Here is a 56,328-nt window from a genome sequence, read left to right as displayed (position 1 = left end):
GGTTGCAGCCAGGGGACGGTGCACCGCCCACGCTGGACCTGCGCGCCATCGATCCGGACATCGACTTCAGCTATGACTTCCAGGACCTGCATTTCACTCGCGTTGGCGATTGCCCTGGCAGCGACCGCCAGCGCCGCTGAGCCACCGCGTGTTTCACCGGCCACCGACGCGGCCAGCGCCGGACTGGTGGAGATCCGCACGTTGTCGCCAGGCATCGACATGGATATCCGCTATGCCGGCGCCAATAACTTCACCGGCGCACGTGTGCCCGGCTACGAGGCGCCTTCGTGCTACCTCCTGGCGCCGGTGGCGAAGGCGCTGGCACAGGTGGAACAGGACCTGCGCGCCGATGGTTTCGGCCTGCGGCTCTACGACTGCTACCGGCCGGTGCGTGCGGTGCAGGCGTTCATGGCCTGGGTGAATGACCCCCGTGAACAGTCGCGCAAGGCGCTGCAGTATCCGGACCTGGACAAGCCGCGCCTGCTGGCCGACGGCTACATCGCCGAGCGCTCCGGCCACAGCCGCGGCGCCACGGTGGATCTGGGCCTGCTGGATTGCCGCAGCGGCGCATGTACGCCGTTGGACATGGGCACCGACTTCGACTTCTTCGGGCCACGTGCGCATACGCAGGCGAGCGGGCTGGGTGAGACGCAGCAGGCGAACCGGCGGCAACTGGTGCAGGCAATGGCACGGCGCGGTTTCGTGAACTATCCGCAGGAGTGGTGGCACTACACGTTCCAGCCGGAACCGGATCCCGGTACCGCTTACGACGTTCCCGTGCGGTAGCTGGCACCCTTCATGGGCTGGGGCTAGATCCGTTCTCCATAGGAAAACGGATCTGACCCCGACCCTCGCAACGATTTGGTGCGCCATCTCGTTGATGTTGCCGGCCAGCGGCCGGCACTGCCGCAGGTGCAGGGTGCAACCCTGCCGATACCCCTTAGACTGGCCGCCTTCTCATCCCGGCCCACCCGATGAACCTTCCCCTGCACTTCGGCCTGCTCGGCACCCTGGAAGCCGGCGCCATCGCCCTGCTGGTCGGCCTGCTGGTGTACTTCCTGTGGTCGCGGCTGTGCCGGTTGCTGCACTGGTCGATGGGCCATGCGATCGGCTGGGCGTGTGTCCTGTCGGTGGTGATTTCCGCCGGCATCGATGCATGGAAGCTGTTCTACATGGGCATCGTGCGCCTGGAGTCGCCGCTATATGCACGCCTGTTCCTGGCCACCATCCACGATCCGAATGAACTCGGCAGCCGCGTTGTGCTGGAAATGGCCGGTGCGCTGGCGGGCGTCGCACTGGGATGGGTGTTGTTCAGTTCGCGCTCATCGGGGAAAACCGTCGACTGACACCGGTTTTTCGTTCGCTCCGGGTTAAATCCTGCTGCGCTGAATGCGCAGCTTATGCGCCGCTCACTTGACGCTAACCACTGCGCTAATGCATGCGTGGCGGCGAATGGTTAATCGTGCGTGTTGATGCCGGTCGCGGCGCAAAACCGGTTCAGAAAGGCGGTGGCAGGGTAGGTGCCGTGCGGAAACAACTCGCCGCGCAACACACCACCCAATCGGTAGGAGACACCCCTGATGACTATTCGCAACCGCAAGCCCCTGATCGCCCTGATCGTCGCCGCCGGCAGCGTGCTGGCCATCCCGGCGATGGCCCAGTCGGCCAAGCAGCAGGCCGCGCAGGCGCAGAACGAGGCCGCGCAGGCCCAGCAGTCAGCGGCACAGGCCGGCCAGGCGGCTGACCAGGCGAGCAATGCCGCCGCCGCGGCATCGGCACAGGCCAATGGCGGTGGCCAGACCTGGGCCAGCATCGATACCGATGGCAACGGCACCATCAGCAAGTCCGAGGCACAGGTGAATGCCGGCCTGGCCCAGGTGTTCGACCAGGCCGATACCAACAAGGACGGCGAGCTGAGCGCCGATGAGTACAAGGCCTACGTGGCCGCCCAGCAGGCCGGCGCCGGTGGCGCGGCGCAGGGCGCACAGGGCAGGTAATTCCTGCATCGGGGCGTATGGGAACCCGGGCGGCTGCGGCCGCCCGGGTTTTTTTCGACGCCATGGCCCCTGTATCCTTGGGCGATGAACACCTCCACGCCTGCGCCCTCGCGCTCCATCGGCCTGGTCGGTTTTGACGGTGACGATACGCTGTGGAAGAGCGAGGATTATTACCGCAAGGCCGAGCAGGACTACCTTGACCTGCTGTCGCGCTATGTCGACGTGCATGACAGCCAGACCGCGCGCCATCTGCTGGAAGTGCAGCAGCGCCACCTGGGCACCTTCGGCTACGGCGTGAAGAGCATGACGCTGTCGATGATCGAGGCGGCCATCGACATCACCGGCCAGCGCATCGAAGCGAAGGACATCCAGCGCATCCTCGATATCGGCCACGCGACCCTGCGCCACCCGGTCGAGCTGATCGAGGGTGTGCGTGAAGCGGTGTCGGCCATTTCCGAGCACTACCCGGTGGTGCTGATCACCAAGGGCGACCTGTTCCACCAGGAAGCGAAGATCAAGGTCGCCAACCTCGCCGAACTGTTCCCGCGCATCGAGATCGTTTCCGAGAAGGATCCGGAAACGTACGCCCGCGTGCTGGCCGAGTTCGACCTGCCGATGGAGCGCTTCGTCATGGTCGGCAACTCACTGCGTTCGGATATCGAGCCGGTGGTCACGCTCGGTGGCTGGGGTGTGCACACCCCTTACGCGGTGACCTGGGCACACGAGACCCAGCATGGCGTGGCCGACGATGAGCCGCGCATGGTCACCGCCGATACCGCCCACGACTGGCCGGCCGCGCTGGCCGCGATCGAGGCCAAGGCCGCCGCGGCGGCCTGACAGGGCCCGTCCGCTGCGGCAGAATCGGGTCATGAACCACCGACTGCGCGCGCTGATGTTGTCCCTGCTGCTGGCGCCGGCCACCGTGCTGGCGCAGCAGACGGCCGAACGATCGGCCGCCTATGAGGTGGGCACCGGCGACCGCTGGGTCGATGCCCAGCTGCGCGACATCAACCATTACGCCGAGCGCTACCCCGACGCCTTCCTCGACGAGGTGTCGCGCTACGCCGGCGTACCGCGCGGTTACATCAGTGCGTTGTTCACCACCCATGGCTGGCAGGCCGGGGACATCTACTTCGCCTGCTTCTGGGCCAAGGCCAGCGGCCAGACCTGCCGCGACAGCGTGCGCGCCTTCAGCGAGGACCCGGCAGGCGGCTGGGAAGCGGTGGTGAAGCGCATGCCGGTAAAGCCGGACAACCTGCATTACCGCGCGCTGCGCCATGCCATCGTGGCCAGCTATGGGCACTGGGACCGTCCGATCACCCTGGACGCCACGTTGAAGCGCCAGCTCAACCGGTAGTGCCGGCCGCCGGCCGGCAACCTCGGGGTACCTGCTTGCAGCGGTTGCCGGCCAGCGGCCGGCACTACCGATTTCCTTCATGTTGCTCTGCATATCGCTCCGGCCGCGCGCTCCGGCGACAATACGGCTTCTCGCCGTTCCCCGTTCCCGTAATCGAGTGACTGATGAGTGCCTCTTTCGTTTCGCCCGATGTGATCCGCCGGCTGTTCGCACAGGCCATGTCCCGCATGTACCGCACCGAAGTGCCCTTGTACGGCACGCTGGTGGAACTGGTGGAGCGGATCAACGCGCAGGTGCTGGCGCAGGACGCGGCCCTGGCCGCGCAGCTGCAACGCAATGACGAGCGCGCGCGCCTGGACGAGGAACGCCACGGCGCGATCCGGGTCGGCACCGCGCAGGAACTGGCCACGCTGCGCCGCCTGTTCGCGGTGATGGGCATGTACCCGGTCGGCTACTACGACCTGTCGGTCGCGGGCGTGCCGGTGCATTCCACCGCGTTCCGGCCGCTGACCGGCGCCGCGCTGGCGCAGAACCCGTTCCGTGTGTTCACCTCGTTGCTGCGCCTGGAGCTGATCGAAGACGAGGCCTTGCGTGCCGAGTCGGCGAAGATCCTGGCACGCCGCCGCATCTTCACCGACGGCGCACTGGCGCTGATCGAGCAGGCCGAGCGTGACGGCGGCCTGTCGCAGGCCGATGCCGGGCGCTTTGTCGATGAAGCATTGGAAACGTTCCGCTGGCATGGTGACGCCACCGTCGACCTGCCGACGTACCAGGCCCTGCACGATGCGCACCGGCTGATCGCCGACGTGGTCAGCTTCCGTGGCCCGCACATCAACCACCTCACGCCACGCACGCTGGATATCGATGCCGCGCAGGCGGCGATGATCGAACATGGCATGGCGGCCAAGGCGGTGATCGAAGGCCCGCCGCGCCGCGCCTGCCCGATCCTGTTGCGCCAGACCAGCTTCAAGGCGCTCGAAGAGCCCGTGCACTTCCCGGACGAGGACGGCGGCGATGCGGGTACCCATACCGCGCGCTTCGGCGAGATCGAACAACGCGGCCTGGCGCTGACCCCGAAGGGCCGCGCGCTGTACGACCAGCTGCTGGCGCAGGCGCGCGATACCGACGGTGCCGGCAGTACCGGTGGCGACTATGGCCAGCGCCTGCAGGCGGTGTTCGCCAGTTTCCCGGACGACCATGACACGCTGCGCCAGGAAGGCCTGGGGTATTACCGCTACCAGCTGACCGACGCCGGCCGTGCCGCGCCGGAACGCGTGGCCGACCTGCCGGCCGAAGTGCTGGTCGCTGCCGGCTTGGCCACGGCTGATCCCATCGTCTATGAGGATTTCCTGCCGGTCAGTGCCGCAGGCATTTTCCAGTCGAACCTGGGCGGCGAAGAACAGCGTGCGTATGCCGCGCAGGCCAACCGCGAAGCCTTCGAGCAGGCGCTGGGCGTGGCCGTGAACGACGAGTTCGAGATCTACGAGCGGCTGCAGGCCGAATCACTGGCGGCGCTGCGTACAGCTTGAAGGAGTGTCCGTGCCTGGGGGCAGGACCCTGCCCTTGTAGAGCCGAGCCATGCTCGGCTGCACTGGGATGGAGAGTCGAGCATGGCTCGACTCTACAGAAGCGGGCCTCACCCCTTCATCGTGCCCGTGTCCAGCCAGCGCTGGTGCCACGACAGTGCTTCGGGCAGCAGGTGCGGGGTGTGCTTGCCGTAGCTTTCGTGGCTGGCGCGGTCGAAGTAGTCCTGCAGCTGCGCGCGGAAATCCGGATGCGCGCAGTTGTCGATCAGCACCTGCGCGCGCCTGCGCGGGGTCAGGCCGCGCAGGTCGGCCAGGCCCTGTTCGGTAACGATCACCGACACGTCGTGCTCGGTGTGGTCGACATGGCTGGCCATCGGCACGATCGCCGAGATGGTGCCGTTCTTGGCCGTGGACGGGCTAAGGAACGCCGACAGGAAACCGTTGCGGGCAAAGTCACCCGAGCCGCCGATGCCGTTCATGATCCGCGTGCCCATCACGTGCGTCGAATTGACGTTGCCGTAGATGTCCACCTCGATCATGCCGTTCATGCCGATGCAGCCCAGGCGGCGCACCAGTTCCGGATGGTTGGAGATCTCCTGCGTGCGCATGATGATGCGCTCGCGGTAGAAATCGATGTTCTGCTTGAACGCTTCGTTGGCCTGCGGGCTCAGCGCGAAGCCGGTGCATGAGGCGTAGCTCAGCACGCCGTCACGCAGCAGGTCGAGCATGCCGTCCTGGATCACCTCGGTGAACGCGGCGAGGTCGCGGAAACCGCTCCTGGCCAGGCCGGCCAGCACCGCGTTGGGGATGTTGCCCACGCCCGACTGCAGCGGCAGCAGGTTCGGCGGCAGGCGGCCCTTCTTCACCTCGTGCTTGAGGAACTCGATCAGGTGCGAGGCGATCTGTTCGCTGGTGGCGTCGATCGGGCTGAACGGGCTGTTGCGGTCTGGCCCGTTGGTACGCACCACGGCCACGATCTTGTCCGGGTCGCAGCGCAGCGCGGTATCACCGATTCGATCGTTGGCGTTCACCAGCGGAATCGGCTTGCGGTGCGGTGGCAGCGCGGTGCCGTAGTAGATGTCATGCATGCCGTCGACGCCGGCCGGCTGCCATTCGTTGACCTCGACGATCACCTTCTTCGCCAGGTCCAGCCAGGTCTTGTTGTTGCCCACCGACGTGGACGGCACCAGCGAACCGTCCTCGCGGATGGCCGAGACCTCGATCACGGCAGTATCGATCTCGCCGTAGAAACCGAACCACACGTGCTGGGCGACGTGGCTCAGGTGGATGTCGATGTAGTCCAGCTTGCCGGCGTTGATGCGGTTGCGCGCATCCGGATCGCTCTGGAACGGCATGCGCATGGCGATGCCATCGGCCTTGGCCAGCGCGCCATCGAGTTCCGGCGCGGTGGAGGCGCCGGTCATCAGCTTGATCTGGAAGGGTTGGCCCTGGGCGTGCACTGCCTCGATGCGGCGGGCCAGCTCCACGGGAACGGCCTTGGGATACCCGGAGCCGGTAAAGCCGCTCATGGCCACGGTTTCACCGGGCTGGATCAGCGCGGCTGCGGCCTCGGCGGAGACCACGCGGTCACGAAGACGCGCGTTGGCGATGCGATCAACAGACATGACGACAGTGTTTCTGGGGGGAATCCCGATTATCGGCCATCCTCATCCGTACGGGGGGTTCTACCTTCGTGGAATGGCTTTTCCCTGGCGGAGGCACCCATACCCACCGGTTCTGTTTTGCAGTGCAGCGTGCAAAGTGCTTTCGCAGCCCGCACGATGGCTCCGCATCCCGACGTGGGGGAGGGAGCAGAGCCCGCTGGCAGTTCGCTGCAAGCGGGCTTTTTTATTGCCTGTCGCCCAGTATGAATACGCGCACATGGCGCGGGGTCGGAGCCTCTTGCCACAGGCAAAAGGCTCTGACCCAACTGCGGCATTCCTGGGGTCAAAGCCCTTTGCCCAGGGCAAAAGGGATCTGGCCCCGGCCGGTCGATACAATCCGTCCATGACCCTTGCCCCCGCAGACCTGCCCGCCACCCTGCAGCCCCTTGTAGACCGCGCCCTGGCGCGCCTGGCGCAGGTCCTGCCCGGGCCCATCCCGGCAGACCTTCTGCCGTTGCTGACCCGGCTGGCGGTGGCCAGCGACTTCGCCCTCGACACCCTGGTACGCCAACCCGCGTTGCTGGCCCAGCTGGCCGCCCCCGAGTGCCCGCCGGTCCCCGCGCCCGTGCTTGACCCCCAGCAGCCCAGCGACTGGCCAGCGCAGCTGCGGCGGTGGCGTGCGGCGATGTCCACGCGGCTGGTCTGGCGCGACCTGGCCGGGCTGGATGACGTGGTGCAGACCCTGGCCGGCGCGACCCGCCTGGCGGAGGACTGCCTGCGGCTGGCGCTGGATGCCCTGCAGCAGGAGTTCGCCCAGCGCCACGGCGTTGTCCGCGACGGGGACGGGACCGCGCAGCAGCTGGTGGTGTTCGGCCTCGGCAAGCTCGGCGGCGGCGAGCTTAACTTCAGCTCTGATATCGACCTGGTCTACGCCTATCCGCACAGCGGCGAATCGGACGGACCGCGCGCGCTGGCCGCCGAGGAGTACTTCGCCCGCCTGGGCCAGCGCCTGGCCAAGCTGCTGGACGAAACCACCGTCGATGGCTTCAGCCACCGCGTCGACCTGCGCCTGCGCCCGTTTGGCAGTGCCGGCCGGGTCGCGCTGTCGTTCGCCGCGATGGACCAGTATTTCCAGCGCGAGGGCCGCGACTGGGAGCGCTATGCCTGGCTGAAGGCGCGCGCGGTGGCCGGTGATATCGACGCCGGTGAAACCTGGCTGCAGACCCTGCGCCCGTTCGTGTACCGCCGCTACCTGGATTTCACCGCGCTTGATGGCCTGCGCGAGATGAAGGCCGCGATCAGTGCCGAGGTCGCGCGCCGCGAACTGCACGAAGACATCAAGCGCGGTGCCGGCGGCATCCGTGAAATCGAGTTCCTGTGCCAGGCGTTGCAGCTGATCCGCGGTGGCCGTGAACCGGCACTGCGCGAGCGCCGCCTGCTGGTGGCATTGGATGCACTGGTCGCCGCCGGGCAGATCGCGCCAGAGGATGGCAGCGCGCTGCGCGAGGCCTATTTGTTCCTGCGGCGCCTGGAAAACCGCCTGCAGATGCTGCGTGACGCGCAGACCCACGTGCTGCCCAGCGATGCGCTGGATCGCGAGCGCATCGCCCTCGGCCTTGGCTACCCGGACTGGCAGGTGCTGCGCACAGCGCTGGCCGAACAGCAGCAGCGGGTCAGCATCGAATTCGCCGCACTGCTGGCCCCGCGCAAAGGCCAGGCCGCGCCCGACGCACTGGCCAATTACTGGCGCAGCCTGCCCGAGGGCAGCAATGCACCGCTGTTGGCCGAAGCCGGTTTCCTCGATGCGGGTGGCGCCGACCAGTCGCTGCGCGATTTCGCCCAGGGCAGTGGCGTGAAGTCACTCTCCGATGCCGCGCGCGCGCGGCTGGATCGCGTGCTGCCGGCGTTGCTGCACGCCGCCACGCGTTCGCCGCAGCCGGATGCCGCGCTCAGGCGCGTGCTCGGCCTGCTGCAGGCGGTGCTGCGCCGGACCAGCTATCTGGCCCTGCTGGACGAACAACCCAGCGCACTGGCGCGGCTGGTGGACGTGCTGGCACGCAGTGCGCTGCTGGCCGAGCGCCTGGCGGCGTATCCGCTGCTGCTGGACGAACTGCTGGATGTGCGCGTGTCCGGGCCGATGCCCGATGCGCCCGGCATGCTGGCCGAGTGCCAGCAGGTGCTGGCAGTGGAAGATCCCGAGTCCGCCCTGCGCTGGCTCAACGAGACCCGACTGGCGCTGAGTTTCCGCATGGCAATGGCCACGCTGGACGGGCGCCAGGGCGCGGTGGACAGCACCCGGCAACTGGCCGAGTTGGCGCAGGCGGTGGTGGTGACCGTGCTGGCGATGGCCGAGGCGGACATGCGCACCGCACATGGCGGGATTCCCGGCGGGCGCTTCGCGATCATCGGCTACGGCAGCCTGGGCGGTCTCGAACTGGGCTTCGGCTCCGATCTGGACCTGGTGTTCCTGCACGACAATCCCGCGGGCGTGGACGCCAGCGATGGCGCGCGACCGCTGGAACCGGGGCGCTGGTACGCGCGCCTGGCGCAGAAGGTGATGGCGCTGCTGGGTGCGGTTACGGCGGCCGGTCGGTTATACGACATCGACGTGCGCCTGCGCCCGGACGGTGGCAAGGGATCGTTGGTGTCTTCGCTGGCCAGCTATACCGAGTACCAGCGTGAGCGCGCGTGGACCTGGGAGCACCAGGCGCTGGTGCGCGCACGTGGCGTGGCCGGCGATGCCAGCCTGCTGGCCGATTTCGAGCAGGTCCGCGCGCAGACGCTGGGGCGCGAACGCGATCCGGCCACGTTGTATGCCGACGTGCTGAAGATGCGTGGCCGCATGCGCGCCGAGCTGGACCGCAGCGACGCAGCGCGGCTGGACCTCAAGCAGGGCGCCGGCGGAGTGGTGGACCTGGAATTCCTGCTGCAGACCGGCGTGCTGGCCCGCGGCGCGCAGCATGCGGCAGTACTGCAGCCACGTGATACGCCATCTTTGATCGATGCGTTGGCCGCCGCCGGCTTCCTGCCCGACGATACGGCGCAGGCACTGCATGCCGCGCATGCAACCCTGCTGGACGTGGGCCTGGCCTGCACGCTGGATCGGCGCCCGCGATTGGCACCGACCACGCCGGTGATTGAAGAGGCGTGTGCAGCGATTACGGCGGCGTGCAGAGCGGCAGAGCTGCCGTTCGCCTGAGTGGCGGATGGCGGAGGACTGCAGTTGGTAGATGCCAATCTTGGTTGGCATGAATGCCAAGCGCCAACCAAGGTTGGCGACTACCGGATCAATGGCCCTGCGATGCCCCGCTCCTGGTAGGTGCCGACCGTTGGTCGGCACAATCTGTCGGCAGCGATGAGTTCTGCAGGGCGTGCCGACCAACGGTCGGCACCCACCGGATCAATGGTCCTGCGATGGCCCGCCGTTGGTAGATGCCAACCTTGGTTGGCATGAATGCCAAGCGCCAACCAAGGTTGGCGACTACCGGATCAATGGCCCTGCGATGCCCCGCTCCTGGTAGGTGCCGACCGTTGGTCGGCACAATCTGTCAGCGGTAATGAACTCCGATGGAGCGTGCCAACCAAGGTTGGCACCCACCAGGGCAATGGCGGTCAGCTGGCCGCGCGCAGCGGCGCCATCTTCCACAGCAGCGCGCGGAACGGCGCCAGCAGGCAGACACCGATCGCCAGCTTCACCGCCAGGTCGCCGGCTGCCCAGCTCACCCACGGCAGGCTGGAACCGGCAAACGCGATCGACCAGAAGATCGTGGTATCCACCGTCGCGCTGCAGGTGGTGGCCACCATCGGTGCGCGCCACCAGCTGCCACGGCGCAGGCGGTCGAACACGGTGATGTCCAGCAGCTGGGCGACGATGAACGCCGAGCACGAGGCAATGGCGATGCGCGGTGTCGCCACCCAGATCGACAGCAGTACCGCGACCGCAAAACCCGTCCACGCCACGTGGCGGGCCGGGCCGGGCCCGAAGCGGCGATTGATCAGGTTGCTGACCAGGAACGCCACCGGATAACTGAAGGCGCCCCAGGTCAACCAATCATTGATCGGGTATTGCACCAGTACGTTGGACAGCAGCACCACTGCGCCCATCGCCAGCACCGACAGCACCCGTGCGCGTGCGGTCAGCGGAGCAAACACAGGGGAAGGACGCGCGGACATGGCGAGCCAGGAGGAATGAGGGATGGCGCATTATCCGCCCGGCCCGCGGCAAAACCAAAACCGGTCGTTCAGCTTTGCAGGGCTTCACTCATCATGTCGCCCGCCGCATGGTGGTGGGCCGCTGGGCGGCCAGTGTTTTCGCGCCGCGCCTTGTTCAAGCCCGCGTGTTCGCGGTGCGTCTCCACCGGCGGCTGGCATTCATGGTGCAAGACCCAGCCGCGCCGTCACTTCCGTGGCGATGCGCGTGGTTTCGCGCAGCGGTTCGATGCGGTCGTAGTGCCAGTCCAGCCATCGTGGCTGCAGGCGGCCGCGCTCGCGCAGCTGCTGCTGGAACCGCGCCAGCCGGCCCTGCGCGGTATCGGCCAGCGCCACCATCACCGGCATGCGCGTGGCGCAGGCCTCGGAAAGCAGATTCACCGAATCCGGCGAGACCACCACGCGGTTGGCCCATCCGAGCAGCCCGCCATAGGGATTCACGCCGTCGCCGCCATCGCCCCAGATCACATGCGGCAGATCGGCGAAGGTGGCGCGCAGGATTTCGGCCAGTGCGGGTGGAGTGCGCCGCGAGGTCGTCGCCAGCAGGCTGCCGCCTTCGCTGCGGATCCGCTCGGCCAGCGCCTGGAACACGCCGACCATCGCCGCCGGGTCCCAGGGCGCCAGCGCCGTCGGCCCGCCCACCAGCAGTGCCGTACGCGGGCCCGGCAGGGTACTGAAGCCGGCGAACGCGGCGCGGCCCCAGGCCAGCCAGTCGTCGTCCACGGGGTTGAGGCTGCCGATCAGGGTCAGCACATTGCTGCCGCGCAGCTGGTCGTGCTCGGGCACCACGACGACGTCCCAATGGCGCGCGCCGATGCGCGGGTCGAGGATCTGCACTACCTGGCTGCCGCGCGCGCGCAACACGCGCAGCGCGCCGGCGGCCTGGCGCCCGCAGCCGATTGCCAGCGCCGGCGCCTCGTCGGCCAGTGACGCAAAGGCCTCACCGTAGCCGTTCACATCGCCCGGCAGGCGGCGCGGCGACAGCCAGCGCCAGGGCGCGCGCGGTTGCAGGACCAGGGGCCGATGCGTGCCCCGGCGCAGCGCCGCGGCCAGCGCGACCGCCTGGCGGACATTGCCCGCACGGCCATCCGTGATCGTCCAGGGCGCGCTCGATCGTTTCACCATTGGCATTAATTCGTTTCAGCTCTGCTGGGTGTTGCAACAGTCGCGACACTCTACACTGCGGCTCGTCGTTTCGCCCTGCGCCCCTGCGGGCCATGACTTCCCTTAGCCGCCCTGGAGATCCATCGATGTCCCACGCGCTCGACGCTGCCGCCCTCGACCAGCTGTTCCGTACCGCCCGCACCCAGAATGCCTTCCTCGACACGCCGGTGCCGGACAGCCTGCTGAAGGAGCTGTACGAGCTGGTGAAGTGGGGACCGACCGCGGCCAACACCACGCCGGCCCGCTTCGTCTTCGTGAAGTCGAAGGAGGCCAAGGAGAAGCTGGCCCCGGCGCTGTCCGAAGGCAACCTGGCCAAGACCATGGCTGCGCCGGTCACGGTCATCATCGGCTTCGACCTGGACTTCCACGAGAAGCTGCCGTACCTGTTCCCTCACACCGATGCCAAGGCCTGGTTCGACGGTCCGCAGGAAGGCCGCCACGAAGCCGCCATCCGCAACGGCAGCCTGCAGGGCGCCTACCTGATCCTGGCCGCGCGCGCGCTGGGCCTGGATGCCGGCCCGATGTCCGGCTTCGACCCGGCCAAGGTCGACGAAGCGTTCTTCGCCGGTACCTCCATCAAGTCGAATTTCCTGGTCAACCTGGGTTACGGTGACCCGGCGGGCCTGTTCCCGCGCCTGCCGCGCCTGTCGTTCGACGAAGCGGCGCGCATCGCGTAAGCCGCTGTATCGGTTCCGGGCCCGCTGCCCCGCGGCGGCCCATTGCTGCACCGTGTGTACCCACCCTACGATCCGGAGAGTTCCTCAGATGAGCGCCACCCGTAAACTGCTGCTGCCGCTGGCCCTGACCCTGGCCATTGCCGCCTGCTCCAAGCCGGCCGACACCGCTGCCCCGGCCGCGGATGCCGCCACCCCGGCCACCACCGAGCAGGCCGCCGCCCCGGCCGCCGATGCCGCCGCTGCCGCGCCGGCCGCCGAAGCGATCACCATCGCCTCCGGCACCTACAAGCTGGACCCGAGCCACACCGACGTGCTGGCCCAGTGGAGCCACTTCGGCTTCTCCAACCCGAGCGCGCATTTCGGCAACGTCGAAGGCACCCTGGTGTACGACGCCGCCGACGTCACCAAGTCCACCGTCGAAGTGAAGCTGCCGCTCAGCGGCCTGAACAGCTTCACCGCCAAGTTCGACGAGCACCTGAAGAGCGCCGATTTCTTCGACGCTGCCAAGTTCCCGACCGCCTCGTTCAAGAGCACCAAGGTGGAATCGGCCGGCACCAACAAGCTGACCGTCACCGGTGACCTGACCATCAAGGACATCACCAAGCCGGTCACCCTGGACGTCACCATCAATGGCGGCGGCGAGCATCCGATGGCCAAGGTCCCGGCCGCTGGCTTCGATGCCACCACCACCCTCAAGCGCAGCGATTTCGGTGTCGGCGCCTACGCCCCGAACGTCAGCGATGAAGTGAAGATCCGCATCACCACCGAAGCCACCGGCGAAAAGCCGGCCGCGTGATGCACCCAGCTCACTCGTCGTGAGAAGGCAGGAGGCCCGCTGGAAAGCGGGCCTTCTTTTTGGGCTCTGCATGCGAGGTGCCCGATGCCGATGGGGTTGCCGGCCAGCGGCCGGCACTATCCGGTAGGTGCCAACCGGCATCTGGTGGGTGCGGACCGTTGGTCCGCACGATCCCTCAGCGCAACGCGCCCAACCAAACCCCGCACGCCTCGCTCGGGCTCTGCTTCGCCTTCACCGCCAGCCCGCTTGCCCGCACGAAGGCCTGCGCGGCCTGCGCCACTACCTGGCGTGCGATCAGCGCCGCCTGCCTGGTGGCAGCCTGCTGCTTGCGCAGCTGCACGATGTGCACCGACGGGCGGCCTGCCGGCGCGTACTTCTGGTCGCGGCGCAAGACGTCGGCCACCTGCGCCACTTCGTAGTCGGCCTGCAACAGGCGGTGCTGTGCGTCCACCAGATCACGCAGCGGCGCGCGCAATGCAGCCGGGGTGGCAAAAGCAGCCAGCGCGGCATCGCAGGCCGCGTCATCGGCGAAGCGGATACGCAGCGCATCCACGCCGGCCAGGGTCAATCTGCCCATGTGGGCCTCGTCGCTGCGGGAAAGGAGCGCGATTGTCGCACTGCTTGCCAGCTGATGCGTCGAACCGGGCGGCGGAATCCCTGTAGAGCCGAGCCCATGCTCGGCTCAACGCGCGCAGCGCGATGGTTCTCCGATGGCGGAACGAAGAGCAGCCGAGCGTGGGCTCGGCTCTACATAGTCAAAGGCGTGCGGGCCAACGGCCCGCACGCACCGGCGGCCCGGTCAATCGCCGTCGGTTTCGTCCGGGTGCGCCTTCCAGTAGCCGGTCGAGCGGATCCAGTCGCGTGGCACGCCCAGGTGGCCTTCGATGAACTTGCGCATCATCCGTGCGCGACGCGATTCGGTGGCGATCCAGTAGAAGGTGTCGCCCTCCGGGACCTCGAAGTCGGTCAGCATGTCTTCCAGCAGCGTGCTGCTGGCCGCCGGGAAACCATTGCGCTCCAGCCAGTGGATGCGCACGTTCTCGTACTGCGGCAGGTCCTGGCGCTCGGCTTCATCGCTCACTTCGATGAAGGCCTGCACTTCGGCGCCCTCCGGCAGCACGTCCAGCCAGCGGGCGATGGCCGGCAGCGCGGTTTCATCGCCGATCAGCACATACGCGTCGTAGCTGTCGGCCACCACGAACGAACCGCGCGGGCCGCCGATCACCAGCGTATCGCCCGGCTGCGCACGCTCGGCCCATGGACCGGCAATGCCCTGGTCGTGCAGCACGAAGTCGATGGCCAACTCGCCGCGCTCGTGGTCCCACCAGCGTGGCGTGTAGTCCCGGGCCGGCGAGGGCTCCTTGCCCTGCGGGTAGCTGCGGCCTTCGGCGGTCAGCACCGGCAGCACCGTCTCGCCGCTGCTGTTGGGGAAGAACAGCTTGATGTGGTCATCGGCACCCGGCGAATCGAAGCCGGCCAGATCGTCGCCGCCCAGCACCACGCGGCGCATGTGCGGGGTGACGTCCTCGGTGCGCAGCACGGTCAGTTCGCGGAAGCGCACATCCAGGCGCAGGCGCGTGTTGTTGTGTTCGGTCATGGCAGTACCTGTAAAGGTGTCGCGCGCGGGGCGCGGCGTAGGGGAGGACCTGGCGGGCGTCAGTCTGGCTGGGTCGTTGAAAGGGTCGGGTTCTGGCTACCGGCATTGCCGTTGAGCAGCGCCGAGGCCCGCATCAGCAGCGCCGCCACTTCGTCCGCTTCGCCCTCGGTCCAGCGCCCGTGGTGGTGCACCAGCGCCTGCTTGAACTCGCGCAGGGCGCTGGCCAGCGGCTGCGGCAGCGACGCCTTGGTGATCTCGCGGGCACGGTCGAAGGCGCGGCGCTGCGCCAGGCGCACCTGCGGGCGTTGCACCTTCAACTCGAATTCGCCCGCCGCCGTGATGCGGAAGATGCGGCGCCCCTCCACTTCCTCGGCCTGGATCCAGCCGGCCTGCTCGAAGCTGGCCAGCAGCGGGTACATCGTGCCGGCGCTGGGCGTGTAGGCCTGCATGAACTGGCTGCTGATCAGCTGCATCAGCTCGTAGCCGTGGCGCGGCTGCTCACCGATCAGGGACAGCACCAGCAGGCGCAGGTCACCCCGGCTCAGCACCCGTGGCTGGCCATGGCGCCGGGGTACCGCAGCATCGGTGGAAGGGGTTCTGCGGGAAGGGGAACGGCTCATTTCGATATATCGGTAACGAGTGCGCAAACGATATATCGATAGGCCGGTGCCGGCAATCACCGATCCGGCCACACGCAGGGGTGTTTTGGGCCATGAGCATGAAAAAAGGGCGCCCCTTGCAGGGCGCCCCGGCAACAACTGTGGAAGGGAGCAACGGCCGGTCGAGGCCAGGACTCCCTGCCAGCTTGAGTGCCCGCCGAGGGCACCTCCAGTGCCAGACGCGACATGTTGCCGCCGGTTCAGTGCCCCGCCCCGGAGACGGCCGACCCCGTCACCCGGGTCGCCCTGCTACGGTCATCGATCGCAGTAACACTGCGTCCTGCGCATGGGCGCAGCGGGCCGAATGCGACAGCCGCGCGGCGGCCAGAGCGCGCCGCAGTGGCCGGAAACAGGGGCCTGTCCCGCCGCCGGACAGGCCGGGACAGGCCTTGCGGACACTGGCTGCATGCATCCATACGCCAGCGTAGCCAAGTGACGAAAGCCCTTGGTGCGCTACACTTTGCGGTCTAGAAATCTATACAACAGTCGCGCGCGTGCGTGCGGTCATGGGAGCGCTAATGAACTGGTTGAACGAGGTGCTGAATAACGACCCGAATCCTGTGGAAACCCAGGAGTGGATCGAGTCGTTGAAGGCCGTTATTGATGTCGAGGGCCCCGAGCGCGCGCATCAGCTGCTGGAAGGCATGGTGGAACTGACCCGTCGTTCGGGCGCCTACCTGCCGTTCTCTCCCACCACCGAATACGTCAATACCATCGAGCCGCAGTTCGAGGCCAAGAGCCCGGGCAACGCCGAGCTGGAATGGCGCATCCGTTCGATCATCCGCTGGAACGCGATGGCCACCGTGGTGCGCGCCAACCGCAAGCCGGGTGACCTGGGCGGCCACATCGCCTCGTTCGCTTCCGGCGCCACCCTGTACGACGTGGGCTTCAACCACTTCTGGCGCGCCCCCAGCGAAAACCACCCGGGCGACCTGCTGTTCATCCAGGGCCACAGCGCCCCGGGCATCTACGCGCGTTCCTTCTTGGAAGGTCGCATCAGCGAAGAGCAGCTGGACAAGTTCCGCATGGAAGTGGACGGCGGTGGCCTGTCCTCGTACCCGCACCCGTGGCTGATGCCGGACTACTGGCAGACCCCGACCGTGTCGATGGGCCTGGGCCCGCTGGCCGCCATCTACCAGGCGCAGTTCATGCGCTACCTGGAAAACCGTGGCCTGATCGAGAAGTCCGACCGCAAGGTGTGGTGCTTCATCGGCGACGGCGAGAGCGACGAGCCGGAAACCCTGGGTGCCATCGCGCTGGCTGGCCGTGAAGGCCTGGACAACCTGATCTTCGTGGTGAACTGCAACCTGCAGCGCCTGGACGGCCCGGTGCGCGGCAACGGCAAGATCATCCAGGAACTGGAAGGCGTGTTCCGTGGTGGCGGCTGGAACGTCATCAAGTTGCTGTGGGGCGGTTACTGGGATGCCCTGCTGGCCAAGGACACCAACGGCGTCCTGAAGAAGCTGATGATGGAAACCGTCGACGGCGAATACCAGAACTGCAAGGCCTTCGGCGGCGCCTATACGCGCGAGCATTTCTTCGGCAAGTACCCGGAGACCGCCGCGATGGTCGCCGGCCTGAGCGACGACGACATCTGGCGCCTGAACCGTGGTGGCCACGACCCGCACAAGGTGTACGCCGCCTACCACCAGGCCGTGAACACCAAGGGCATGCCGACCGTCATCCTGGCCAAGACCGTGAAGGGTTACGGCATGGGCAGCGCCGGTGAAGCACTGAACCCGACCCACCAGACCAAGAAGCTGGACGACGAAGCGGTGCGCCACTTCCGCGACCGCTTCAACATCCCGGTGACCGACGCGCAGCTGGCCAACGGCCAGGTGCCGTTCTACCACCCGGGCCCGGATTCGCCGGAAGTGCAGTACCTGCAGGAACGCCGTGCCGCCCTGGGCGGTTACCTGCCGCAGCGCCGCCGCAAGGCCGACAAGACTTTCGTGGCGCCGAAGCTGGAAGCCTACGAGCGCCTGCTGAAGAGCAGCGGCGAGCGCACCTACTCCACCACCATGGCGTTCGTGCAGAGCCTGAACATCACCCTGCGCGACAAGGAACTGGGCCCGCACATCGTGCCGATCGTGGCCGACGAAGCCCGTACCTTCGGCATGGAAGGCCTGTTCCGCCAGATCGGCATCTACGCGCCGTTCGGCCAGAAGTACAAGCCGGTGGACGCCGACCAGCTGATGTTCTACCGCGAAGACCAGAGCGGCCAGGTGCTGCAGCAGGGCATCAGCGAGCCGGGCGCCATCGCCTCGTGGATGGCTGCCGGTACCAGCTACTCGGTCAGCAACGTGCCGATGCTGCCGTTCTACATCTACTACTCGATGTTCGGCTTCCAGCGCGTGGGCGACTTGGCATGGCAGGCGGCCGACATGCGTACCCGCGGCTTCCTGCTGGGCGGCACCGCCGGCCGCACCACGCTGAACGGCGAGGGCCTGCAGCACGAAGATGGCTTCAGCCACCTGGTGGCCGGTGGCATCCCGAACGTGCGCAGCTACGACCCGACCTTCGGCTACGAAGTGACGGTGATCCTGCAGCACGGCACCAAGCGCATGATGGAAGACCAGGTGGACGAGTACTACTACGTCACCCTGATGAACGAGAACTACAGCCACCCGGACATGCCGGAAGGCGCGGCCGAAGGCATCGTCAAGGGCATGTACCTGCTGACCGACGCCGGCAAGCCGAAGAAGGGCGAGCTGCGCGTGCAGCTGCTGGGTTCGGGCACCATCCTGCGCGAAGCCATTGCCGCCGCCGAGCTGCTGGACAAGGACTTCGGCGTGACCGCCGACATCTGGAGCTGCCCGAGCTTCAACGAACTGCGCCGCGATGGTTTCGACGTGGAGCGTGCCAACCGCCTGCATCCGGAAGGTGAGCAGCGCAAGGCCTACGTGACCCAGCTGCTGGAAGGCCGCCAGGGCCCGGCGATTGCCGCCACCGACTACGTGCGTGCGTATGCGGACCAGATCCGCGCGTTCGTGCCGATGAGCTACACGGTGCTGGGTACGGATGGGTTTGGTCGCTCGGATACGCGTGCGAACCTGCGCCGCTTCTTTGAGGTGGATCGCTACTACATCGCGCATGCCGCGATTGCGGCGCTGGCGAAGGAAGGGAAGATGACCGCGAAGGATGTGGCCCGGGCGATCAAGCAGTACAAGATTGATCCGGAGAAGGCTAATCCTGTTGGGGTTTGATTCCTGATAGGTGACAGAGAAAGCGGCCCATGTGGCCGCTTTCTTTTTGGCCAGCGGCAATTCGATTCACATGCTCAAGAACGAGATTCTCCGTCCGATACCTGATAAGTTGAACAAACTCAGATCTGGCTTTCGGAGGAAAGGATGTCCGCTAGCATGAGCTTCAAAGATGATGATTGGGGATGCGAGCACATCTCAATGATTGGCGATGATGCGCTGTCCATTATCTCTTGCAAAGTCTCCGTAACAGATCTCACTAAGTTATCTGCAAAACTCACTGAGACAGTTGTCGACACCTCGTGGATGTCGGACCTTGACCAGGGGACTAGACGGGCATATCAGAAAACCGTTGCAGAGACGTCTCGGGTGCTTTGCGAAATATTCAAGAAAGTGCCCAGCTCACCCGTGGCAGAGGACTTCGGGGAGCTTATGGTTTCGATTGGCTCCGCGCGGGCCCTGAAATCGCTATTGGGACACACGGAAGTTCCTCTTGCGGAGCTCTGGAAACCTCAGCTGAAGCAGAACGAGGGCTTCGACTTTCACACCGTCTGCCCAAATGGGTTCCTCAACTTTGGAGAAGCAAAGTACTCGAGGGTGTCCTCACCACACGGCTTGGCGATCTCCCAGGCATCCGATTTTGTTGAGGCAGAGAAGCACTTGAGGGATTATGTTCATCTTTCAAAAATATGCCCCGGCCCGGCGGCGCTTCTTAATGACGACAAATTTGGTGTGGTCGCGGCATTCTCTCTTCTTGGCAAGAATCATGAAGTCATAATGGGGAACGCTCTAAGATCTGCGATCGATTTTTCTAAGTCGAGAGGGATTAAGCAGATTTTCCTGGTGGGGGTGTCTAATGACGCCTGAATCAATTGCGAACGACAAAAATCCGTCAGTAACACTGTCAGCTATTCTTGAACGCCTTCACCAGGTTGGGCCAGACACGCAAGAGAAGCTGGAGGAGATTAGTCTATATCGTGAGTTTCATGAGACTGTCTTCAAGGATTTCGAAGAAGACATCATTGCATCGATGGGGCTGTTCTATAAGCTCGGGGAGCCTAACAGCCTGTACTCCTTTCTGATGTCGCGTATGGGAGAAGCGAACAGAGTGCAGGGAAATCAGGTTCTGACTCCTGTTCAAGCCAGTCTGGTTTCTGCTATACGAAACCATAAGCTGGTTTCAATCTCAGCGCCTACCAGTGCCGGAAAGTCCTACTCAATCCGAGACTTCATATCTCAGGAAAATGGTGACGCGATAATTGTTGTGCCGTCACGTGCCCTAATAGCAGAGTACGTTGGCGCCTTGCGCGAACACTTCGCTCGCGATAAGAAGGTTATGATCATGCCTTTCGTTGATTCGGTGTTCAAGTCAAGAGCGCCGCGGCGAATATTTGTACTTACTCCTGAGCGAGCAAGAGATATATTCGATCCTTTGCTTGATTTAGATATAAAGGTATTCTTTTTCGACGAGGCGCAGGTCTCAGATGAGGGGATGAGGGGGGTGGTCTTCGATCATCTCGTTCGCCGTGTGTCAAAGCATTTTCCTTCTGCAAGGCTAATATTTGCACATCCTTTTGTGAAGAACCCTGAGGCGCAGTTCAAAAAGCATGGGTTCCTAAGTGGTAACGCGTTCTCAAAATCTTACGAGCAGGGTGCGGTCGGGAAGGTGTTCATTCAAAGGCATGGGAATGGATCTGACTACTACTTTAGTCCCTTCTCAAGGCAAGGGGAGCGCCTTCGCGATTGTGTTAAGTTCGAAGGGGATTTTTCGAAGTTCGCGCTCCATTCTGGGAAATCTATACTGGCTTATGTAACAAAGCAGTCAATATACAATGGAAAATTCATTGTGGAGTTCCAGGATTACGTGGATTCCCTTCCTGTTCTAAAGGAGGTGAAGGCGATTTCAATTGTTGACAGCGTCAGGAAGTTGGTCGGGGCTGATCAGGTAAATCATCGATCAAGAATGATAGAGCTTCTCCAAAAGGGCGTTGTGATTCATCATGGATCAGTCCCGCTAGAAGTTAGGTTTCTTCTCGAAGAGTACATTAGATTGGGATATTGCAGGATATGCTTCGCGACTAGTACGCTCGCGCAAGGCGTAAATATGCCCTTCGACGTGGTTTGGCTGAATAGTATGAAGATTCATGCTGAAAATGAAGCGAAGCGATCTCTGGCGTTCAAAAACCTAATTGGTAGGGCCGGGCGATTGTCATCATCGGACAGTTTTGACTACGGATACGTTTACACCAAAAACGCAAAACTATTAATCAAGAGGTTGGAAGATGAATATTCATTGTCTGATCAGTCTTTGATTGAATCCTTAGACGAAGATCGCTCTAGTGAGGATCGGGAGGTAATAGAGGCAATACGAACAGATCAATTCAACGATGACTTGCATATCCGCAGACCAGAGCTGATCGTCTTTCCGGAAGTGCCGCGCTCGGAGCAATGCAGGCCGTTCTTGAGATTCTCTACGTTGATGGAGTTCGCGTAAGAGATGCGCTGAGGGGCGCGGATAAGCGTTCCGAAAGAGCGCAGATTGAGGCGAGTTTGAGGCTTATTTATGAAGCGTATATGGGGCGGCCATTGCTTGAAGGAGAGTACTCCGTTTTTCGGCAAGCAATTTTCATTCTGATTCAGTCTTTCTCCGGGAGAACTTTCAGAGAGATAGTTGGTATGCGGTTCAGTTCGATATCGAGGCGTGATGAGAAAGAAAAGCCCTATGCCGAATTCTCTCAGCCCGCCACCATTCTGCCGGACTCCAATCTCCAGAAGGCGTTTTCACTATTTGAAAGGAATACTCCCAAGGAGAAGGTTAGTTATGATGTTGTAATGTTTGACACGTATGACTACTTGGACAAAGTAATATCATTTTGCCTATTTGATGTTTTTGTTGCTGCGGCTCGAATTTATTACAGAAATACAAAGGATGTCACGGCTCTTAAGTTCATGGAGCTCATTAGATTCGGGACCAATGATAACGTGAATGTCATGTTGATGAGGTATGGGTTTCTGCCCGATCAGATTGAGGAGCTCCTACCGCATGTTGTTAAGGCTGACGAGAATGAGGTTGTCTTCAGATCCAGCATTGAGGGCGTTAGCCAAAAACTAAGGTCGGTATTGGCCTGGTACATGTAAATTTAAGGGTTAAGGATATGGCAGCGAAGCCGGTGCGTGTCGGTGAGAGGCACTTTCCTCGTCAGAAAGATGCGTTGGAATTTTTCAGTAAGATGCTAAATTCGTACGGCAAAGGTGATCGCGTATCTGACTCGGATGCGATAGATCTCACTGCGCTGTTGTCTAAGCACATTAGTTATGAAGAGAAGGCGGGAGTGGGAGTTGACCACTTCATTGTTGAGGCTGATGGATATGGTGGGCAGTGTTTTTGGGTAGTTAGAAAGGATCTAACCAAGGTTGAATTCACCTATAAGCGTTGTGTAACTGGTATTTGGTAGTGCCCAGTTCTGTGCATCTTCGATGAAAATCGAATGCCCCAGTTTGGCGGCTGTCTGGCTGGTGATTGGTCCAGAGGGCAAGGCGGTGCATTGGTGGCTATTGAGGCTGGGCGGTCTCAATTGGCAAGCGCAACACATGGGTCGGGCTGATCGATTGCCAAGGTAGGCGCGTCATTCGGCGTTCGCCGTGAATCAATCAGCTTGGCGACGTTATTGAGGTGTTCCTGCCGCAATTCAGACGCGTCTGCGTCACCGGGCATGAACTAGCGAAGGAGCCCAAGGTGAACATTCTCTGTGGAATGCAATGTGGAATGGTGGCTATCAAAAACCACGTCTCGGTGAAATTCCAAGAAGCTAAGTTGCTTCGCGGAGAAGACTCCATAACGAAGTGAGGCATGTAATTTCAGGCCAAGACGAACTTGTACGTCCGACGGTAGGCTGCTCGAAACTATTAGGCGACCGCTCGACGAAAAACTAATCCAACCGCGGTCAAAAAGCAGATCCGCATGCGGGGCCAGCAGGAGTCCATTCTCCCCGTCAACGCGTTCGCTATGAGTGCTATCTGCCCATGGCTTGATATGGCTCGCGCGAAGGAATCTCAGATCCTCAATGCCGGTCAGTCGACAGCCCTTCTCAACGCCAATCAGGCGCTCACGGAACAGGCGTTGTTTTGTCCGCACTTCGGTTTCGCGTCTTGTGCTGGTCGCGCCGACGTCATCGATCGCTGCATCGATCTCAGCTTGGTCCGCCTCACTCGCCGCGAGGCCCAGTGAGGCTTCCAGCGATCTCAAGCGGAACACGATCGCAGACCTTGGCTGGCCTTCTCGATCTGGCGTGCCAGGTTGAACGTAGGAGGACTGGCACATGAACCTACCAAGGTATCGGTAGGGCCGCCCCTTGCCCATCATCTGAAACACTACGAGCGTCTTGCCATCTTTGACGTGCTCGCCGATCGCTCGGTTGCCCGCCACATACTTCATGTCTCCGACTTGACCCTCGCCGAAGTAATGAAAGACTTCGTCGTCGTCCCAGAAATCATGATAGCCATGAGACACGCCGGCTTCGCCAGTGAACGCGATGACTAGCGGATGCTCCCTAGGTGTCGAAATGCCGCCTTGCTGTTGCCCGCCAAATATGCCGTGGATTTGCTTTTGACGGTTGTAGAGCGCGCCCACCTCGAATGGGAGTTCCATCCCAGATCCCTGTCCCAGAAGCTAAGTGCCCAGGATTCTAGCCAGAACCAGGTTCCTTGTGGCATTGGCTGACGGGTTTGGCTGTCAGGATGGGGTGCAGATGGGGGTCTATTGGGATGCAGACCAAGGGCAGCCGTCCTCAGATGCGCTCAAGTTCCTCCGGCGTCCCTCGGGTGAGCCCCATCCATCTTTCCAGCGCTGTAGCTCTAATGCACCGCTTGCGGCCGTAGACATGGTGACGATCAGAAGACTTGGCCCAGAGTTGTCCACGAACAGAATGGCGTCGCCAAGTACGCTCATATCAAAGAAGCGTCTACTGGGATCATGCTTTTCGATGGTGACGCCATGGCAAGCCAACGCTTCGGCAAAGCTCTCGGCGTCGGCCCGAAGCACGGCAAACTCCGAGTCGGTGAGTCTTGGGCAATTCTCAAGCGTCATTGTGGTGGCTGGTGCGTACGTCCCGCCAATGATCAATCCCAGTAGCGCTGCCGCTGTCAGGGCAAGCAAAGTCCGGCTCGGCATAGTGAGGCCAGTGTTGGAGGCTAAACGGATCAGGCCGCGGCGGATACTTCGGAGCGTGGATACGATCCGGCGCATCGCATTCGATGTGCGTAGCGAAGCGCGCGCTACTCCCGCACCTGTAACCGCTCAGCCACCTGCGCAGTCAACGCCACACACGCCATCTTCAACCCTTCCATCACCCGATCCCCCAGGTACTCCTGGGGCGCGCCGTTCTGCCGAGTCCGCTCCGCAGCCAGCATCAGCTCCGCCACCACACGCAGCCCGGCTAGTGCGCAGTCCGCATCCGCCAGCTGTAGACAGCGCCCAGGCAGCTGATGCCGCTCCGGCCAAGGCTGGCCATCCGCCGCTGCACCAGTTCCGATGCGGCGAAGCGTGGCGACGAATGCGTTGGGATCGAGGGAGGGTGCGCGCTCGGTTTCGGCATTGTCCGGATCGTACTGCGCGTGCAGGGAACGGAAGTCCGATGTGTTCATGGCAATGCTCCGTACAGGACAAATAGCAGCGCCACCAATAAAGGTGGCGGACGGTGCGGGCTCGAAAACCGGCATATACCAGACCGGCGGATCCGAAGATCCCCACGCACCGCCCGCCATGGAACGCGAACGGATTGCCAGCCGGCGCCACACAAAAGGTGACGCCGGCCGGCAAGCGCATACATCTGGTACATAGACGGGTTTTCGAGTCCCGCGCCACCCTTTTCCGGTGGCACGCCAAGAGATACCCGCGCAGCTGCCAAATGCCAAGAAACTGCAGAACCGACGATTGCCAGTCCTGACGCTTTCGGCATTGTCGCACACGGTGTTAAGCCGGCAAGCGATTGCGCTGCAACGGTCTTCAAGGGCTTGGCGTTATTGGCCCCAAGGGTAGGAATGCCAGCAGTCAGGGCCATGGCGTAGGGTCGATCGCGACAGATTGAACCAGCGGTTCAGCCGAGCGGCGCCTCCGCCGAAGCCACGAAGCTCAAACGCACCCGAACCCGCGCATGCCGCGCGACGCCCTCAACCACGATCGGTTCGAAGCGCCACTGGACCACTGCGGTAAAGGCCGCACGATCAATGTCCCGTAGTCCGCTGGACCGCACCACCATCACGTTGGAAACGTGGCCCAGCTCATCCAGCTGAGCAACAAACAGCACCGCCATGGGGACCTGCAGCAAGGTATCGGGCGGCGTGACCGGGGCCGTTGAATACACAACGGCAGGCGCCTGCTGCCGCTCGAAGGTAGGGTTGTCACCGCGCTCCACGAACACATCAGTGGAAACCTGCGGGTCTGCCGCCATGACCATGGCAGGCGTAGCGTCCAGCAGCATCAGATCGAGGTTCAGTGCCAGGGCGGTGTTCAAACGGGGCATGCGTGGTTTCCATTCCGGTGCGCTGCCAACTTAGCGTCCATCCCCTGGCATCGCTTGCCTTGAATGCCGGCTTGCGGGACTGTTGCGCGGGTTACATAGGCACGCCCGGCCGTGGCCACAGCGCATCGTCGCGCTCCAGGTGGTAGTCGCTGCCGAGGGCCAGTGCCGCCTCGCGCGGCGGAAGGTCTGCATAGCAGTCCAGCAGGTATTCATCCATGCCGGCATCGCGATGGTCGATGGCGAACAGGTGGAGCAGCTCCTTGTCGAAGGCTTCCAGCCATGTGGGGTCGAGTCTGATCATGGGCATCCTCCAGTGAGAAGAGGAGTGTGGCCGCGATAGGTTTCACACGGCGGGACGCGCCGTCGGCGGTGCGCAAAATTTGATTGTGGTCCGATTGCATACCAATGCATGCCAGAGTAAAAGAGGACCGTAGTTACCCATCGCAACACCCATAGGAAAGGAGACCCATGGCTGCCATCGGAGACAATGACGCGCTGTTCGATTCTCAGTTGATCATCGGTCCCACGATCATTGCGGGAAGCAACCTACTTCGCCATCTGCAGGCGGTGGGCGAGTTCGACATCAACTCTGCACCCAATTGGCTGTACCTGCCCATTGAGCAGGCGTTCGCAGATGAGCTGGGATGCGCGCGCTATGTGCAGGAGCCGATTGATGCCTACACACAGGGCATGTTGCAGCAGTTGGCTGCCATCGAGGCATCGCCAGACGGGCAGGGGGCGCTTGAAGGCGACCTAGGTTCTACCGTTCGGGCAGTGGAGGCCGTGAGGATGCTGCAGGACACGGTGAAGGTGGCGCTGATCAATGGGGATCTGGTGTTGGCCTAGCGGAGCTGAAATTGGGGAGTGCCAGCTCTTGGAGCTTCGGTGCGTTGGGAATGTACGACAGCCAGGTCACGCCGGGGTAAAGTGCGGTAGGCGTGGTGCCAGCTTTCACGTAAATGAAAGGAGGTCGCCTCCCCCTCTTTCGGTTGGCCCTAGGCTAGCAATTAGGACTTTGTAAGGGATGAATATCATGGAGCAAATGGAGTCAACTCAGCCCAGACGCGGAGAATTCTTCCTCTTGATGCCGGACACCACTCGCGGGGGAAAGGGTCACGGGGTAGTGTTCGAGAATGTGAAGAAACTTCGCACGCCTCCACGGCTGATCCTACGTCCTGAAGGGGGTGGATTTCCACCTTTGGCAGAGAAACCACTGTTGGTTCACTCACCCAAGAAGGGGGGGCTTCCTGAAGATCTTGAAGGAGGGATGAGCGGTTACTGGCTCGTCTCGGAGCGCTTGCGCAACGCGTTCGTCTCTGTCGATCCCAACGGATTCGAGTTTGCGGAGAGCGAATACCGCCTCGCCAATGGATCTGAAGGGCCGCGCTACTTCCTCTGCGATGTGACCCGAGTGATCGATGCGGTCGATGAAGCTGCGTCAAAGCTCCGCGTTGTCCGCGACGAGGGCTATCCCGGAGGCAAGTTTTACGACCTCAGGGGTGGAAGTTCCCTGGCGTTCCGAAAGGATGTCATCAACCAGGCGCACATATTCCGAACGCCGTACTCAGGGAACCTGGTTTTCTGTGACAGCGCTTTGCGCGATGCGGTTCTGGCCGCCGGCATCGGTGGTAGGGGCGAGTCGCGAGGACTATCGTTTACGGACGCAGCTGATATCTGAGTCCGCTGATTGAACTCAAGGAAGAGGTCGCTCTATGCCGCGTAACAGTCCGATTCTTCAGAAGCACCATGTGCTTGAGCAACAAACCTTCAATAACAACGATTTTCTGCAGGCATTGGTGGATGCAGAGCTCGTTGAGAAGGATGTGTTCGAGAACCTGCTCTACATGCCGGCAGACAAGAGGCTCGCTGCTGCCATGGGTGTTTCCCCTCATGGCGGGGGGCCGATCAAGGACTATCAAAACGGAATCACCTTTTCTCTGGAGATGATCGAGGCATCACCAGACGGCCAAGCTGCGCTTCGCGGTGACGTGGCTGCGATGCAGCGCGTGGCAGCTCAGGTCAACGGCCTTCGCGACACGATGACGATTGGCCTAGTCAACGGTGATCTTTACACGAACGCCCCTCTTGGCATGGATTCAGATGCCATCAGGCCGCGAACGCAGGCATTCTTCGGGAATGTCGATCGCTACGCGCAGGTCCACTCTTCGCAGTACGGCGCGTTGACTGGCATGCGTCCAGACGAGCGAATGCATCTTCTAGTGACCAGAACTGAATCGCGCATTGTGGCCTTGCTGGATGTCCATGATCAGTTCGGCACCAAGCTGACTAAAGGAAGTGATCTTGAGCTTCAGAGGAACAGCTTGTCGGCGGCAATCTCCGATGCGCAACAATCTGGTCGGATTGTCATGTCGGAGCCGGGCATCCTGAAAGTGGAGCGAGTGCTAGGTGAGGAGGCTGCCTATCGCATTCGTGCGCCTCGCTTGCAACAAGGCGGCATCACTATGGACCTCCTCCTCGGCGAAGCCTCCACCAGCCAACTGATCCGATCCGGCGGCCTGCTCGCCTCTGGCGCCGACGCTGTCATTACCGCCCGTCGTACTTCGCAGCTGCTGGAAGAGGGCAACGGCACTGCCGCCCAGTCCGAGCTCACCCATGCCTTGGCGCGCAACGGCGGTGGCTGGATCGGTGGCATGGCTACGGCATCGGTGATTGGCACCTCCAGTTTCGTCCCGGCCGCCATCGTCGCAGGCGATGCGCTGCTGATGAGTAAGGCGTTCGACAAGGGCGCCGATCTGCTCGACAACCGCGCCATCTATCAGCAGACCGACAAGGCCGGCGTCACGTGGCAGTTCAATGGCCGCAATTGGGACCGTCAGGCGGTCATGGACAGCGCGGGTGACGGCCAGGGCAATCCCGCTGAGCGCAGCGTGGGTGCCAGTTACGAGAAGGCCCGCGAGCTGGGCGCATACGCCCATGTAAAAGCGGTAGAGCTGGCACTGGGCAAGGCACCGCCACCGCAGGATCCCTTCAGCATCCCGGCGCGGGACGGCGAGGGCCGTCTGGACAATCCCAACTGGCACCGCGATGCGCAGACCGAGCAGTGGACGCGGCAGGTCAAGATTGGCGTGTCCGGCGCCAACGACAGGGGGGTGTACGAGACGCAGACCGCCAGCCCCGAGCGCGCCAACGAGTTGAATCGCGAGGCGGTCCAGCGCATCGAGAACAACATCGCCAACGGCAAGGCCGCGATCGCCGCCAGTTACCTGGAGACCCGTGCTGCTACACGCGCAAGTGACTTCGTGCCGCTGGTGCCGGAAGCAGTGGAGCAGGCCCGTGCCAAGCCCGACGCCGTCCAGGGCTCGGACAACCAGCTCTACCAGCGCGACGAAGCAGGGCGATGGAGCCATGCTGGCCAGATCGCGCAGGGCAACATGGCGCTGGAGCTGGAACTGACCCGCACCATCCAGCAGCCGTCGCTCGATCAGTTCAACCAGACCATTGCCGCATTGGAATCGCGGCCGCTGCCGTCGGCGGCGGAAGTGAACCAGAACGAGCTGCGCCACAGCTACTACGCTGCGGGCGTTGCGCTGACCCCGGCGTGGGAGCAGGCCATTGCGCTGGCCACGGCGCGCACGCGCGAGCAGCTCGGCATTACGGGTCCCACATTGCAGGAACTGGGGCCTGTAGCCGAGGGCAACGCGGGCGCCTCCAGGCCCATCACCCATTACCAGGTAGGCCAGGACGGTGTGGCGCGCGCGGTCGCGACTACCAGCACGCAGGAGCTGCAGGCGGCGTGGAATGAGGTGCGGGCGCGTGCCAACGGGGAACCCGCATTGACGGAGACGACGGAACGGCAGGGCACGGCGCCGCCCTCCGCAGGGGCACCGATGACACCGGCCGCCGCGCACGCCTCGGACACGCGGCCGCAGGGGCTGGAGTTGCTGCCGGCCGGAAGCCCGGATTCTGCGCTCTACGAACAGATCCGCACGGGCGTGGCGGCGCTGGATGCTGCGCATGGGCGAACCTCTGATGGCCTCAGCGAGCGGATGAGCGCGAGCTTGCTGGTGCTGGCCAAGGACCACGGCCTGACCCGCGTGGACCATGTGCGGCTGAGCAGCGAAACGGCGCTGCACCCGGCCGGGCATACGGTGTTCCTCATACAGGGCGAGATGAGCCGGTTTCCGTTTCCCATGGCATCCATGCGCACGGAGCAAGCAGTGCAGACGCCCGTGGAAACATCGATGCAGCAGTACGCCCAGCTGAGCCAGCGGGCGCTCGAGGAGAGCAGGGATCGCCAGCTTGAGTCATCATCGCGGGATGCGCAGGCCCAGCACGCAGTGCAGGCCCCCGTGCTCGGCATGGAATGACGGCGAGGGCGCGTGCCTCCGCGCCCCTCCTTGGCAAGGAGGGGTTTCCGCGGGCGGGAACTGCTACCATTGCCCCGCAACCCAGCCAGCCCATCCGGTGCACACCCCCCGGAACGGCCGTCTCCGCACGGCCCAGCGAGCCAGGACACCTTCCCGTGCCCTTTCAAGGATGCTCGCATGTTCCGTCATTCCGCTTTCCGCTCGGCCGCCCTGGCCCTTGCCGTGTCGCTCAGCCTCGGCGCGCCCTCTGCCTTCGCCGATAACGCTCCGGCCGCCAGCGCCACCACCGCCGTGCAGCGCCAGGCTGTGGCCCAGGGCCTGTATGAGCTGGCCTACAGCCCGAAACAGAACGCCGTGTTCGTCGCCTCGTCCGGCGGCTTCGGCGAGGCCGCCGGCCCGGCCCAGGTGCTGCGCCTGAATCCGGCCACGCTGGCCGTGGAAACCCGCATCCCGCTGCAGCGCAAGGCGTTCGGCGTGGCGCTCGACGATGCCCATGATCGCCTGTACGTGGGCAATACCGTGGACCTGTCAGTGACCGTGGTCGACACCGCACAGAACACGGCCATCGGCACCGTGCAGCTGATGGAAAAGAAGACCGGCAAGGATGGCAAGGCCGCCTATACCCACGACCTGCGCGAACTGGTGGTCGACAGCGCCGCCAACCGCCTGTATGTGACCGGCCACACCAGCCAGCCGGATACCGGCAGCGTGCTGTTCGTCATTGATACCACCACGCTGAAGGTGATCAACACGATCGAGGGCCTGGGCAACGCCAAGGCGCCCGGCCTGGCGCTGGATGCGGGCAACAAGCGCGTGTACGCCAGCAACCTGCTGGCCGATCTGGTGGTGGTGGACACCGATTCCGGCAAGGTGGTGGCGCAGCACGGGATCGCCGCCGAGCAGCCGATGAACATCGCGCTGGATCCGGCCGGCACGCGCCTGTTCGTCACGGACCAGGGCTCGGAATTCCTGCGCGGCTACCAGGCCAAGAGCAGCGGCCTGGTCAGCAAGCACCCGGGCCAGCGCGTGCTGGTGCTCGACCGCCACGACGGCAAGGAACTGGCCAGCATCCCCACCGACGCCGGCCCATTGGGCATCCTGCTGGACGCCCCGCGCAAGCGCCTGTACGTGACCAACCGCGAGGCGGGTACGGTGACCGCGTACAACAGTGACAGTTACCAGAAGGTGGCCACCTACCCGGTTCCGGCCCACCCGAACAGCCTGGCGCTGGATGAGAAGAACAACGTGCTGTTCGTGAGCATCAAGAATGGCGAGGAAGAGGCCAAGGACGCGAACGAGAGCGTGGCGCGGATTCAGTTGTAAGGCGTTCGATGGGGCCGCCTGTGCATATGCACAGGCGGCGGTGGCTCAAATTAGGCCATTAGGAAATTGTTGCCTTTGATGGCTCTCTCGCACCCTGTTCTCGGGGGCATTGCTTGAACTCTGAAACCTGATCCACGGGAATTCGATAAATTGTCCCGCTATCGTCATTCTTCATTCGAACAAGAAGTACCGAGCTCGTTGAGTACACCACTTTGATCTGATCGGTAGCAGTGCCATCACCCACCAGAAGCTTGATGGATGCACTGTCGCGGGACCGTAGGGTCAGCATCATGCAGCCCTTGGATTTTTCACCTGGTGGATTGACAACCTGCGCCGTCAGGAAGGCGCCTGTTGGAGGGAACAGCATTCCCACAATGATCACGACGGATGCAAATGAGACGGCAAGTGTCCCAACACCGTACCGCTCACTTAGTCCGTCCACGGCTCGTATGACCACGGACTGAAGAAAGCCAAGTGCAACCGAAGCACCAAGCAGAGATGCGCCAATCTCCAAGTTGCTCTTCGTGACCACCAGGCCGAGCGCGAGCTGCATGATTGTATTGATCGACAATAGCTGCAGAAATCCCGTGACCAGCAAGAAGTAGGTGTCCAGGGATAGCCATTTTTGTTTCCTGTCTTCCGGCTTCGCCCAGCGCGATATGATTACGAAAATAAGTAGGCAACCTGGCGTGCTGATCCAGAGCGCAATTGTCGAAAGAGTGTCATAGAAAGACGCGACATAGATCCCGGCGAAATGAAGTGCGCCCGGAGCGATCAGGGCAAGGCTCCAGCGGAAAATCGTTCTGTCTCGGCTGGCGGGATCCTCGGGTAGTAGTTTGATTCCCCGGTCCGGTGTGTATGAGAAACGGTTGGGTGACAGCACGACGGGGGAGAAGAAGAGCACGGACAAAGCGAGGATGCGTAGCCCTGTTACTGCCAGCAACATGGGAAGTGCAGAAACTGCATCGGTGGAAAGCAGACTGAGAGGCAGTTGCTCCCTCACTGCATAGTAATAGATGCCAGCGCTCGGAAGCAGCACCGCGATGGATGCGATGAGCACTGGATGACGTTCGATCCAGGCCAGCACGGGCCGTAGTTCGGCGACCAGATTGTCGATGGCTGTCGCGAGCTCGGAATGGCTCTTGTTCATTGATCGATATTTCCTTCCATCTCATTAAACTGACTTCTGTTCGCCAGCATTCTGCGGGGGCGTGCACTTTGCTCGAGCGCCTGAGGCTGCAAAGTACCATCTGTACCGCGCCAAGTTGCGGCAATTGTCGATGCGCGGAAGCAAGTATCCATCGTGTGCTGGTCTTCGATGGTCACGCCAAAAACGCAACGGTGTTTTGCTCGTAGTGCTTCCTAAGGGATCCAGCGTGCCCCGACACGCCCCTGGCCGGCACTAGGGCTGGCATGTAGTCCCCCGAATAGCCATGTGCCGGATGCGGACAGCGTGCTTGGCGCAGGCTGCCCCTCAACGGCCGCGGCGCGGCCGGTGGATGTGCAGGCGATGTCATGAGGGAGTGCGATTCCCTCACGGCCTCCACAGGGCGGCGCCACTAGCCTGCACGTTCTCCCCTTCCACAGGAGCCCCCATGCCTGCTTCCCGCATCCGGCTGCATGTTGAAGACAGCGGCGGCGACGGCCGCCCGGTGATCCTGATCCACGGTTGGCCGTTGTCGGCGGACGCCTGGAAGGCGCAGGTGCCGATCCTGCGTGACGCCCAGCATCGAGTGATCTGTTACGACCGCCGGGGCTTTGGCCGTTCTGACAAGCCCGCCGACGGCTATGACTACGACACGCTGGCCGCAGACCTGGCCGCGCTGATCGAAGACCGCGATCTGCACGACGTGACGCTGGTGGGTTTTTCGATGGGTGGCGGCGAGGTGGCGCGCTACGTGGCCAACCATGGCCAGGCGCGCCTGCACAGCGTGGTGTTCGCCGCTGCGGTGCCGCCCTGCCTGCTGCGCGCCGACGACAACCCGGAAGGACCGCTGACCCCGGACGCGGCCGACGAAATGCGCAAGGGGTTGCAGGCAGATCGCGAGGCGTTCTTCGATGACTTCACGCGCCAGTTCTTCAGCGCCAACGGCAAGCTGATGGTTACCGAGGACGAGCGGCAGTCGGCCATCGCGCTGTGCCATCAATCGGACCAGGCGGCTGCGCTGGGCTGCATGCAGGCATTCGCCACCACGGATTTCCGCCGCGACCTGCAGAAGATCACCGTGCCGACGCTGATCCTGCACGGCGACAGCGACGCCATCGTGCCGTTCGAGGGCTCCGGAAAGCGCACGCATCGTGCGATTCCGGGCAGCGAGGTGGTGATGCTGCAGGGGGCGCCGCATGGCTGCAATACCAGCCACGCCGACCATTTCAATCTGGCGTTGCTGAATTTCCTGAAGCGCTAGGCATTCGCGATGCTTGTCCTGGACGCCCCGTCCGGCGCTACCGGCCGGGCCAGGGTTGCCATCCGGGCTGCATCCACGGGGAGATTTCGTCCTGGCGGACGGTGATGGCCTCACGCGGCACGCCGCCCAGCCGGGCAAGTTCGGTGCGCAACGCCTCGGCTTCCACGGGTATGGCCGTGGCGATCTGCAGCGCGTCAGGACGATGCCTGACCTGCACGGGAAGCGTGGCATGCGCTTCATGCGTGGCGCCGGTGCGGGGCACCGGGTAGCGCATCGATACCGGCCGGGAGAGGTGCGAGAGCACGGGTTGCCACGCCTGCAGCAGCACCGCGTGTGCCGCCGCGGGAACGCGGACCTCGGCAACGGTGGCGGGGTAGCCGGTGAGGCTGCGGGCCATGACCAGGAAGCGCGCGCCATCGGGCGTGATCGCCACGGCGGCGACCAGAGCCGACACGGCGATGCAGGCCGCTGCAATGTGCCAGCGTCGTGGTGCGGTTGCGGGCCGGGTAGCAGTGCGCAGGCCCGGGCGGCGCCGCAGTGCGCGCGCATGCAGGCGCCGGTCTTTCCTGCGCGGGCTGCTGCTGGGCTCGGGCAGGTTCAAGGGAACGCGTGGCAGGCGGGCCAGGCGGGCGTTGATCAGGCGCGACAGCACGCTGCAGGCCAGCACGAATACCGATAGCGGAAACAACACCCGCACGGCCAGATACAGCACTACCATCCACTCGACTCCGGCACGCGCCTGTTCCGTCGGCTCGACATCCTACCGGGCAGGCTGAAGATTGTCGCATCCGCCTGCCGACAACCCCGGGGTGCCGTGGTTAGGATGGTCCTCCGTTGTCATGGATGAACCGCTTGTGTCCGTTGCGTCCCGCTTCTGCCGTGCCTGTGGCCCGGGTCCCATGCTGCTGGTGTTGCAATGGGTCGCATTGCTGGCCGTGGCGCTGGCTGCGGGCTTCTTCCGCTACCGGGTAGACCTGCTGCTGGAGCCGGTGGAACAGGCATGCGGTGGCCCCGATCCGGTGGCGCGCATGCAGGTGGCGGAGCAGTTGATGTCGCGTTCCGAGGCCCTGCAGGCGTGGCTGCCGTTCGAGTGGGTTCCGATGGCGGGCGTGGTGCTGGCGCTGCTGGGGGCGATGTCGATGGGGGCTTACCGGGCCGGCCGGCTGCAGGGGCGCCTGCGCGTCGCGAACGGGACGCTGATGGTGCTGCATGGCGCGTTGCTGGTCGCGGCCGCGTGGACGCTGCATCTGTACGAAGTGGCATGGACCAGCGTGGCCACGCTGGCCCCGGCCTCGTGCCTTGTGGAGCTGGCCCCGCAGGGCGAGGTGCCGTTGGCGCAGGCCCAGCAGCTGGTGTTCGATATCCTCACCCGCCAGAACGCGTCGTTGCTGCGCAACCCGGATGACCTGGCGCTGGTGCTGGCCGCTTTGCTGGCGGTGGCGATGGTGGCGGGCGTTGCGCTGTGGCGGGCGATTGCGCGTGCGCGGCAGGGAAGGCGGCGCCGGGCGTAACGGGAGCTCCCGCGGGCCACGCCGGAAGCCCGGATACGCGCTACAGTCGACGCCTCGCCACGCCAGGGAAGATCCGATGCGCTTGTTGCTGCGTGCTTTGCCATTGCTGCTGCTGTCGCTCGCGGTGCACGCCGCCGGGAGCGATCGCCGCATCGCGGTGACCATCGACGACCTGCCCTGGGCGCGGCTGGATCAGATCGCGCCGGCTGACCTGCAGGCACGGCATGACGCACTGATGGCGCAGCTGCGCCAGGCGGCCGTGCCGGTGATCGGCTTCGTCAACGAGAACAAGCTGGAGGTCGATGGGCAGGTGCAGCCGGCGCGGGTGCAGATGCTGCGCGATTGGCTGGACGCCGGCTACGTGCTGGGCAATCACACCTGGTCGCACATGGACCTCAATGCCAATGGCGTGGCGGCGTTCCAGCAGGATTTCCTGCGCGGCGAGACGGTGCTGCGGCCGTTGCTGGCCGAACGTGGCCAGGTGCCGACGTGGATGCGGCATCCCTACCTGCGCGCTGGACGCACCGCAGAGGAGCGCGCGCAGATGGATGCGTTCTTCAGGCGGCACGGCTACCGCGTGGCGCCGGTGACGGTGGACAACGGAGAGTGGGTGTGGGCGTTCGCCTATGCCAACGTGATGAACGAACAGCCGGATTCCCCGGCGCGCGAAGCGACGCTGGCGCAACTGCGCAGGGGCTACGTGCCCTACATGCTGAACAAGCTGGACTACTACGAGCGGCAGTCCCAGGCATTGCTGGGCTACGCAGTGCCACAGGTGTGGCTCATGCATGCCAACGAACTCAACGCCGCCGCCTTCGCCGAACTGGTGGCGGCGACGAAACGCCGTGGCTATCGCTTCATTTCGCTGGACGAAGCGATGCGTGACCCGGCGTATGCGCGGGGTGCCGAAGGCTACAACGGCCGCTATGGCCCCAGCTGGCTGCACCGCTGGGCGATGGCGGAGAACAAGCCGAAGTCCTTCTACGCGGGCGAACCGGAGGTGCCGGCGTGGGTGATGAAGCTGGCCAAGGTCGATTCGGAGTGACGCTCAGCGCCTGACGGCGAGCACGCCGTCCAGTGCCAGCTCGGCCTTGAAACCGGCCTTTTCCAGGCGCTTGGCCACTTCGCGCGGTACATCGCGACCGCTGGTCAGCTTGTTCGGGGCGCCGGTGTAATGGAACAACCGCCCGCCCTTGCGGATGACGCGCGCCAGGTGGTCATAGAACACCTGCGAGTACAACTCGCCGGCGATGCCGAAGCGCGGCGGGTCGTGCAGGATCGCGTCGACGCTGTTGCTGGCCACCTGTTCGATCTGCTGGGAGACGTCGCCGTGGCTGAACTGCAGGCGGCCCCCGGCGGCCGCCGAGTCCGGGTCCGGCGACCACGGGTTGAGCGTGCGCAGCCACATCACATCGGCGTTCTTCTCGAATGATCGGATCTGGCCGGCACCGGCTTCCAGCGCACACGCGGCGAAGTAGCCGAGGCCACCGCAGGTATCGAGGATGACCTTGCCGGCCGGAGCGACCAGCTCGACCTTGCGGCGCGCATCCTCGAATGGCGACAGCTTCGAGGTCGGCAGCATCTTGATGCCGTCGATCTCGAACGTCGGTGCGCCCCATTCGGTCGGCACCAGCTTGATCAGCGAGCCGCTGTAGCGCGAGATCGGCGCGAACTCCTCGCCATCCCAGTAATACAGCGTGCGGTCCTTCAGCTTGCCCGGCCAGGGATAGGGCTGGCCCCGGAAGTGGAAGCCGTCCGCATCCAGCGCCACGCAGTCCTGGCTGCGGCCGAGGTCGAGCGAGCCCTGCCAGTCGGCAGCGCCCTTGTCATGGGCACGGCGCAGGGTGTCGGCGCTGTCGCGGGTCAGCAGGGGGCCGGTGTAATGGGGCACGGCGGTACCGGGGCGGTTCGGGGGAGGGCATGGTACCGCAGCTGTTGTAGGACCGAGCCCACCCTTGGCTCCACCATGCCTGCATCCACGCATGGCGTGGATCCACTGCAAAAGGAGCCGAGCGTGGGCTCGGATTTACAGTTCAATTGCACTTCACCGCATACACCGGCCCGGCCCCGATCAGAATCAGCACGATGTAGTCGCGGTCGCTGGCCTTGTGCAGGGCTCTTGGATCGCGCTCCTACTGGCCATCGCGACCGAAGGGGAAGAATTACTGGCCACCTTCCTTGTCGATGCGGAAGCCGCCCGAAAGCCAGGGGGCAGCTGGTGAAGTCAGAACGGAATGATGTCAGTGATGATTGCAGCCGTGGCAGGGGGGCCAGGTATCAGTCGGCCCTGATGGAACCGCGATCGCTTGCGCAGGCGCGCGGTACGCACCCTTCCATCAACGTATTCATGGTCTGTGGGGCATGAGCGAAGCAGAGGACTCTCGCGGTGTGATTCCCCACAGTGTTGGGTGGGTAATACTCGCTATAAAAGGTCTGGCACCTTCCGTTGTCGATTTGCGCGCTACCCTGGATGTTCCCGCTGACTGAGCTGTTGAATCTCACAGTTCCGTGGGAAACGAAGTTCTGGCCGGCTGATACCTGTCCATTGGGTGCATAGGCGAATACATAGTCCGTACTCTTTGCGTCACTAGCGCCGTTCGACTCGATGCTTGAGCAATGCCATGCAGCGCTTCCTGGCCCCACCGTGATGGACTCGCCCTTGGCGGGATTCATCCCAATATCTGCGCAGGAAGCCTCGTGGTACTGCTTCGTTGCTTCCGATTGATCATCGTAGCGATATACATATTGCCCCTTCGAGTTGCGGGTGAGGGACTGCTCCACACTGACCGTTCGCCCGATGGAGTCAGGCCATTCTGCGCTGCGAACAATTCTCGCTGGGGACTTCGCTTCGTCAGCGGTCTGTCTATCAGCTGGAGTACCGTCTGCTGCCTGCACGGATGCAGAGACGATGAACATGAGAGTGGCTACGTGCAATTTCATCTGGACCTCTCCAATCTGGGTGAGGCTCCATCTTCACTACTTGCCCAGTGGTGCATTGGGTTGCATCACGCAGTTATTCGGATTTCAAACATTCCTCAAAAACCGGTGTCGCTAATCGCACCTCACCGCATACACCGGCCCGGCCCCGATCAGCATCAGCGCCATGTAATCACTGTCACTGGCCTTGCCCTTCAACGTCGCACCCTTGTTGAAGTGGAAGATGCCGAAGCCGCCAGCCATGCGGATCAACGCACTGTCGATCTGGTCGGCGTCTTCGCGGAAGTAGCGGCTGATCTCGCTGGACGTGGCCTTGTGCAGGGCGTTGGGTTCGCGCTGCCACTGCTCGCCACGGCTGAACGAGACGAAGTACTGGCCACCTTCCTTGTCGATGCGGAAGTCGGCGGGTTTGCCCGCGCGGGTCGCGAAGCAGCCCTGCAGCGGGTCGGCGGAGAAGGGAAGCCGTGCCCCGTCACCGCACGCGGTGAGCAGCAGGAGGGCACCGGGCAGCAGCAGGCGGCGCGTGCGCATGGGATGTCCCTACAGGGCAGGTGCGGCCAGTGTAGGCAGCACGCGGGCGTGTCCCGTACAGAAATTCGGCAAGGACACAGGGGGTTTCGGATGGCGCAGGGCAAGGCACCCTGGTGCGGCGTGGCCAGTTGGCTGGGTATTGCAGTGGGTTGGGGCGCGGGGCTGGCGGGCTGCGGCCTGGCGATGGCCTCACGCGTGCGCGGCGAGCGCTGGCCGTGGATCGGCATCGGTGGTGCGGTGCTGAGCGCGCTGCCGCGGCTGATGTACCTGCTGCGGATGATGTTGGAGCTTTGAGTGTAGAGCCGAGCCCACGCTCGGCTTATGGTCTGCGACAGCCGAGCATGGCTCGGCTCTACAAAGGCAGTGGCAAGCCGAGCGTGGGCTCGGCTACAGATTCGACGGCAGTCGCGCAGGTTCAGCTGCGGTGGATCTCCACCGTTACATGCACCAGTTCTTCGTGGATCGCCAGCGCGTTGCGCACGGTGTCGGCATCCAGGCTGGCGTCGCTGGTGACCACGCTGGCGCTGACCGCGTACTTGCCGCGCCCCACCTGCCAGACATGCAGGTCGGCCAGGCGTGCAGGCCACGGGCCCTGTTCGATCACTTCGCGCACTTCGGCCACCACCGGCGCGTCCATCTGCGCGTCGAGCAGGATGCGGCCACTGTCGCGCAGCAGGCCAACCGCCCACACCGTGACCAGCACCGCGCCGACCAGGCCCATCACCGGGTCCAGCCAGGTCAGGCCGAGCAGCTTGCCGCCGAGCAGGGCGACGATGGCCAGCACCGAGGTGGCGGCGTCGGCCAGCACGTGGAGGTAGGCCGAGCGCAGGTTGAGGTCGTGAGCGTGCGCATGGCCGTGATCGTGATCGTGATCGTGGTCATGCCCATGATGATGGCCATGATCGTGCCCATGGTGATGATGCGCGTGGCCGGGGCTGTCGTGCAGCCACCAGGCGCACAGCAGGTTCACGCCCAGCCCGACCGCAGCGATGACGATCGCTTCATCGTAGTGGATGGGCGCCGGCACCCACAGCCGCTGCAATGACTGCACCGCCATCAGCGCAGCGACACCGAGCAGGGCGATGGCGCTGGTATAGCCCGCCAGGATCTCGATCTTCCAGGTGCCGAAGGCGAACCGTGGATCGTGCGCATAGCGGCGCGCACAGCGATAGGCGAACACCGCAAGGCCCAGCGCCAGTGCGTGCGAGCTCATGTGCCAGCCATCAGCGAGCACGGCCATGGAGTTGAACCACCAGCCGCCGATGATCTCCACCAGCATCATGCTGACGGTAAGCCACATGGCGCGGCGGGTATTGCGTTCGGCCAGCGGATTGCCGTCGTCGAAGCGATGTTCGTGGCGACGGGCGGCGGCCAGGGCATCCAGGTGCATGGGGGAGACCAGAGGGTGGAAGGGATACCCCCATAGGGTATACGATCCCGGCATGGCCCATGTACACACGAATCGAAAGCAGCTGCTGGCCCGGGTGCGCCGGATCGGCGGGCAGGTGGCGGCGTTGGAGCAGGCGCTGGACAGGCCGGAAGGCGAAGCGGGTGATTGCGCCGACGTGCTGGTGCAGGTCGCCGCCGTACGTGGTGCCGCCCATGGCCTGCTGATGGAGCTGCTGCACGAGCATCTGCAGGAACACGTGGTGGGCGCCGAGGACCCGCAGCAGCGGGCGGCCGAGGCCGAGGTGCTGGTGGCGTTGTTGCGCCGCTACGGGAAGTGATCCGGTAGCGCCGGCCGCTTGCCGGCAATTGCAGGTTGCGTCCGAAGCGCGCACGGTTGCCGGCCAGCGGCCAGCGGCCAGCGGCCAGCGCTACCGGTGCCGTCGCCGCGCGTTCCAGAGGTGCGTGGCTGCCAACAGCAGGCTGCCGGCGACCGTCAGGGGGGTCTCCCACTCATGCGAGGGCAGGGCGAGCGCCCCGGCCAGCAACAGCGCCAGGCCGGTGCCCGCGGCGGCCCAGGCCAGTGCGGGCAGCGGACGACGGCGGGCTGCACGCCATAGGGCATAGCCGGTCAGCGGCAGGGCGATGGCCACGAACAGCAGATGCACCCATCCCGCGTCGGCCCAGGCACCGAACAGCGGCAGCGCGCTGGCGAGCAGGGGCAGGGCGAGGCAGTGCAGCAGGCACAGGCCGGACAGGGTGACCGCGCCGGCATCGAGCAGGGCGGCAGAGGGTGACTTCATCGGGGGGGCTCCTTGCACAACAAGTGTTATACAGTAACATTTGTCGTCCCGCTGCCAACCGGCTCTGACATGAACACTGTTTCCCGCGCCGACCGTCGCCTTCCGGTCACCGTGCTGTCCGGCTTTCTCGGGGCCGGCAAGACCACCCTGCTCAACCAGATCCTGCGCAACCGCGACGGGCGGCGTGTGGCGGTCATCGTCAACGACATGAGCGAGGTCAACATCGACGCGCAGTGGGTGCGCGAGGGCGGCGCCGAACTGCGCCGCACCGAGGAGACGCTGGTGGAGTTCAGCAACGGCTGCATCTGCTGCACGCTGCGCGATGACCTGCTGCAGGAAGTGCGGCGCCTGGCCACTGCTGGCCGCTACGACTACCTGCTGATTGAGTCGACCGGGATCGGCGAGCCGATGCCGGTGGCGGCCACCTTTGCAGTGCGCGACGCGCAGGGCTTCAGCCTGAATGACATCGCGCGCCTGGACACGATGGTGACCGTGGTCGATGGCAGCGCGTTCCTCGCCGATTTCGGTTCGACGCTGCGCCTGGCCGAGCGCGGCCAGCAGGCCGGACCGGAAGACGACCGCGGGGTGGTCGACCTGCTCTGCGAGCAGGTCGAATTTGCCGATGTGATCGTGGTCAGCAAGGTCGACCAGGTGGATGACGAAGTGCTGCAGGACACGCTGGCGGTGCTGCGTGGACTGAACCGCGACGCGAAACTGCTGCTGTCCCGCTTCGGCGATGTGCCGCTGGCCGAGCTGCTGGACACTGGCCGCTTCGACTTCGAGCGCGCGCAGCGCGCACCGGGCTGGGTGAAGGAACTGCGCGGCGAACATACGCCGGAGACCGAGGAATATGGCATCGGCAGTTTCGTCTACCGCTCGCGGCGTCCGTTCCACCCCGCGCGTTTCGCACGCGTGCTGCAGTCGGGCATGCCCGGCGTGATACGCAGCAAGGGCTGGTTCTGGCTGGCCAACCGCATGGACTGGGTGGGTGAGCTGAACAGCGTCGGTGCCGCGACGCGCACGCAGGCGGCGGGTTTCTGGTACGCCGCGCGCGAGCGCGTGCGTGCCGGTCTGGAAGACACCACGCCCTTGCTGCCGCCGACGCAGCTGCCCTACAGCGACCTCGGCTGGGCGCGGCAGCAGGCGGGGTGCTGGAGCGCGCCGTTGCCGGGCCTGGACACATTCCCGGACGAGGCTGCGCATTCGGCCATGCAGCGCCTGTGGCACCCGTTGTGGGGCGATCGCCGCCAGGAGCTGGTGGTGATCGGCGTACACATGGACGAGCGCGCGGTGCGCGCAGAGCTGGACGCCTGCCTGCTCAACGACCAGGAGCTGCGCGCCGGCCCGTTGCTGTGGCAGCAGCTGCCGCAGGCGTTCCCGCTGTGGAAGCGGTGAGCGGCATGCCCTTGTAGAGCCGAGCCCGCGCTCGGCTGTCGATCATTGCATCCATGCATGGGATGGATCCATGGCAGCCGAGCGTGGGCACGGGCCTACGGTTCGTCGCGCCATTGCCAGCCGCCGGCGCCCACCTGCAGCACCTGCGTTGGGCGCAACGCGTGCAGCAGGTGCCGGTCGTGGCTGACCATCACCAGCGCTCCCGGCCATGCCGCCAGCAATTCTTCCAGCGCCTGCAATGCGCCCAGGTCCAGTGCATTGCCGGGCTCGTCCAGCAGCAACAGCTGTGGTGCCGGGTCGGCATACAGCACGCCGGCCAGCGCGCCTTTCACCCGCTCGCCATCGCTGAGGCTGCTGGAGGGGCGCTGGATGCGCTGTGCGTCCAGCCCCAGCAGCGCCAGCCGCGTACGCAGTTCGCCGGGATCAGCCCCTGGGTTGGCGGCCTGTACGGTTTCGAGGATGCCGCGCTCGCCCGACAACCCCAACAGTTGCTGGTCGAGCAGGGCCAAGGGGGCATGACGCTGCACGCCGCCACTGCGTGCCGGCAACTGGCCGGCCAACACGCGCAGCAAGGTGGATTTGCCACTGCCGTTGTCACCGATCACGGCGATGCGCTGCCCCCGGCGGATCTCCAGATGCAGCGGGGCGTCGCAGCCATGTGGCAGCACCAGTGACTCCGCCTGCAGCAGGCGTGTGCTGCCGCGTTCGCCCTCACCGGCGAACAGCGCCAGTTCCGGGGCGACGTGAACCGCCGAGGCTGCCGCGCGCAGCTGCTCGGCACTGGCCTGCAGGCGCTCGGCCTGCACCTGCTGCGCACGGCCATGGCTGGCCTCAGCGCGCTGCTTCTGCCGGCCGAGCAGGATCGGCGCCTGGTTGGCCTGCTTCGCATCGCGATTGCCGCGTGCCTGGCGCTGTTGCTGGCGTTCGTGCTGTTCGCGTGCGTTGCGTTGCTGCTGCCGGTGCTGGGCACGCGCATGGTCAAGCTGGGCGGCGGCGGCTTCGCGTTCGGCGGCGCGCGCGTCGGCATAGCGCTGCCAGGGTCCGCCATAGCGATGCAGTCCACGTGCATCGAGTTCGACGATCTGCTGCATGTGGTCCAGCAGTTCGCGGTCGTGGCTGATCACCAGCAGGCCGCCGCGCCACTGCTGCAGCTGCTCGTACAACTGCTGCCGATGGCGGGCATCAAGATGATTGCTGGGCTCGTCCAGGATCAGCCAGTCGGCGCCGCTGGCCCAGGCGCCGGACAGCGCGACCTGCATGGCCTGCCCGCCACTGAGGCGCGCCGCCGGGTGGGCCGGGTCGAGATCGCTGGGCAGCTGTAGCGCCCGCCATTGCTGCAGCAGCCGTTCGCGCAGGTCCCATCGGTCACCGACGCGGGCGAAGTCAGCCTCGTCCACGCTGCCTGCTTCGATGCGCGCGAGCGCGGCCAGCTCTTCGCCGACACCGGCCAGCTCTCCCACGGTACCGGCAGGTGGATAGCCGGGCGTGGGCAACAGGAACACGCGGCCACTGCCGCGCACCTGGCCGCTGTCGGGCGGCAGGCGGCCCGACAGCAGGCGGGCGAGCACGCTCTTGCCGGTGCCATTGGCACCGACCAGCCCGGTGGCGACCGGATCGAAGGAAAAGGACAGATCGGAAAACAACGGCCGGCCGTCGGCCAACCGATACGACACGCGATCGAGCGTGAGGGAGTGCGAAGTCATGCGACCTCCATGGATGCCGGGTTCTCCCCTGCGCGCAGGGGCGGGAAGAGTCAGGCCGTCTGGTGGGAAGACGGCGGCATCACTGGCGCATCGGTCGCAAGCCTCTTGGAGGAATGAGCGGACAGTATAGCGCTGCTGGCTGAATGGTCCGGCGCTACCGCTGTTCGGGTGGTTCTGTAGAGTCGAGCCCACGCTCGGCTGCGCTTCGCCTGGCATCCGAAGTCGAGCATGGCGCGACTCTACAGGGCCATCCACGCATGGCGTGGCGTGGTCAGGCCGACGGCACGGTATCCAGGCGCGCGCCGACGAAGTCGATGAACACCCGCAGCTTGGGCAGCACGTGGCGACCGGAAGGCCACAGCAGGTGGAAGGTGCCGCAGGAATGCACGTGGTCTTCCAGCACGCTGACCAGGCGGCCATCGGCCAGTGCATCGCGCACCGAGTGCACCGGCACGAAGGCCAGGCCGACGTCGCGCAGCGCGAGGGCCACGCGGGCTTCGATGGTGTTGGCCACCATGTGCACCGGCAACTCCTGGGGGACTTCCCCATCAGGCCAGTGGATCGGCCACGGCTCCAGCTTGCCGCTGCTGGGGAAGCGGTAGTGCAGGAGGGTGTGCCGCATCAGATCGGCCGGCGTGCGCGGAACACCGCGGCGCTGCAGGTAGCCCGGCGAGGCGACGACGCGGCGCGGAAATACGCCCAGGCGGCGCGCGTTCATGCGCGAATCGCTGGGCTCACCGACGCGCAGCACGGCGTCGAAGCCTTCCTCGATGACATCGACCAGGCGGTCGCAGAAGTCCAGGTCGAGGCGGATATCGGGGTAGGCCGCCATGAATTCGGCCATCAACGGCAGGGTCAGGTCGCCGACCAGCGGCAGGCTGATGCGCAGCGTGCCGCTGGGCGTGGCGTGGGGTTGTGCAAGCTCGGTGCGCGCGGCATCGCGTTCGTCGAGGATGCGCCGGCAGCGGGCCAGGAACAGCTGGCCCTCGGCGGTGAGCGTGATGCTGCGCGTGCTGCGATGGAACAGGCGCACGCCGAGCGCGTGTTCCAGCCGCGCCACGCACTTGCCGGCAGCGGAGGCAGAGATGCCCTGCAGGCGCCCGGTCTCGACGAAGCTGCGGGTGTCGGCGGCGTGCACGAAGGTCTGCAGGTTGGCGAGGTTGTCCAGGACTGACATGGGCGTGCGTGCGGCGAAAACAGCAGGGTAGGAGGGCGCCATCGCTGCGGCCGCACCACCCCTGCAACGCTGTGGTGCAGGTCGGGCGGCCAGGCGTCGTGGCCTTGCAGTTCCGGTCACGATGCCCATTGCGGACTGCACGGTCCATGATGCGCGGAGCGGCAACCGGCTTTTTGCGTTGCGGCGTGCTGCCTAACGTGGCGGGCCTCTCCCCACGGATGACCGCGATGAATGCAGTTCCTTCCCCTGACACCCTGCCTGCGCTGCCCTCGGTGCAGCGGCTGCTGCAGCAGGTCCACCCGCTGCGTCTGGTCGGTGCGGTGGTGCTGGTGCGCGAGCACGGCGAGCTGCGCCACGCCAGCGCGACCGGGTTGGCCGACCGCGAGTCGGGCAGGGCGATGCGGCGATGCCAGCTGTTCCGGCTGGCATCGGTGAGCAAGCCGCTGCTGACCGCGGTGATCCTGCGCCTGGTGGCAGAGGGAGTGCTCGACCTGGATGCGCCGGTGCAGCGTTGGCTGCCCAACTTCCGCCCAGCCCTGCCCGACGGCAGCACGCCACCGATCAGCCTGCGCCAGTTGCTCAGTCACAGCAGCGGGCTGGGCTACCGCTTCCTCGAGGCCGATGCCAACGGGCCCTACGCACGTGCCGGTGTCAGCGATGGCATGGATGCCAACCCGTTGTCCCTCGCCGAGAACGTGCGGCGAATCGCCCAGGCGCCGTTGCTGTTCGTGCCCGGCAGCCAGTGGATGTACTCGTTGGGCGTGGATGTGGCAGGCGCGGTGGCCGAAGCGGCGACCGGTGAGATGCTGCCGTCGTTGTTCGCACGCCTGGTCGCCGCGCCGCTGGGCCTGCGCGACACGGCGTTCGCAACGACGGATGCCGCGCGGTTGGCTACGCCCTATGTGAGCGACGCACCGCGACCGCATCGCCTGCAGGAGGGCGAGGTGGTCGCTCCCTTCGAGGGCACGGTAGGCATCGAATACAGCCTGGCGCGCGCCACCGATGCCCGCCGGTTCGCCTCCGCAGGCGCCGGCCTGGTCGGTACCGCCGATGAGGTGATGGCGGTGCTGGAGGCGTTGCGCGACGTGCAGCGCTCCGGCCTGCTGCCGGCTGCGCTGGCGGCGGAGATGGCCACCCCCCAGGTTGGTGAGCAGGGGCCACCCGAACCGGCAGGCTGGGGATTCGGGCTGGGCTTTGCGGTGCTGCGCGATGCCGCCGCCAGCGGTACCCCGCAGCGCGAAGGCACCTGGCGCTGGGGCGGTGCCTATGGCCACAGCTGGTTCGTCGACCTGGCGCGCGGGTTGAGCGTGGTCGCGCTGACCAACACGCTGTACGAAGGCATGCATGGCCGCTTCGTCGACGAACTGCGCGATGCGGTCTATGCCGATCTGGAGGCCGTCCGATGAGCGGCCACACCATCGATGCCGCCAGCCCGGCCGGTGAGGCCACGCGCCTGCCATGGGCAGGCCTGCTGGCGCTGGCCGGCGCGGGCTTCATCACCCTGCTGACCGAGACCTTGCCGGCCGGCGTGTTGCGGCCGATGGGCGAAAGCCTGCGGGTGAGCGACGCGGCGATCGGCCAACTGGTCAGCGTCTATGCACTCGGCTCGGTATTGGCCGCACTGCCGATGACCGCGCTGACCCAGCGCCTGCCACGGCGCCCGTTGTTGCTGGCCGCGATGGCGGGCTTCGTGGTGGTCAACACGCTGACCGCATGGAGCAGCAGCTATCCGCTGATGCTGGCTGCGCGGTTCGTTGCAGGCGTCAGCGGGGGGCTGTTGTGGTCGCTGGTTGCCGGTTACGCGGCGCGCATGGTGGTGCCGTCGTTGCAGGGCCGGGCCATTGCCGTGGCGATGGTGGGTTCACCGCTGGCGCTGTCTCTGGGGGTCCCGGCAGGCACGCTGCTGGGCCAGCAGGTCGGTTGGCGCTGGGCCTTCGCGCTGATGAGTGGACTGGGACTGCTGCTGCTGGCGTATGCGCGGTGGGCATTGCCGGCGTTGCCGGCTGCCGCTGGCGGCCGGCGCACGCCGCTGGGCGCGGTGTGGCGCATGCCCGGCGTGCGCAGCACGCTGTGCGTGATGGCCCTGTACGTGCTGGCCCACAACGTTCTCTACACCTACATCGAGCCGCTGGCGCTGGAGGCCGGCGCAGGTGCGTGGCTGGACCGGTTGCTGCTGGGCTTCGGCGTGGCGGCCATCGCCGGCATCGGCATTGCGGGCTGGGGGGTGGACAGGCACCTGCGCGCATTGGTCTGGGCCGCCGTGGTTGGTTTCATCGTGCCGGTGCTGGCCCTGCTGCTGTGGCCGGCCCAGGCCACGCCGCTGCTGCTGGCCACCCTGCTGTGGGGCGTGGCGTTCGGCGCAGTGCCCACCCTGTTCCAGACCGCGCTCGCGCGCCGCGCGGGGGCTGCGGCCGATCTGGCGCAGTCCATGCTGGTGACGGGCTGGAACCTGGCCATTGCCGCCGGCGGTGTAGCGGGCGGCGTGCTGCTGCAGGCCGGGGGCCCCGGCCGGCTGGGATGGCTGCCGTTGCTGCTGCTGGTGGTGGCCGTGGCGTGGCTGGTGGCGCGGCCGAGAGCGTGGGCGTAGTCGTCCACGCCAGCCGTGCTGGGCGGCGCCGCCGGCCGCCCTATTCGATCGTCTCGCGCTCGATCGGCACGCTTCGTGGGTTCTGCATGTGTTCCCGCGCCGCGCCGTAGTGCTGCTGCCGCTTGCGATGGAAAGCCACGAACTCGTCGCGGGGCAGCGGCCGCGAGAACAGCCAGCCTTGCCCGAATTCCACCTTGCGGCTGTGCAGGTACGCCAACTGCGCCTCGGTCTCAACGCCCTCGGCCACCACCCACAATCCCAGCGCCTTGGCCATGTCGATGATGTGCGGTGTTACCGGGCTGGTCGCACTTTCGGTGCCGATCGCATCGATGAACGACTTGTCGATCTTCAACGCATCCAGGGGCAGTTGTTCCAGGTAATGGAGGCTGGAAAAGCCCACGCCGAAATCGTCGATGGCCACGCTGTGCCCGGCCCGCCGCGCCGCCGCCAGCATCGGGCGGGCACGGTCCAGGTCGAGGAAGCCTCGCTCGGTGGCTTCCATCCAGATCTGCTGCGGCAGGATCCCGCTGCCGGCCATGTGCCTGGAGATCATCTTCAGCGCACGGCCGCTGCTGATGTCTTCGGCGGCGAGGTTGATGGCGATGTGCGCGCTGCGATCGGCGACCAGCAGGTCGCGCATGTCGCGGACCACGTTCTCGATCACCAGTTCGGTGAGGGCACCGATCATCCCGGCTTCTTCGGCCAATGGAATGAACAGGTCGGGCCGGACCTGGGTGCCATCCGGGCGCTGCCAGCGGACCAGTGCTTCGGCGCCGACGCAGATACCGGTGTCCAGTTCGATGATCGGCTGGTAATGCAGGTACAGTTCGCGGCGGCGGATCGCCGTGGCCAGTTCGCCGCGCAGCGACAGGCGCCGGCGTGACAGCCAGATCACCAGTCCGGCACCCGCCGTGGCCAGCAGCAGGCCCAATGGCACATACAGCCAGGCCTGCTGGCGGAAAGTCGCCGCCAGCGCGGTGCGTGGCGTGGTGGCGATCGCCAGCCATTGCTCGTTGCGCGCGGTAGCGTACAGCGTGTTCTGGTCCAGGCCTTCGCCCGGCGCGCGCAGAAGGGTCTGCAGCAGGGCCGGGTCCATGCCGGCCTGCTTGGCCAGCAGGCGGCCGTCCGGGCTGGCCAGGGCCAGGCGAACGTGAGGGTCGGCGATGACATCGACAAAGCGGTGGGGGTCGACCAGCACGTCGTAGGAACCGTACAGGATAGACAGCACCTGGCGGCGTCCGTTGGCTTCCGGGCGCACATCCACGGCGATGCCCGCGCCGTCGCTGGTGACATGGTCGGCCCGGGGCTGGGTCACGTCACCCAGGAACGGCCCCCACGAGGTGCAGCGCAGCTTGCCCCCTTCGAAATAGCCCATCTGGTCCGCCGACGGCGTGGTCATCACCAGCGACTGCATGCGGCGGATATGCTCCGCGTTGCAGCCGCGGGCCGTGCTGGCTTCGGCCGACTTCAGCGCGGCAAGCGCCTCGTGGTACGACAGATCGGAGCGCTGGAGGGTGCGCAGGGCGATGTCATGCAGCCGCTGCTGCTCGACAGCGACCGCGCGGTCCCAGGTGGCGTAGGCCATCACCGCGATCGGTGCGGCCGCCGCCAGCAGCGCCAGCGCGGTGCCTCCGATGATGATGCGCAACCGGCTCATGGCCGGAGCTCCAGCGGGGAAGGCAGGGCAGGGGGCATGGCCGGTGGGACCGCTCCTCGGGCAGGTTCCGCTATCTGAGCATGGCCATGGGCCAGGCGGAATGGGCGGAATCCGGTATTGGGTCACATTGTAGTGAAAGCGGCGATGTTTGACGCACTTGGCCATCTGATGCTGGCGCCCGGCGCCGCGGAGGACTACCGTCGAACGCTTCCCCCGCCCCTTCCCCCGTCCAATGACCGAGCCCGCAAACGCCCCAGAGCACCTGCGCCGCAGCCTGTCCAACCGCCACCTGCAACTGATCGCCATCGGCGGTGCCATCGGCACCGGCCTGTTCATGGGGTCGGGCAAGACCATCAGCCTCGCCGGCCCGTCCATCGTTCTTGTCTACCTGATCATCGGCGCGATGCTGTTCTTCGTCATGCGCGCGATGGGCGAGCTGCTGCTGTCGAACCTGCAGTACAAATCCTTCATCGATTTCTCCACCGACCTGCTCGGGCCCTGGGCCGGGTTCTTCTGTGGCTGGACCTACTGGTTCTGCTGGATCGTCACCGCCATTGCCGATGTGATCGCGATTGCCGCCTACGCGCAGTTCTGGTTCCCCGGCCTGGACGCCTGGGTCCCGGCGCTGGCCTGCGTGCTGCTGTTGCTGGGGTTGAACCTGGTGACGGTGAAGCTGTTCGGTGAAATGGAATTCTGGTTCGCCCTGATCAAGATCGTGGCGATCTGTGCGCTGATCATCACCGGCGCCGGCCTGGTCGCCTGGGGCTTCACCTCGCCCAGTGGCCACACCGCGTCGCTGTCGAACCTGTGGAATGACGGCGGCCTGTTCCCGATGGGCCTGGCCGGGTTCTTCGCCGGTTTCCAGATTGCGGTGTTCGCCTTCGTCGGCATCGAGCTGGTCGGCACCACCGCCGCCGAGACCGCCGACCCCGAGCGCAACCTGCCCAAGGCGATCAACTCGATTCCGGTGCGCATCATCATCTTCTACGTGCTGGCGCTGATCACCATCATGGCGGTCACGCCGTGGCGCCAGGTGGTGCCGGACAAGAGCCCGTTCGTGCAGCTGTTCGTGCTGGCCGGTATTCCCGCCGCGGCCAGCCTGATCAACTTCGTGGTGCTGACCTCGGCCACGTCCTCGGCCAACAGCGGCATCTTCTCTACCAGCCGCATGCTGTACGGCCTGGCCGAGGAGGGCCACGCGCCGCGTGGACTGTCGCGCCTGTCGCGCGCGGCGGTGCCCGCGCGCGGCCTGTTGTTCTCCTGCCTGTGCCTGCTGGGCGGCACGCTGCTGATCTACCTGATTCCGAACCTGGTGACCGCTTTCACCCTGGTGACGACGCTGGCGACGGTACTGTTCATCTTCGTCTGGTCGCTGATCCTGGTGGCTTACATGGTCTACCGCCGCCGCTACCCCGAGCGCCACGCCGCCTCGCGCTTCAGGATGCCCGGCGGCGTTGCCATGTGCTGGGCGTGCCTGCTGTTCTTCGCCAGCGTGCTGGTGCTGCTGAGCCTGCAGGGCGACACCCGCCAGGCCCTGATCGCCAGCCCGGTGTGGTTCGTGCTGCTGGGCGCGGGGTATTGGCTGCGCCGGAGGACCGGGTAGTGTCGACTGTTTGTTGAGTGGGGCCAGAGCCCGTTGCCAAGCAACGGGATCCGACCCCGCCGCCTCGCAGGAAATCGGCCGTTGCTGTTGCTGTTGGGGTTGCCGGCCAGCGGCTGGCACTACGCGGGTGCAGGGCGCCGCCCCGCCGACCCCCATTCACCCCGCATTAGCGGGCGCGGCCGGATGATCCGGCCGCCATGTCCCGTCGTCCCCTCCTGCTCGCGCTGTTGCTGCTGCCCAGCCTGTGGCCCGGGCCGGCCGCTGCACGCACCGTCTACCGCTGCGTGCAGGGCAACACCGTCAGCCTGGCGACCGCGCCGGAGCCGGGTTCGCGCTGCACTCCCAGGCAAATTGATGACAACGCCATCCAGACCCCGAACCTGTGGGGCAACATGGGCGTGTTCAGCGGCGTGCTGTACGAGCGCGAGCAGGATGGCGTACTGGTCTATTCGACCCGCAACCTTCCCGGCTCGCGGGTGTTCCTGAAGTTCACCGTGGCCACGCCACCGGGTGAACCGGCCCACGAAGGCCTGGGCAAGGTCGGCAGGCCGCAGCTGGCGCAGCATGCCAAGCAGTTCAAGGCCGCCGCCAGGGCGACCGGCGTCGACGACGCCTGGCTGCGTGCGATCGCCCATGCCGAGAGCAACTTCGATCCGCGTGCGGTCTCGACCAAAGGTGCGCAGGGTGTGATGCAGCTGATGCCCGAGACCGCGCAGGAGTATGGGGTGCGCGATCCGTTCTCGCCGCAGCAGTCGATCGAAGGTGGTGCGCGCTACATGCGCGCGCTGCTGCGTCGCTACCACGGCGACCTGCCGCTGGCGGCGGCAGCATACAACGCCGGCATCGGTGCGGTGACGCGCTACAAGGGCGTGCCGCCCTATGCCGAAACGCTGGCCTACGTGGACAAGGTCATGGCGCTGTACGCGCGCTACCGCGAGGCGATGGGCATCCGCAGCGAGGTGCCGGCACGCTAGCGGACGGTGCTGCCTGCACGTGGCGTTGTAGAGCCGAGCCGATGCTCGGCTGCGCCAATTGCAGCCGAGCATCGGCTCGGCTCTACACAAAAGCCGTTCAGCGCGAGGTCGCGCTGCCGACCAGTTCGTAGCGTTCGATGCGGCCGACGCGCGCGACCTCGGCCTGCACGTCGGCGCGCTGCTTGAGTGCGCGCCAGGCCGCATCGATCTTCACGTCGCCGGGCAGCGATGGATAGGTACGCATGTCCTGCAGGCTGGCCAATGCCTCGCCCCGTTCGATCGGCGAACGCAGCTGCTCGATCAGCACTGCGGCGGCGCCATCCAGGTCACCTTCCTCCAGCAGCATCTCGCGATGGAACAGCGGGGCATCGTTGCGTTGGGCCAGGATCACCGCGCGCGCGGCGTCCATGGCCTGGGTATCGCCCCGTTCGCGGGCAGCCGCGAACTGCAGCAGGGCCTGTGCGGCCTTGCCGTAACCGGCCAGGCCACGCATGCCGTCCACCGTCGCTGCGGCATCCTGCATGCGGCCGAGCGAACTGAAGAAGAAGCCGAGATTCATCTGGTGCTCGGCCCCGTCCGGACCGAGCGCGCCAATGCGTGTGGCCAGCCTGGCTGTCTCCAGCGCGTCGTCGGTGCGGCCCAGCCGGCGCAGTGCAGTGAGCCGGCTGGTGAGCAGCCAGGCGACCCATTCGGCCTCCGCCGCCGAAGGCGATTCGCCTTCGGCCGCCGCACGGGCCATGCCGTCGGTCAATGCCAGCACTTCCTCGTTGCGATCCAGCATCAGCAGCGTGTTGCCGAACTCGGCCAAGCGTGCATCCAGCGTGTGGTCGAGCAGGCCGGAGACACGCAGTTCGTCGAGGTGCTTCTGTGCAGCCTGCACCGGATCAAAGCGCGGGTCGGTACGGTCGACATAGCGGTCGAAGCGCTTGTCGCTGCGCAGCCGGATGATCTCGGCCGGGCTGCCGATGCGGGCCAGCGTGGCCGGCACGTCGGCGCCGCGACCGTTGTCGGCCTGCAGCGTGGCCAGCACCATCCATAGTCCGGCCGGTTCCAGGCCATCGCCCTTCCAGCCGTTGTCGAACAACGCCTGCAGCAGTGCCATGCGCTGCTGCGGTTGGTCGCGCAGGCGGTACTGCAGGTAGTTGATGGCCGCCCGTTCGAGCGGCAGCGGTGCCTCGGCGTGTTCCAGCGCCTGCAACAGGTGCTGCGTGGCCGCAGCGGGCTGGTTCTCGGACAACTCCAGCGACATCAGGGTCAGCAGGATCTGTGCATCCTCCGGCAGCGCCTCCTGCGCCCGCTGCAGGTAGCGGCGGGCCTGGCCCGGCTTCTTCTGCACCATCGCGGTCCAGCCCGCCACCTGCGCGGCGCGGCCGCGATGTTCGGCATCGAAGTCATCCAGCATCGGATCTTCCATCAGCCGTTCCATCGCGATCAGTGCGCCCAGCGTGTTGCCGCTGCGCGACTGCTGGATGGCCTCATCCCATCGCGTGGCATAGGCCTGGTGCATCGCATCGGCGGTGACGGACGGCTTCTGTGGCGCCACCGTGATCGATGCGGTGGCGGACGTGCTGGCCAATGCGGCCACCAGCAGGGCGGCGAGGGGGAGGACGCGGGGCATGGAGGATTTCCATCCGTGGGAACCGCATTGAACCCGCTGCAGCCAGCGAGAACAAGCGCGATGGATGGAATTCTGGCGTTTGACCGTACGATTGACCATGGCGGATCGTGCTTTCAGCGTCTATTGTCGGTGCCTCATCAGACAGCAGGCAGCGCAGCACGATGGCACGGTGGCAATGGATGGCAGCAGGCGTTGCGTTGGCGACGGTAGTGGCATTGGCCGCAACCGGGTGGGAGACACCGCTGCAAACGCTGGCTGAACCGGCGGGTCCGGTTCCAACGCCGCTGGCCTGGACCGCGCAGATCGAGCCGCTGGCCGGCGATGGGCACCCGGGTGACCGCGATGGAGCGTCCGCGCAGGCACGTTTCGCTGATCCGTACGCGTTGCTGCGCAGCGCTGATGGCAGCGTCTATTTCACCGATGCCGGTGACAACAACCGCATCCGCCGCCGCTTGCCCGATGGCCGCGTCGAAACGGTGGCCGGGCAGGGCGAGGGGCGCGTTGATGGCCCGGCACTGCAGGCCAGTTTCAACACGCCCTCAGGCATCGCCGCCGATGCGCAGGGCAACCTGTATGTGGCCGACACCGGCAACCATGCCATCCGCCGCATCGGCACCGATGGCCAGGTGACCACGCTGGCCGGTGGCGAACAGGGCCACGCCGATGGCCCGGCCACGCAGGCACGCTTCGATGCGCCGATGGGCATCGCAGTGGATGCGCAGGGCCAGGTCTACGTGGCCGATACCTTCAATGACCGCATCCGGGTGATCGGTACCGATGGCAACGTGCGCACCCTGGCCGGCAGCGATCGGCCGGGCCTGGCCGATGGCACGGGCGCCGCTGCGCGCTTCGATACGCCGGTGGCCCTGGCCTTCGATGCGCAGGGCGCACTGCTGGTGGCCGACCTGTTCAACAACGCGGTGCGCCGGGTTGGGGCCGATGGCACGGTCAGCACCGTGGTCGCCGCCGGTGGCGTGATCAATGGGCCGCTGTCGCTGGCCACCACCCACGACGGCGTGCTGTACGTGGGCGATCTCGATGGCCGCATCGTGCAAGTGACGCCGCAGGGCCACCAGATCGCGCTGGTCGGCAACGGTCGCCTGCCGCGCCTGGCCCGCCCCAGCGGATTGGCGCTGGATGCCGATGGCAGCCTGCTGGTGGCCGACGCCGCCAGCTACCGCCTGCACCGCCTGCGCCCGCTGCCGGTGGGCGAGCTGCCTGCGCCGGCGCTGGTCGGCCCGGCCGCCGATGCCGCGTTGCCGGAGACCGGGGGCCGTTGGCCGCTGGCACCGCAGGACGGCTGGCACGAAGTGGTCGGCACGCTGGGTGAAGTGCGCGGCAACTTCAGCGGTGAGAGCCGCCACCACCTGCATGGCGGCTTCGACGTGCGCGGTGATGTGGGCCAGACCGTGCTGGCGATCGCCAATGGCAAGATCAGCAGCCCGGTGGCGGCCTGGAACCTGGGCGAGCAGGCCGAGGGCCTGGCCGTGGACCGCCTCAAGTACATTCATATGCGGGTCGGCCGCACCCCGCGCGATGAGCCGTTCGACGCGCGCTGGCAGGGGCTGTACGACGAGCAGGGCAAGCTGCAGCGGATGCGCGTGCGCCGCGGCATGCGCATCCACGTTGGCGACCGCCTGGGCAGCATCAACAACCAGGCGCACGTGCACCTGGCCGTGGGTACCGGTGGTTACGAGACCAATGCAGTGGCGCTGGGTTTCCACAACTACGCCGATCGTTTCGCACCGCGCATCACCGATGTAGCGCTGCTGGACGACAACGACCAGCCGATGGCCGCAGGCAGCGATGGCGTGGTGATGGTGGCGCGGCAGGGCCGCGGCGTGCAGATCGTGATCGAGGCCTGGGACCAGGTCGACAACAACCTGCCGCGCCGCCGCCTGGGCATGTACCAGGTGGGCTACCAGATCCTCGATGCCGGCGGGCAGCCGCTGCAGGGCTACGAACAGCCGCGCTGGAACATCGTGTTCAACCGCATGCCGCCGCAGAAGGAAGCGGTACGCGTGGCCTACGCACCGGACAGCGGCATTACCGTGCACGGCAGTGCGGTGACCCGGTTCCGCTACCTGGCTACCAACACCGTGCGTGATGGCCTGATGGAGACCGGGCGCTGGCAGCCGGCGGCACTGCCGCCGGGGGAGTACACCGTGCGCGCCAGCGTGCGCGACTACAGCGGCAACGAAGGCGTGGGCCCGCGCGAGATCAGAGTACGGCTGCTGCCATAGCCGAAGCCGGGGCGCCGCAGCGTTCGCGCTCGGCGTCCATGTCTTCCAGCGGCCGCACCTCGATGCTGCCGAAGCGTGCCCACGGGAAGTCGCGGGCGATGCGCATGGCTTCATCGCGGTCGCGGGCGACGATCAGGTTGAAGCCGGCCAGCAGTTCGCGGGTTTCGGCGAACGGGCCATCCAGTACACGGCTGTGGCCATCGCGCACGCGCAGGGTCTGGGCGGTGTCGACCGGCTGCAGCTTCTGCGCAAGCAGCAGCGTGCCCTCGGCCTGCAGCTTGTCCGCGTGGGCCAGGCAGTCGCGCATCAGCGCGTTGAACTCTTCGGTGGGCAGGGCCTGCAGCAGGGCAGGCTCGATATAGATCAGAAGCAGGTACTGCTGCATGGCACGGTCCTGGCGGGGGCGGGAGGTCCATGATGGCGCAGGATTGCGCACGGGCATGTTGCAGCGCAGAAGCGCGCCTTCGGCGGGGGGCGGCGAACGGCGGAGCCCCTCCGTGGTGGCGCTACAGCGTGATTCTTGGGCTTGGCCGGGTGGGTAGGCGGGTCGGGGGACGCCGTAAACCCATCCATGGGGGCTTGGCCGCGGCATCCATGCCGCGGACACCCCCGTCCCGCCTACCCACCCGGCCTTGGACAGTTTCCTGCGGCGTCCACCACGGAAAATCACAAACAAGAGCAAGAGCGGGTCGCTTCGCTCGCAAAGCCGAGCCTGCCAGCCGCCATTGCCGTTGCTGTTGCTCCTGCTTCTGCCTTTTCTCTTGATCTTCCCGTGGTGGATCGGCAACCGGAATCTGTCTGGGGCCGGGCGGGTGGGGTTGGCGGGGTATCCGC

51 protein-coding genes (1 of these 51 only partly in view) are annotated in these 56,328 nt (G+C 65.4%); 30 read left to right on the top strand and 21 right to left on the bottom strand.

The features are described from left to right. The 7 genes from A9K58_RS18245 to hglS all read left to right on the top strand — a co-directional run. A protein-coding gene (locus tag A9K58_RS18245) for a serine hydrolase (protein ID WP_065200690.1) crosses the window boundary here: on the top strand, positions 1-140 show its end. It extends 1,411 nt beyond the left edge of the window; only the last 140 of its 1,551 coding nucleotides appear in the window; its start codon lies beyond the left edge, outside the window; it ends in the stop codon at positions 138-140. After that, complete coding sequence (locus tag A9K58_RS18240; protein ID WP_081284167.1) at positions 73-786, top strand: M15 family metallopeptidase; 714 nt, start codon at positions 73-75, stop codon at positions 784-786. Before A9K58_RS18245 ends, A9K58_RS18240 begins: the two co-directional genes overlap by 68 nt. A 188-nt stretch (positions 787-974) precedes the next feature. Beyond that, positions 975-1,346, top strand: a complete 372-nt coding sequence (locus tag A9K58_RS18235; RefSeq protein ID WP_065200684.1) for a hypothetical protein — start codon at positions 975-977, stop codon at positions 1,344-1,346. 234 nt (positions 1,347-1,580) lie between these two features. Then, a complete protein-coding gene (locus A9K58_RS18230) occupies positions 1,581-1,997 on the top strand; it encodes an EF-hand domain-containing protein (protein WP_065200683.1) in 417 nt (138 codons plus the stop codon). Positions 1,998-2,081: 84 nt separating this feature from the next. Further along, entirely contained in the window at positions 2,082-2,834 is a 753-nt protein-coding gene (locus A9K58_RS18225) for an HAD family hydrolase (RefSeq protein ID WP_065200682.1), read from the top strand. 31 nt (positions 2,835-2,865) lie between these two features. Then, positions 2,866-3,354, top strand: a complete 489-nt coding sequence (locus tag A9K58_RS18220; RefSeq protein WP_065200681.1) for a hypothetical protein — start codon at positions 2,866-2,868, stop codon at positions 3,352-3,354. Between the two features lie 164 nt (positions 3,355-3,518). Continuing rightward, positions 3,519-4,883, top strand: a complete 1,365-nt coding sequence (hglS, locus tag A9K58_RS18215; RefSeq protein ID WP_065200680.1) for a 2-oxoadipate dioxygenase/decarboxylase HglS — start codon at positions 3,519-3,521, stop codon at positions 4,881-4,883. Positions 4,884-4,990: 107 nt separating this feature from the next. Here hglS and A9K58_RS18210 read toward each other — a convergent pair whose 3' ends face one another. After that, entirely contained in the window at positions 4,991-6,505 is a 1,515-nt protein-coding gene (locus A9K58_RS18210) for an acetyl-CoA hydrolase/transferase family protein (protein ID WP_065200679.1), read from the bottom strand. Positions 6,506-6,887: 382 nt separating this feature from the next. Here A9K58_RS18210 and glnE point away from each other — a divergent pair, with 382 nt between their 5' ends. Continuing rightward, positions 6,888-9,683, top strand: a complete 2,796-nt coding sequence (glnE, locus tag A9K58_RS18205; RefSeq protein WP_065200678.1) for a bifunctional [glutamate--ammonia ligase]-adenylyl-L-tyrosine phosphorylase/[glutamate--ammonia-ligase] adenylyltransferase — start codon at positions 6,888-6,890, stop codon at positions 9,681-9,683. A 413-nt stretch (positions 9,684-10,096) separates the two neighbouring features. Here glnE and A9K58_RS18200 read toward each other — a convergent pair whose 3' ends face one another. Both A9K58_RS18200 and A9K58_RS18195 read right to left on the bottom strand, forming a co-directional pair. Continuing rightward, a complete protein-coding gene (locus A9K58_RS18200; RefSeq protein WP_065200677.1) occupies positions 10,097-10,657 on the bottom strand; it encodes a queuosine precursor transporter in 561 nt (186 codons plus the stop codon). A 198-nt stretch (positions 10,658-10,855) separates the two neighbouring features. Then, a complete protein-coding gene (locus A9K58_RS18195) occupies positions 10,856-11,818 on the bottom strand; it encodes a mitochondrial fission ELM1 family protein (RefSeq protein ID WP_065200676.1) in 963 nt (320 codons plus the stop codon). 125 nt (positions 11,819-11,943) lie between these two features. On the opposite strand from A9K58_RS18195, the gene A9K58_RS18190 reads away from it, so the two are divergent. Together A9K58_RS18190 and A9K58_RS18185 are read left to right on the top strand one after the other, a co-directional pair. Further along, entirely contained in the window at positions 11,944-12,534 is a 591-nt protein-coding gene (locus tag A9K58_RS18190) for a malonic semialdehyde reductase (RefSeq protein WP_065200675.1), read from the top strand. 88 nt (positions 12,535-12,622) lie between these two features. Continuing rightward, positions 12,623-13,330, top strand: coding sequence for a YceI family protein (locus tag A9K58_RS18185; protein WP_081284165.1), 708 nt, complete (start codon positions 12,623-12,625; stop codon positions 13,328-13,330). Between the two features lie 175 nt (positions 13,331-13,505). Here the strand turns inward: A9K58_RS18185 and A9K58_RS18180 are convergent, their stop codons facing one another. From A9K58_RS18180 to A9K58_RS18170, 3 genes are all read right to left on the bottom strand, one after another. After that, complete coding sequence (locus A9K58_RS18180; protein ID WP_065200674.1) at positions 13,506-13,907, bottom strand: hypothetical protein; 402 nt, start codon at positions 13,905-13,907, stop codon at positions 13,506-13,508. Positions 13,908-14,129: 222 nt separating this feature from the next. After that, positions 14,130-14,927, bottom strand: coding sequence for a siderophore-interacting protein (locus A9K58_RS18175; protein WP_065200673.1), 798 nt, complete (start codon positions 14,925-14,927; stop codon positions 14,130-14,132). Between the two features lie 59 nt (positions 14,928-14,986). Then, positions 14,987-15,547, bottom strand: a complete 561-nt coding sequence (locus A9K58_RS18170; protein ID WP_065200672.1) for a PadR family transcriptional regulator — start codon at positions 15,545-15,547, stop codon at positions 14,987-14,989. Positions 15,548-16,104: 557 nt separating this feature from the next. On the opposite strand from A9K58_RS18170, the gene aceE reads away from it, so the two are divergent. The 5 genes from aceE to A9K58_RS20245 all read left to right on the top strand — a co-directional run bounded on the left by aceE (position 16,105) and on the right by A9K58_RS20245 (position 22,244). Then, positions 16,105-18,792, top strand: coding sequence for a pyruvate dehydrogenase (acetyl-transferring), homodimeric type (aceE, locus tag A9K58_RS18165; protein ID WP_065200671.1), 2,688 nt, complete (start codon positions 16,105-16,107; stop codon positions 18,790-18,792). A gap of 156 nt (positions 18,793-18,948) precedes the next feature. Further along, positions 18,949-19,656: a hypothetical protein gene (locus A9K58_RS18160; protein WP_155760544.1), complete on the top strand. Its 708-nt coding sequence runs from the start codon at positions 18,949-18,951 to the stop codon at positions 19,654-19,656. Beyond that, positions 19,646-21,283 carry a DEAD/DEAH box helicase gene (locus A9K58_RS18155; RefSeq protein WP_196769214.1) on the top strand — a complete coding sequence of 546 codons (1,638 nt, stop codon included), beginning with the start codon at positions 19,646-19,648 and terminating at the stop codon, positions 21,281-21,283. The genes A9K58_RS18160 and A9K58_RS18155 overlap by 11 nt, the downstream gene beginning before the upstream one ends. Continuing rightward, positions 21,238-21,927, top strand: a complete 690-nt coding sequence (locus A9K58_RS19745; RefSeq protein ID WP_196769213.1) for a hypothetical protein — start codon at positions 21,238-21,240, stop codon at positions 21,925-21,927. Before A9K58_RS18155 ends, A9K58_RS19745 begins: the two co-directional genes overlap by 46 nt. Before the next feature lie 17 nt (positions 21,928-21,944). Continuing rightward, the gene (locus tag A9K58_RS20245) at positions 21,945-22,244 is read left to right on the top strand and encodes a DCL family protein (RefSeq protein ID WP_081284163.1); all 300 of its coding nucleotides are present in this window, start codon (positions 21,945-21,947) and stop codon (positions 22,242-22,244) included. Positions 22,245-22,507: 263 nt separating this feature from the next. Here the strand turns inward: A9K58_RS20245 and A9K58_RS19340 are convergent, their stop codons facing one another. From A9K58_RS19340 to A9K58_RS18135, 4 genes are all read right to left on the bottom strand, one after another. After that, complete coding sequence (locus A9K58_RS19340; RefSeq protein ID WP_081284162.1) at positions 22,508-23,437, bottom strand: HNH endonuclease; 930 nt, start codon at positions 23,435-23,437, stop codon at positions 22,508-22,510. Between the two features lie 626 nt (positions 23,438-24,063). Then, positions 24,064-24,432 (bottom strand): hypothetical protein, encoded by a 369-nt coding sequence (locus A9K58_RS18145; protein ID WP_065200668.1) that lies wholly within the window; start codon positions 24,430-24,432, stop codon positions 24,064-24,066. 452 nt (positions 24,433-24,884) lie between these two features. Then, a complete protein-coding gene (locus tag A9K58_RS18140) occupies positions 24,885-25,310 on the bottom strand; it encodes a TonB family protein (protein WP_065200667.1) in 426 nt (141 codons plus the stop codon). A 91-nt stretch (positions 25,311-25,401) separates the two neighbouring features. Beyond that, positions 25,402-25,611 (bottom strand): hypothetical protein, encoded by a 210-nt coding sequence (locus tag A9K58_RS18135; RefSeq protein WP_196769212.1) that lies wholly within the window; start codon positions 25,609-25,611, stop codon positions 25,402-25,404. Positions 25,612-25,778: 167 nt separating this feature from the next. Between A9K58_RS18135 and A9K58_RS18130 the strand changes: the two genes are divergently transcribed. From A9K58_RS18130 to A9K58_RS18115, 4 genes are all read left to right on the top strand, one after another. Next, positions 25,779-26,156, top strand: a complete 378-nt coding sequence (locus tag A9K58_RS18130) for a hypothetical protein (RefSeq protein WP_065200665.1) — start codon at positions 25,779-25,781, stop codon at positions 26,154-26,156. A gap of 187 nt (positions 26,157-26,343) precedes the next feature. Further along, entirely contained in the window at positions 26,344-26,988 is a 645-nt protein-coding gene (locus A9K58_RS18125) for a DUF1629 domain-containing protein (protein WP_081284160.1), read from the top strand. A 34-nt stretch (positions 26,989-27,022) separates the two neighbouring features. Next, the gene (locus tag A9K58_RS18120; RefSeq protein ID WP_065200663.1) at positions 27,023-29,638 is read left to right on the top strand and encodes an XVIPCD domain-containing protein; all 2,616 of its coding nucleotides are present in this window, start codon (positions 27,023-27,025) and stop codon (positions 29,636-29,638) included. Positions 29,639-29,815: 177 nt separating this feature from the next. Continuing rightward, the gene (locus A9K58_RS18115) at positions 29,816-30,961 is read left to right on the top strand and encodes a YncE family protein (protein ID WP_065200662.1); all 1,146 of its coding nucleotides are present in this window, start codon (positions 29,816-29,818) and stop codon (positions 30,959-30,961) included. 58 nt (positions 30,962-31,019) lie between these two features. On the opposite strand, the gene A9K58_RS18110 is transcribed toward A9K58_RS18115, so the two are convergent. Continuing rightward, positions 31,020-32,111, bottom strand: coding sequence for a hypothetical protein (locus tag A9K58_RS18110; RefSeq protein ID WP_065200661.1), 1,092 nt, complete (start codon positions 32,109-32,111; stop codon positions 31,020-31,022). A gap of 445 nt (positions 32,112-32,556) precedes the next feature. On the opposite strand from A9K58_RS18110, the gene A9K58_RS18105 reads away from it, so the two are divergent. Next, positions 32,557-33,369 (top strand): alpha/beta fold hydrolase, encoded by an 813-nt coding sequence (locus A9K58_RS18105; protein WP_065200660.1) that lies wholly within the window; start codon positions 32,557-32,559, stop codon positions 33,367-33,369. Positions 33,370-33,406: 37 nt separating this feature from the next. On the opposite strand, the gene A9K58_RS18100 is transcribed toward A9K58_RS18105, so the two are convergent. Further along, positions 33,407-34,087 carry a hypothetical protein gene (locus A9K58_RS18100; protein ID WP_065200659.1) on the bottom strand — a complete coding sequence of 227 codons (681 nt, stop codon included), beginning with the start codon at positions 34,085-34,087 and terminating at the stop codon, positions 33,407-33,409. Positions 34,088-34,208: 121 nt separating this feature from the next. Here A9K58_RS18100 and A9K58_RS18095 point away from each other — a divergent pair, with 121 nt between their 5' ends. Continuing rightward, positions 34,209-34,880: a hypothetical protein gene (locus A9K58_RS18095; RefSeq protein WP_065200658.1), complete on the top strand. Its 672-nt coding sequence runs from the start codon at positions 34,209-34,211 to the stop codon at positions 34,878-34,880. A 76-nt stretch (positions 34,881-34,956) separates the two neighbouring features. Then, the gene (locus tag A9K58_RS18090; RefSeq protein WP_065200657.1) at positions 34,957-35,925 is read left to right on the top strand and encodes a polysaccharide deacetylase family protein; all 969 of its coding nucleotides are present in this window, start codon (positions 34,957-34,959) and stop codon (positions 35,923-35,925) included. 3 nt (positions 35,926-35,928) lie between these two features. On the opposite strand, the gene A9K58_RS18085 is transcribed toward A9K58_RS18090, so the two are convergent. After that, entirely contained in the window at positions 35,929-36,771 is an 843-nt protein-coding gene (locus tag A9K58_RS18085; protein ID WP_065200656.1) for a class I SAM-dependent methyltransferase, read from the bottom strand. A gap of 1,160 nt (positions 36,772-37,931) precedes the next feature. After that, positions 37,932-38,348, bottom strand: coding sequence for a hypothetical protein (locus A9K58_RS18080; RefSeq protein ID WP_065200655.1), 417 nt, complete (start codon positions 38,346-38,348; stop codon positions 37,932-37,934). Between the two features lie 90 nt (positions 38,349-38,438). Here A9K58_RS18080 and A9K58_RS18075 point away from each other — a divergent pair, with 90 nt between their 5' ends. Beyond that, positions 38,439-38,642 (top strand): hypothetical protein, encoded by a 204-nt coding sequence (locus tag A9K58_RS18075; protein ID WP_065200654.1) that lies wholly within the window; start codon positions 38,439-38,441, stop codon positions 38,640-38,642. Between the two features lie 121 nt (positions 38,643-38,763). On the opposite strand, the gene dmeF is transcribed toward A9K58_RS18075, so the two are convergent. Then, positions 38,764-39,738, bottom strand: a complete 975-nt coding sequence (dmeF, locus tag A9K58_RS18070) for a CDF family Co(II)/Ni(II) efflux transporter DmeF (RefSeq protein WP_065200653.1) — start codon at positions 39,736-39,738, stop codon at positions 38,764-38,766. A gap of 52 nt (positions 39,739-39,790) precedes the next feature. Here dmeF and A9K58_RS18065 point away from each other — a divergent pair, with 52 nt between their 5' ends. Next, positions 39,791-40,075, top strand: a complete 285-nt coding sequence (locus A9K58_RS18065; protein WP_065200652.1) for a metal-sensing transcriptional repressor — start codon at positions 39,791-39,793, stop codon at positions 40,073-40,075. Between the two features lie 90 nt (positions 40,076-40,165). Here A9K58_RS18065 and A9K58_RS18060 read toward each other — a convergent pair whose 3' ends face one another. Continuing rightward, positions 40,166-40,537, bottom strand: coding sequence for a MerC domain-containing protein (locus A9K58_RS18060; protein WP_065200651.1), 372 nt, complete (start codon positions 40,535-40,537; stop codon positions 40,166-40,168). A 69-nt stretch (positions 40,538-40,606) separates the two neighbouring features. On the opposite strand from A9K58_RS18060, the gene A9K58_RS18055 reads away from it, so the two are divergent. After that, positions 40,607-41,932, top strand: coding sequence for a GTP-binding protein (locus A9K58_RS18055; protein ID WP_065200650.1), 1,326 nt, complete (start codon positions 40,607-40,609; stop codon positions 41,930-41,932). Between the two features lie 95 nt (positions 41,933-42,027). Here A9K58_RS18055 and A9K58_RS18050 read toward each other — a convergent pair whose 3' ends face one another. Together A9K58_RS18050 and A9K58_RS18045 are read right to left on the bottom strand one after the other, a co-directional pair. Continuing rightward, positions 42,028-43,635 carry an ABC-F family ATP-binding cassette domain-containing protein gene (locus A9K58_RS18050; protein WP_065200649.1) on the bottom strand — a complete coding sequence of 536 codons (1,608 nt, stop codon included), beginning with the start codon at positions 43,633-43,635 and terminating at the stop codon, positions 42,028-42,030. A 271-nt stretch (positions 43,636-43,906) separates the two neighbouring features. Next, positions 43,907-44,812 (bottom strand): LysR family transcriptional regulator, encoded by a 906-nt coding sequence (locus A9K58_RS18045; RefSeq protein WP_065200648.1) that lies wholly within the window; start codon positions 44,810-44,812, stop codon positions 43,907-43,909. Positions 44,813-45,039: 227 nt separating this feature from the next. On the opposite strand from A9K58_RS18045, the gene A9K58_RS18040 reads away from it, so the two are divergent. Further along, the gene (locus tag A9K58_RS18040) at positions 45,040-46,218 is read left to right on the top strand and encodes a serine hydrolase domain-containing protein (protein ID WP_065200647.1); all 1,179 of its coding nucleotides are present in this window, start codon (positions 45,040-45,042) and stop codon (positions 46,216-46,218) included. Beyond that, positions 46,215-47,399 (top strand): MFS transporter, encoded by a 1,185-nt coding sequence (locus A9K58_RS18035; protein WP_065200646.1) that lies wholly within the window; start codon positions 46,215-46,217, stop codon positions 47,397-47,399. Before A9K58_RS18040 ends, A9K58_RS18035 begins: the two co-directional genes overlap by 4 nt. A 40-nt stretch (positions 47,400-47,439) precedes the next feature. Here the strand turns inward: A9K58_RS18035 and A9K58_RS18030 are convergent, their stop codons facing one another. Then, entirely contained in the window at positions 47,440-49,056 is a 1,617-nt protein-coding gene (locus A9K58_RS18030; protein WP_065200645.1) for an EAL domain-containing protein, read from the bottom strand. Positions 49,057-49,288: 232 nt separating this feature from the next. Here A9K58_RS18030 and cycA point away from each other — a divergent pair, with 232 nt between their 5' ends. Then, a complete protein-coding gene (gene cycA / locus A9K58_RS18025; RefSeq protein WP_065200644.1) occupies positions 49,289-50,659 on the top strand; it encodes a D-serine/D-alanine/glycine transporter in 1,371 nt (456 codons plus the stop codon). Between the two features lie 197 nt (positions 50,660-50,856). Continuing rightward, entirely contained in the window at positions 50,857-51,633 is a 777-nt protein-coding gene (locus A9K58_RS18020) for a lytic transglycosylase domain-containing protein (protein WP_065200643.1), read from the top strand. Positions 51,634-51,730: 97 nt separating this feature from the next. On the opposite strand, the gene A9K58_RS18015 is transcribed toward A9K58_RS18020, so the two are convergent. Beyond that, positions 51,731-53,251, bottom strand: a complete 1,521-nt coding sequence (locus A9K58_RS18015) for a tetratricopeptide repeat protein (protein ID WP_065200642.1) — start codon at positions 53,249-53,251, stop codon at positions 51,731-51,733. A 161-nt stretch (positions 53,252-53,412) separates the two neighbouring features. Between A9K58_RS18015 and A9K58_RS18010 the strand changes: the two genes are divergently transcribed. Continuing rightward, entirely contained in the window at positions 53,413-55,494 is a 2,082-nt protein-coding gene (locus A9K58_RS18010; RefSeq protein ID WP_065200641.1) for an NHL repeat-containing protein, read from the top strand. On the opposite strand, the gene A9K58_RS18005 is transcribed toward A9K58_RS18010, so the two are convergent. Next, positions 55,472-55,879: a YciI family protein gene (locus tag A9K58_RS18005; protein ID WP_065200640.1), complete on the bottom strand. Its 408-nt coding sequence runs from the start codon at positions 55,877-55,879 to the stop codon at positions 55,472-55,474. The genes A9K58_RS18010 and A9K58_RS18005 overlap by 23 nt on opposite strands. Positions 55,880-56,328: the final 449 nt, after the last annotated feature.

Source organism: Stenotrophomonas maltophilia (assembly GCF_001676385.1).
GTDB classification, from domain to species: domain Bacteria; phylum Pseudomonadota; class Gammaproteobacteria; order Xanthomonadales; family Xanthomonadaceae; genus Stenotrophomonas; species Stenotrophomonas maltophilia_J.
Note: the sequence above shows the minus strand (reverse complement) of the source record. Positions and strands in the feature narration are given on the sequence as shown.

Bases quoted from the DNA above. Each gene is read 5' to 3' on its own strand.
- A9K58_RS18240 (WP_081284167.1), top strand. From the start codon at position 73: ATGACTTCCAGGACCTGCATTTCACTCGCGTTGGCGATTGCCCTGGCA.
- A9K58_RS18235 (WP_065200684.1), top strand. From the start codon at position 975: ATGAACCTTCCCCTGCACTTCGGCCTGCTCGGCACCCTGGAAGCCGGC.
- A9K58_RS18230 (WP_065200683.1), top strand. From the start codon at position 1,581: ATGACTATTCGCAACCGCAAGCCCCTGATCGCCCTGATCGTCGCCGCC.
- A9K58_RS18225 (WP_065200682.1), top strand. From the start codon at position 2,082: ATGAACACCTCCACGCCTGCGCCCTCGCGCTCCATCGGCCTGGTCGGT.
- A9K58_RS18220 (WP_065200681.1), top strand. From the start codon at position 2,866: ATGAACCACCGACTGCGCGCGCTGATGTTGTCCCTGCTGCTGGCGCCG.
- hglS (WP_065200680.1), top strand. From the start codon at position 3,519: ATGAGTGCCTCTTTCGTTTCGCCCGATGTGATCCGCCGGCTGTTCGCA.
- A9K58_RS18210 (WP_065200679.1), bottom strand. From the start codon at position 6,505: ATGTCTGTTGATCGCATCGCCAACGCGCGTCTTCGTGACCGCGTGGTC.
- glnE (WP_065200678.1), top strand. From the start codon at position 6,888: ATGACCCTTGCCCCCGCAGACCTGCCCGCCACCCTGCAGCCCCTTGTA.
- A9K58_RS18200 (WP_065200677.1), bottom strand. From the start codon at position 10,657: ATGTCCGCGCGTCCTTCCCCTGTGTTTGCTCCGCTGACCGCACGCGCA.
- A9K58_RS18195 (WP_065200676.1), bottom strand. From the start codon at position 11,818: ATGGTGAAACGATCGAGCGCGCCCTGGACGATCACGGATGGCCGTGCG.
- A9K58_RS18190 (WP_065200675.1), top strand. From the start codon at position 11,944: ATGTCCCACGCGCTCGACGCTGCCGCCCTCGACCAGCTGTTCCGTACC.
- A9K58_RS18185 (WP_081284165.1), top strand. From the start codon at position 12,623: ATGAGCGCCACCCGTAAACTGCTGCTGCCGCTGGCCCTGACCCTGGCC.
- A9K58_RS18180 (WP_065200674.1), bottom strand. From the start codon at position 13,907: ATGGGCAGATTGACCCTGGCCGGCGTGGATGCGCTGCGTATCCGCTTC.
- A9K58_RS18175 (WP_065200673.1), bottom strand. From the start codon at position 14,927: ATGACCGAACACAACAACACGCGCCTGCGCCTGGATGTGCGCTTCCGC.
- A9K58_RS18170 (WP_065200672.1), bottom strand. From the start codon at position 15,547: ATGAGCCGTTCCCCTTCCCGCAGAACCCCTTCCACCGATGCTGCGGTA.
- aceE (WP_065200671.1), top strand. From the start codon at position 16,105: ATGAACTGGTTGAACGAGGTGCTGAATAACGACCCGAATCCTGTGGAA.
- A9K58_RS18160 (WP_155760544.1), top strand. From the start codon at position 18,949: ATGAGCTTCAAAGATGATGATTGGGGATGCGAGCACATCTCAATGATT.
- A9K58_RS18155 (WP_196769214.1), top strand. From the start codon at position 19,646: ATGACGCCTGAATCAATTGCGAACGACAAAAATCCGTCAGTAACACTG.
- A9K58_RS19745 (WP_196769213.1), top strand. From the start codon at position 21,238: ATGCAGGCCGTTCTTGAGATTCTCTACGTTGATGGAGTTCGCGTAAGA.
- A9K58_RS20245 (WP_081284163.1), top strand. From the start codon at position 21,945: ATGGCAGCGAAGCCGGTGCGTGTCGGTGAGAGGCACTTTCCTCGTCAG.
- A9K58_RS19340 (WP_081284162.1), bottom strand. From the start codon at position 23,437: ATGGAACTCCCATTCGAGGTGGGCGCGCTCTACAACCGTCAAAAGCAA.
- A9K58_RS18145 (WP_065200668.1), bottom strand. From the start codon at position 24,432: ATGAACACATCGGACTTCCGTTCCCTGCACGCGCAGTACGATCCGGAC.
- A9K58_RS18140 (WP_065200667.1), bottom strand. From the start codon at position 25,310: ATGCCCCGTTTGAACACCGCCCTGGCACTGAACCTCGATCTGATGCTG.
- A9K58_RS18135 (WP_196769212.1), bottom strand. From the start codon at position 25,611: ATGATCAGACTCGACCCCACATGGCTGGAAGCCTTCGACAAGGAGCTG.
- A9K58_RS18130 (WP_065200665.1), top strand. From the start codon at position 25,779: ATGGCTGCCATCGGAGACAATGACGCGCTGTTCGATTCTCAGTTGATC.
- A9K58_RS18125 (WP_081284160.1), top strand. From the start codon at position 26,344: ATGGAGCAAATGGAGTCAACTCAGCCCAGACGCGGAGAATTCTTCCTC.
- A9K58_RS18120 (WP_065200663.1), top strand. From the start codon at position 27,023: ATGCCGCGTAACAGTCCGATTCTTCAGAAGCACCATGTGCTTGAGCAA.
- A9K58_RS18115 (WP_065200662.1), top strand. From the start codon at position 29,816: ATGTTCCGTCATTCCGCTTTCCGCTCGGCCGCCCTGGCCCTTGCCGTG.
- A9K58_RS18110 (WP_065200661.1), bottom strand. From the start codon at position 32,111: ATGAACAAGAGCCATTCCGAGCTCGCGACAGCCATCGACAATCTGGTC.
- A9K58_RS18105 (WP_065200660.1), top strand. From the start codon at position 32,557: ATGCCTGCTTCCCGCATCCGGCTGCATGTTGAAGACAGCGGCGGCGAC.
- A9K58_RS18100 (WP_065200659.1), bottom strand. From the start codon at position 34,087: ATGGTAGTGCTGTATCTGGCCGTGCGGGTGTTGTTTCCGCTATCGGTA.
- A9K58_RS18095 (WP_065200658.1), top strand. From the start codon at position 34,209: ATGGATGAACCGCTTGTGTCCGTTGCGTCCCGCTTCTGCCGTGCCTGT.
- A9K58_RS18090 (WP_065200657.1), top strand. From the start codon at position 34,957: ATGCGCTTGTTGCTGCGTGCTTTGCCATTGCTGCTGCTGTCGCTCGCG.
- A9K58_RS18080 (WP_065200655.1), bottom strand. From the start codon at position 38,348: ATGCGCACGCGCCGCCTGCTGCTGCCCGGTGCCCTCCTGCTGCTCACC.
- A9K58_RS18075 (WP_065200654.1), top strand. From the start codon at position 38,439: ATGGCGCAGGGCAAGGCACCCTGGTGCGGCGTGGCCAGTTGGCTGGGT.
- dmeF (WP_065200653.1), bottom strand. From the start codon at position 39,738: ATGCACCTGGATGCCCTGGCCGCCGCCCGTCGCCACGAACATCGCTTC.
- A9K58_RS18065 (WP_065200652.1), top strand. From the start codon at position 39,791: ATGGCCCATGTACACACGAATCGAAAGCAGCTGCTGGCCCGGGTGCGC.
- A9K58_RS18060 (WP_065200651.1), bottom strand. From the start codon at position 40,537: ATGAAGTCACCCTCTGCCGCCCTGCTCGATGCCGGCGCGGTCACCCTG.
- A9K58_RS18055 (WP_065200650.1), top strand. From the start codon at position 40,607: ATGAACACTGTTTCCCGCGCCGACCGTCGCCTTCCGGTCACCGTGCTG.
- A9K58_RS18050 (WP_065200649.1), bottom strand. From the start codon at position 43,635: ATGACTTCGCACTCCCTCACGCTCGATCGCGTGTCGTATCGGTTGGCC.
- A9K58_RS18045 (WP_065200648.1), bottom strand. From the start codon at position 44,812: ATGTCAGTCCTGGACAACCTCGCCAACCTGCAGACCTTCGTGCACGCC.
- A9K58_RS18040 (WP_065200647.1), top strand. From the start codon at position 45,040: ATGAATGCAGTTCCTTCCCCTGACACCCTGCCTGCGCTGCCCTCGGTG.
- A9K58_RS18035 (WP_065200646.1), top strand. From the start codon at position 46,215: ATGAGCGGCCACACCATCGATGCCGCCAGCCCGGCCGGTGAGGCCACG.
- A9K58_RS18030 (WP_065200645.1), bottom strand. From the start codon at position 49,056: ATGAGCCGGTTGCGCATCATCATCGGAGGCACCGCGCTGGCGCTGCTG.
- cycA (WP_065200644.1), top strand. From the start codon at position 49,289: ATGACCGAGCCCGCAAACGCCCCAGAGCACCTGCGCCGCAGCCTGTCC.
- A9K58_RS18020 (WP_065200643.1), top strand. From the start codon at position 50,857: ATGTCCCGTCGTCCCCTCCTGCTCGCGCTGTTGCTGCTGCCCAGCCTG.
- A9K58_RS18015 (WP_065200642.1), bottom strand. From the start codon at position 53,251: ATGCCCCGCGTCCTCCCCCTCGCCGCCCTGCTGGTGGCCGCATTGGCC.
- A9K58_RS18010 (WP_065200641.1), top strand. From the start codon at position 53,413: ATGGCACGGTGGCAATGGATGGCAGCAGGCGTTGCGTTGGCGACGGTA.
- A9K58_RS18005 (WP_065200640.1), bottom strand. From the start codon at position 55,879: ATGCAGCAGTACCTGCTTCTGATCTATATCGAGCCTGCCCTGCTGCAG.